The organism is Gillisia xinjiangensis, assembly GCF_046298265.1.
GTDB classification, from domain to species: domain Bacteria; phylum Bacteroidota; class Bacteroidia; order Flavobacteriales; family Flavobacteriaceae; genus Gillisia; species Gillisia xinjiangensis.
On sequence record NZ_JBKAHK010000002.1, the window covers coordinates 865072 to 909548 of the forward strand.

The following is a 44477-nucleotide window of genomic DNA, read 5'->3' on the forward strand; positions in this document are numbered from 1 at the left end:
TCCAGTTCTGTTTTCCACTGTTGAATCCTACTCTCCAGCTGCACAGAAGCTTCTTTATAATCGGGAACATTAGCCAAAATATATTCCATATCGATGTAAGCGATCCTGTTAGGTTTTTGTGCCTGGATTTGCCACCCAAAACCAACTAAAAAAACAAGCGAAAAAAGAATTTGGTGTTTCATACTATAGAGTGTTAGAAATAATCGTGCCAAAACTAGAATTGCTGTCCAATTATAAAATGGGTTTCCCAACCATTAGGCCCTGTTTGCCCTGGAACAGGGTCAAAACCGTACCCAAAGTCAATTCCAAGCAATCCAAATTGGGGCATAAATATACGCAGTCCTGCACCGGCAGATCTGCTTAACTGAAACGGATTAAAGTCCCTGAAATTGTCATAAGAAGCCCCTGCTTCAATAAATGTTAAGGCATAAATGGATGCCATTGGTTTTAAAGTGATAGGGAACCTTAATTCCAGGGAGTATTTATTGAAAATTGTGGCTCCATCCTGATCTGTTGCTGCGCTTAAACTTGTTCTGTCCAATGGAACCACCGATTGATTAGGGTAACCTCTTAATGCAATGGTTTCTCTTCCGTCCAGGCTAAAAGCACCAAGACCGTCCCCTCCAAGGTAAAACCGTTCAAAAGGAGGAATTCCCCGGTCGTTATTATAGGCTCCTAAAAATCCATATTCAACCCCCGATTTTAAAACAAGGTTTTTACTGGGGCTAAAGCTGAATAAAGTGGTGTACCAATCGGCTTTAAATTTAATCTTGTAAAATTCCAGCCAATTAAATTTTTCCTGATCGATTTTGGATGCATCCCCAATTGGGGTTTGTCCCGGCCTTAACCTGGTTCCGTCGCGATTTATTAAGTTGCCATTTCCATCTTCCAGCTGAAACTCTCTTTGATCGGCTAAATTCGCATAATCAATTCCATTCCATAGGGAGTATGGAGGTGTAAATTTTGCGGTTACACTAAAATCAGACCCGCCCGTAGGGAAGATAGGATTTACTCTTAAACTGTTTCTGCTAAGTCCAAGGGTATAAGTTAGGTTATTTGAAAATCCATCCCCGAAAGTAAACAGTCCGGTATTGTAATTGTTTAAATCATAGCGCTGGAATCCAACTGCCTGTGACAATGTGAAGAAATCATCCGGCCATTGTAATCTTTTTGCCAAACCTACATTCACTCCCAGGATATCAAAACTTCTGGATTTATCTGCCTTTCTTGACCTGGGGTCAAATAAGAATTGTCTGGTATAGGAAAAAGAAGTAGATAAACTTACCGGTTTTTTTCCTCCAAGCCATGGTTCTACAAAAGAAAGGCTGTAAGTCTGGTAAAAAATACTGGCCTGCGCCCTTAGGGATAATTTTTGACCATCACCCATTGGTAATGGCTTGTAAGCTTCCTTATCAAATATTCCGGCGATGGAAAAGTTATTAAAGGATAATCCAAGAGTACCAATGAAACCACCTCCACCATAACCTCCCTGAAGTTCTATCTGGCTGGCTCCGGCTTCAACAACACCATATTCGATGTCTAAAGTACCGCTGTTGGGATCTACATTTTTGAAATTGGGACTTATGGATTCGGCATCAAAAAATCCAAGTTGTCCAAGTTCTCTAATAGTTCTTATAACATCCTGCTGATTGTACTTCTGACCCGGTTTTGTTCTAAGTTCCCGGAAAATTACATGGTCTTTGGTTTTATCATTCCCTACCACGCTAATTTCATTAAAATACGCTTCTTTGCCTTCAATGATCCTTATTTCAAAATCTATGGTATCATTATAAACACGTGTTTCAACTGGGTTTATTTGTGAAAACAGGTAACCGTTGTTCTTATAAAGATTAGTTAAATCCTGGGAATCCGGACTGGAATCGTCTTCTATTTGTTTTTTAAGCAATACTCCGTTATAGACATCTCCTTTATTTATTCCTAAAGCTCTGGTTAACTGCTCATCTGTATAAACAGTATTACCTATGAAATCAATATTTCCAATATAATGCTTGGATCCTTCTTCAAGTTTAATTTTAAGTGCAATAGTTTTAGGATCCTTTATAATAAGTGTGTCCGAAATAATTCTGGCATCCCTGAATCCTTTTTCCTTGTATTTGTTTATTATCTTGGTTTTATCTTCTTCAAAATCTTTTTCCACATACTTTGAACGTTTCCAAACCCTGAAGAAATTTTTTTCCTTGGTGTTTTTCATCGCACTTTTAAGTTTTGAATCGGTAAATTGCTCGTTGCCAATAAAATCGATTTCGTCAATTTTAACCTTTTCACCCTGGTCTACATTGACCACCATGTTTATCCTGCCTACTCCAGCAGTATCTACAACAGGAGAAGTATTAATTGCCACTTTCGTGTTGAAGTAACCATCCTTTTTATATTTATTTTCAATATAATTTTTGGTGGTTGTGATAAGGTTCTCGGTCACTTTAACCCCTGGGGTTAAGTTGTTTTCTTTTATGAGTTCTTCCTGTGCCGATTTTTTCTTTATGCCTTGTAGCCTTATTTCAGCCAGTTCTGGTACTTCTACAATTTCCAGTTCAAGATCTGCAACATCCCCTTCAATATTGGTGATGTAGATATTGATATCGCTAAAAAGATCAAGATCCCACAATTTCTTAAGGACCTTGCTTATACGGTCGCCGGGAATGAATATTTCTTCTCCGGGTTTGAGCCCGGTGTAGGCAATCACGGTTTGTTCGTTATAACTAACTGTTCCGGTAACTTCTATATTTCCTATGGTATATTTTTTCCCTTCACCTAAAGGTAGATCCTGCGCCTGAAATGATAAAGTATACATAAAAAAACAGGCAAAAAGGCTGAACCACTTTATTGATGTACCTGTACTAACTAATCTGCTCACTGGTTTTTCCAAATCTTCGTTCTCTGGTTTGATAATTATAAATGGCTTCATATAGATTTTCCCTTCGAAAATCCGGCCATAAGATATTTGTGAAATATAATTCGGCGTAGGCTATCTGCCACAGCAAAAAGTTGCTTATTCTTTGTTCTCCACTGGTTCTAATAAGCAAATCTACGTCTGGTAAATTTCGGGTGTAAAGATGCTGATTTATAATTGATTCATCAATAGCATCAGGGGATATTTCCTCATTTTTTACTTTTTTGCTTAGTTCCTTAACAACGTGTATCAATTCTTCCCTTGAACCGTAACTAAGCGCCAGGGTAAGGACCATACGGGAATTATCCCTGGTTTTTTCAATTACCTCATCAAGCTCCCTTTGAGCTTTTTTAGGTAAATTTTCAAGGTTTCCAATAGCATTTAACCGGATGTCGTTTTTTTGCAGGGTTTTAATTTCTTTTTTTAAGGAAGAAACGAGCAATCGCATCAGGGTATCTACTTCCCTTTTTGGCCGGTTCCAGTTTTCAGTAGAAAAAGCATAAAGTGTAAGGTGTTTTATCCCCAATTCAGCGCTGCCTTCAACCACGTCGCGAACCGCCTGGGTTCCTTCTTCGTGGCCCAGTGCCCGAAGAAGGCCTTTTTGTTTGGCCCAGCGCCCATTCCCATCCATTATAATTGAAATGTGTTTAGGTAGCTTATTTAAATCGATTTTTTCTTTAAACATTCTAATTTAAATGACAATAACATGGTTTTTTTCCAAATGTAAACGTAAGGCTTATCCCTGAAAAAATATACCAATCATTCGTATTCCTGTTTCCAAATTCTCTTGGCGGGTCGCGTCTTCCTAACAATTCAGAAGGGGTGCTCCCATCAATATTATCTGTAAAAGTGTAGCGTGCACCAAATTCAATTCCGGCTATAACATTTTCGGTTAGGGTTTGTTTATAACCCAGTATTACTGGAATTGCGAATTCCCAGTTATCGCCTTGAGGTTGAAGCCTTCCCGCAGGTGGGTTTGCACTTAAATATTGATGTTTTGAATTAAAATAAACAATCCCTGTATATAAATAAGGTGTGCTTTGTTGTTGGGCATCTGCTTTTGTTAAATCAAAATCCCAGTAATTAAACTCTATCCCCAGGGATGCTTCTGCTATATTGTTTGAAAAACTGTAAGCCCTTTGCTGTCTTCTAACGTCGCTTGATTTGGAATCATCGGCATTTATTTCAGCATAAAGAAGTGTTAGTCTAAATGCATACCGCTCACTTATATTCCATTTCCCCATTCCACCGGCGACAAGGCTGTTGGGATTTATGTATGCAGTGCTGCCAACATCACCTATATAATTTGCACCACCAATAAAAGCACCTACTTCGTAGGTTTGGGCAAAGGAAGATGTGAAAAAAGCAAACATAAATAGTAGTGATATAAGGTGCTTCATAAAGTTTAAAAAGTTTGCAAATATAACAATAATGTTTGCCCTATAACAAATTGAGGGGTCAGGTACACTTAATAAACAAGTTTTGAACGTTTTTATTGTTTAATTTCTGCGGTCTTCACCCCATAATAATTTATGACGTAATGTTTTTACGAAACTGTCGGGGTGAAGTTCTACCATATGGATTTTGAACGGCGCCTTGGTAATGGTAATAATCGTTTTATTGTTTAGAGAAGCCAGGCGCGAATCCATAGAAGCCAGATAAAAATCCTCTCTTCCTGAAACTTTTAAGGTAATAGTAGTGTCATCTTTAATAATCAAGGGCCGTGCGTTGAGGTTATGAGGTGCTATTGGAGTGATTGCTAAGGCATCTGTATTTGGCATAATTACAGGCCCACCACAACTAAGGGAATAGCCTGTGGATCCAGTAGGGGTAGAAATTATTAATCCATCTGCCCAATAGCTAGTGAGATAATTGCCATTTAACCAGGTTTCTATGGTGATCATGGAGGTGGTGTTTTTTCGGCTTACGGCAATCTCATTTAATGCGAAGTTGGTGTCCTTGATCTCATCGTTCTCAGGATCTGTTTTTATGCAAAGAACCGTTCTTTCAGAAATAGAATATTTTTTTTCCAGAATTGTTGAAATTGTTTGTTTGATTTCCTCTTTCTGAATTGTAGCTAAAAACCCAAGCCTCCCGGTATTGATTCCTAAAATGGGAATGTTCAGGTCCCGGATGAAATTGATGGATTTTAAGATCGTTCCATCTCCGCCAATACTAAAAAACAAATCGTAGGATGCGTCAAGTTCATCAAAAGTGCTAAAGTGATTATATTCCCTGGTAACTGTTTTATTGAGATGAATAAGGTTTAAAAAATTCTTTTCTATAAAAACCTCAATATTGTCCTGTTCCAGAGCGTGTAAGAGCTCTTCTATATACTTTCCTGAGTTGGAATGATAAAACTGACCATAGATGGCTACTTTCATGCTTAAATTTTAAGGTATTTGTCCAGGTATTCTGAACGATCGTCCATACTTTGGTTGAAACTATCTTCCTGATGTTCGGAAATAACGGTGTACCCATATCTTCTCAGGGTTTGGAGTATTTCATTTAAACCGGTAGAGCTCAGTTTTGCAGTGATTTTGGTTAACCCGTCGGTTTTTTCAGAAATAAAGAGTCCAAAAAGAACCGCGTTATGGGATTCTATTATTTGGGCAATTTCACTAAAAGAATAATCCTTGGATCCTTTTTCAATTACAATGATACCTCCCGGTTCATTTAGAAATGGGGTAGTATTAAAATGGTTGATAATATCGGCGAGTTCCAGGTAACCCAAATAAGTGTTATCCAGGCTTAAAACCGGTAGGATGTTGGTTTGATTTCGCGCAAAAACATCAAGGGTTTCCAGCCAGTAAACCGTGTTTCTAACAAAAAATCCTTCCAGGGCATATGGGTGCTCTCCCAATGTTTTATCTGCTTCAAAAGTACGAATGTCATTAATAGAAAAAGAGCCAAGATATACCCCGTCTTTACCCATTGGGATATGGGTGTAATTTAAATCCTTCAGCAATTTTTGAAGGTCTCTTATTTTTTCCTCCGGATTACGAATTTCAAAATCGTTGATTATATAGTTTTCAAGGCTCATGATTCAGCTTCATTTTTTTGCAAATTAATTAAAATAAAGATCAATTAGGCTTCCTCATCTTTGTATTTTTGTTCATCAAAAGCATAAAATAATGACTCAACTAAGCGTAAATATCAATAAGATAGCCACTTTGCGGAATGCCAGGGGTGGAGATGTTCCAAATCTTCTTCAATTTGCCAAAGATATTGAAATATTTGGAGCACAGGGAATAACAGTGCACCCAAGGCCAGATGAGCGGCATATACGGTACCAGGATGTGCTGGATTTAAAAACAGTTCTAACAACCGAATTCAATATTGAAGGTAATCCTGTTAAAAAATTTATAGATCTGGTATTAAAAATACAGCCGGAGCAGGTAACTTTAGTTCCGGATGCGGAAAATGCGATCACATCCAATGCGGGATGGGATACCATAGCCCACAAGGATTTTTTGCAAGAAGTGATCACTGAATTTAAAAGAAATAAAATTCGAACTTCCATCTTTGTAGATCCAAATACCGAAATGGTAAAAAACGCCCATGCAACCGGAGCCGACAGGATTGAACTTTATACTGAGGAATATGCCAAGCGTTATGCGCTGGGAGATAAAAATGCTGTGGAAATCTATGCCGATTGTGCCAGGATAGCTACAGAGATGGGATTAGGAGTAAATGCAGGTCATGACCTTTCCCTGGAAAATATTCGGTATTTTAAAGAACAAGTCCCGGAACTTCTGGAAGTTTCCATTGGCCATGCTTTAATTACAGAGGCGTTATACCTTGGGCTGGAATCCACTATTAAAAAATATTTAAAATTATTAAAGTAATGATCGATTTACATTCGACTATTCTGGGCGAAGGAAAACCTCTTTTGATTCTTCACGGATTTTTAGGAATGGGTGATAACTGGAAAACCCTTGGCAATAAATTTGCCGAGGCCGGTTTTCAGGTTCATCTTCTCGATCTTAGAAATCACGGGAGAAGCCCGCATTCCGGAGAGATGAACTATGAAGTCATGGCTCAGGATATCAATGAATATTGTACCCGATATAGCCTGAAAAATATTGGGCTATTAGGGCATTCCATGGGAGGAAAAGTAGCTATGCAGGCAGCCGGAACATTTCCGGATTTGGTTGAGAAGCTAATTATAGTCGATATAAGTCCTAAGTATTATGCTCCCCACCATAAGCAAATCATGGAGGGTCTGGCTACTTTGAAGGAAGCCAAACTAACTTCACGAAGTGAGGCTGAAAAACTTCTGGAGAGTTTTATTAAGGATGATGGCACGCGGTTATTTCTTCTGAAGAATCTATACTGGAAAACAAAGGGGAAACTGGCCTTAAGATTAAATCTGGAAGTTTTGAATGATAAGATTGAAGAGGTGGGCAAAGCCTTACCCTCTAAAGCCCATTTTGAAAAACCTGCCTTGTTTATTAAGGGTGAAAAATCCGGTTATATTACCAAAGAGGATGAAAACCTGATCCTGCATCATTTCCCAAATGCTGAAATTGTTTCTATCCCGGGAGCAGGGCACTGGGTGCATGCCGAAAAGATGCCTGAGTTTTATTCTGAAGTTATGCGATTTATGGAATAGCAGTATCAAATTATTATGTATGCATAATAAAATGTCCTTATTTCTTGCGAGATATGGATTTTATGGTAATTTTGGGCTATACATTTTAATTAAAACATATAACCTGAATTTATTATGAAAAAACTTTTATTTCTAACGGTATTTACGTTAGCTGCTGCGGTGACTTACGCCGGAGGGTATCGGGTGAGTTTACAGGGTCAACGCGCTTTGGGTATGGGACATACCGGTGTTGCCGTGGTGAACAGTGCCGAATTGGGCTTTTTTAACCCATCTGGGTTGGTTTATCTTGAAAACAAATTAAATATATCGGCCGGGGTAAGTGCTGTATTTTCTGATGTAGTATGGCAAAATGATGAATTTGGCCAAATGGCCAGAACAGATAGCGCTGTAGGAACTCCATTCTATTTATACGCCTCCTATAAAGTTGCCGACTGGTTAGCACTGGGATTAAGCGCTTATACTCCTTACGGAAGTTCTGTAGCCTGGGAAGACGATTGGGCCGGATCGCATTTGGTGAACAACATAGAATTACAGGCCATTTATGTACAAGCCCTTGCTTCAATTAAGCTTTCAAAATATTTAAGCGTAGGTGGAGGGCCAATTTACGTAAACGGAAGCGTTAACTTTAACAGGAACTTAAACCGAACTTTAACCGATATTGAAGGAAACAGAAGTAATGTTACCGTAGATGCAAGTGGAGTCGCTGCCTGGGGATGGTCTGCATCTGCAATGTTTACTCCAACCGAGAAACTACGGGTTGGATTCAATTATCGTTCAGAAATTATAATTGAGGCCGAAGATGGGGGTGCAACCTTTAGCAACATTCCTAATTCTCCTTTAACTCCTTTTACAAATACAAAATTTGATGCTTCCCTGCCGCTGCCGGCAGAATTAACCGTTGGTCTTTCTTATCAGTTCCTTGATAAATGGTTGTTTGCATTTGATTATAACCAAACTTTATGGAGCGTTTACGAATCCTTGGATCTGGATTTTGAAAACCCAAGTATTCCCGATTCTGAAAATGCCAGAAACTACCAAAGCTCTTCTGTTTACAGATTTGGTTTGCAATTTGACGCTACCGACAGGTTTACCCTTAGAGGTGGTTACTACTTTGATGAGTCTCCGGTTCAGGCTGGATACTTCGCGCCGGAAACCCCGCGAAATGATTCCAATAATTTTACAGGAGGACTTTCTTTTAACGTAAATGACCGTTTTGCTATTGATGCAGCAGTTCTTTATTCAAGATTTGATGAAATAGATGCTTCCTATGATTTTTACTTTGAGAATGGGCAAGCTGCTCCTTTTGAAGGGACCTATAAAAATAGTGCAATTACTCTGGGCTTAGGAGTTACTTATAAATTATAATTTTAAGAAGTTGAGACACATGAAACATCCATAGCGGCAAGTCGATCCACAGCTGGATAATTATTATGGATGTTATATATGACCGATAAAAAACAATAAAATAAACAGATGAAAAACTATATAAAATTTTTACCGTTTTTGGCAATGGGCTTTTTATCCTGTGAGCCGGAGTTAGACAATCCAATAGACCAGGCTGGTTTTTATACCGCTGGGGAAGCAGATTTTTCAAATTATGTAGCACTTGGAAATTCGCTTACCTCGGGTTATGCCGATGGAGCGCTTTATATTACTGGACAGGAAAATTCCTTTCCTAATATTATGGCGCAACAATTTGCCAAGGTGCAGGTTACCAATGGTTTTACCCAGCCTTTAATGGCCGATAATGCCGGAGGACTTCTTATGGGAGGAAATCAAATACCTGGTTTTAATAATAGAAGAGTGCTGGCGGTTGGTGCAAGTGGTCCATCTCCACGAATTTATACAGGAATGGCACCAACTACCGATATCACTAACGTACTGTCTGGTCCTTTTAATAATATGGGTGCTCCGGGAGCAAAAAGTTATCATTTAGTAGCCCCTGGCTATGGAAATATAGCGGGTGTTCCTATAGGAACTGCAAATCCATATTTTGTGCGTTTTGCCTCTTCTCCCCAAGCAACTATTATTGGGGATGCCCTGGCTCAAAATCCAACTTTTTTCTCTCTTTGGATTGGAAATAATGATGTTTTAGGATATGCTACCAATGGAGGGGCAGGAGAAGACCAAACCGGAAATTTCGATCCAAGTACATATGGTGCCAATGATATTACAGATCCTAATGTGTTTGCATCTGTTTATTCTCAAATGGTGACCGGCTTAACAGCCAATGGGGCCGGCGGAGTGCTAATGAATATTCCGGATGTAACTTCTGTGCCTTACTTTACCACTATTCCAAACAATGCGCTTGCGCTTGATGCCGCAACAGCAGCCAGTCTAACGGGATTTTTCCGGGCTGTAGCCGGAATATTCGCCCAGGGTGCAATTCAACAGGGAGCTTCGCCTGAACAGGCTCAAGCCTTAGCAGCACAGTACGCTATAACCTTTAATGCTGGTCCAAACCGCTTTTTAATAGACGTTCCCGTGTCTCAAATGAATCCACTTGGATTCAGGCAAATGACAGAAGAGGAATTGTTGGTTTTAACAATAGATCAACAGGCATTGGGTGAAGGGTATGGTTCAGTGGTTTTAACCCCGGAGGTTATGCAGGTATTAGGGCTTTTACAACAAGGTGGACAACCAACTATGGAACAGGCACAGCTTGTACTTAATGCCGTGAGTGGTATTGATGATAAAGATGTATTAGATAAGGAAGAAATTGAAAATATTGCTGTTGCTACCGCAGCCTATAATACAACAATTAAAGGTCTGGCTCAGGCTAACGGATTAGCCTTTGTTGATATAAAGGCTTTGCTTAACCAACTTGCAAATGGTGGAGTTGCTTTTGATTCAGGTACACTTACCTCCACGTTTGTAACCGGTGGTGCTTTTTCTTTAGATGGAGTTCATCCTACTCCACGTGGATATGCTGCAATAGCCAATGAAATAATGGAAAGTATTAATATAACCTATGGCTCAACTGTTCCTATGGTGAATGTTGGAAATTACAATACAGTTACTTTAAGCAATGATGTTCAATAGCCTTTCTGCTGGAAAGTTTTAAATGTATTAATTAAATCACAAAATGTAAAGCGCCGGAAATTCTCCGGCGTTTTTTTTGCATTTTTGTTAAAATAACCAAACCAACTTAAAATGAGCTTCATTATCCGAATTCTATTAACCGCTGTGGCGGTATTTTTATTGGCAGAATTTCTGCCCGGTGTTTCTGTAGCCGAATATGTAACCGCTATTATTGTGGCACTTGTTCTTGCAGTTTTAAACCTGATTGTAAAACCAATTTTGGTATTGCTTACGCTCCCGGTTACTATTTTAACTTTGGGGCTTTTCCTGCTTATTATCAATGCTGTTATTATTTTACTGGCAGATGCTTTTATTTCCGGTTTTGGAGTAGATGGATTCTGGATCGCTTTGCTGTTTAGCCTTTTGCTCTCCATTTTTCAATCTATCCTGTTTTCTTTATTGGGATCAGATTAGAAGCCTGCTGAAATTCAGTGTTTTGATACTTTGTAAAAAGGCGAAAATTGTGTACTTTTGCACACCAATTTTTATAACAAGTTAAGATGAATATTACCAGAGAGAATATTGATGAATTGAATGCGGTAGTTAAAGTAGATATCGCAAAGGAAGACTATAGCCAAAAAGTTGATAAAATCTTAAAGGATTATCGGAAAAATGCCAATATCCCTGGTTTTAGAAAAGGCCATGTTCCTATGGGGATTGTTAAAAAGCAATACGGTAAAGCCGTTTTGGTAGATGAAGTGAACAAAATGTTGCAGGATGCCCTTAATAAATATTTAACCGAAGAAAAACTGGATGTTCTTGGAAATCCACTTCCTAAAGAACAGGAAAATTTTGACTGGGATCAGGATAATTATAGCTTCGAATTTGAGTTGGGACTTTCTCCCCAGTTTGAAGTTGATTTTGAGACCAAAAAGCCTATCACACACTACAAAATTGTAGCCGGTGAAGAAATGATCCAGAATCAAATCAAGCATCTTCAAAAGCAATACGGGAAACTTATCTCTAAAAATGTTGTTGAAGAGGGAGATGTTGTTGCAGGAACTTTTAAAAATGAAGAAGAAGGTATAGATAGCGCAATCTCGCTTCCTTTGGAAAAACTGAAAGGGAAAAAAAATCTGAATAAATTTGTTGGAGCGAAAGTAGGAGATACCATCAGCCTGAAAACAAAAGGTCTTTTTGAAGATGATCATCAGTTGATAGAATTTCTTAAAATTGATCACGATAATGCGCACGATCTTGATATCGATGTGGATTTCACTATTTCTGAGATCAACAAACAGGAATTGGCTGAATTGAATCAGGAGTTTTTCGATAAACTTTTCGGAAAAGATGAAGTGAAGTCGGAAGACGAACTTAAAGAAAAGATCAAAGAAGATGCGGCAAAGCAATTCACACAGCAAAGTGATCAGCAATTGTTGAATGATGTTACAGAATCTCTTATCGAAAATAATACATTTGAACTTCCGAAAGCATTCCTTCAGAAATGGATACAAACCGTAGGTGAAAAACCTTTAACCGTGGATGAAGCTAAGGAAGAATATGATAAAAGTGAACAAGGTTTGCGTTTTCAGCTAATTGAAGGAAAACTGATTCAGGATAATGATCTTCAGGTGAAATTTGAAGATCTTAAGGCGTTTGCAACTGCAAGAATAAAAGAGCAAATGGCACAGTTTGGCCAGATGGATCCTTCAGAAAAAGAACTGGATGATATTGCAGCCAGAGTGCTTTCAAATCAGGAAGAAGTAAAGCGATTATCAGAGCAATTGCTCAACGAAAAACTGCTTGCTTTTTACAAGGAAAACATTAAAATGAAAGAAAAAGAAGTGACTTATGATGACTTTGTTAAAGAGATTTACAAATAGTCTTTCTTGATTTTTATACATATCTTTAAGGCGTTAAACCAATTGGGATAACGCCTTATTTACTTAAAAAAAGAATATATACAGCTATGGATTACGGAAAAGAATTCGAAAAATTTGCCATCAAGGATAGAGGCATAAATAGCAATTATTACGAAAAAATAATCAGTAGTGTTACCCCTCCAATGGGGATGACACCCAACATTATTGAAGAGCGACAAATGAATGCTGTTGCAATGGATGTTTTTTCACGTTTGATGATGGACAGAATCATCTTTTTAGGAACACAAATTAACGATCAAATCGCAAATATAATTCAGGCGCAATTGTTGTTTCTTGAAAGCACAGATGCTTCCAAGGATATTCAAATTTACATCAATTCCCCAGGTGGAGGTGTGTATGCTGGAATGGGTATCTATGACACCATGCAGTTTATCAAGCCCGATGTTGCTACAATTTGCACAGGAATGGCAGCATCTATGGGTGCAGTACTGCTTTGTGCAGGTGCAAAAGGCAAGCGAAGCGGACTTCCGCATGCAAGAGTTATGATTCACCAGCCTTTGGGCGGTGCACAGGGTCAGGCGAGTGATATTGAGATCACGGCACGTGAAATTATGACCCTTAAAAAAGAATTGTATGATATAATCTCCAAACATTCCGGCCAGCCATATGATAAGTTGGTAGAGGACAGTGACAGGGACTTTTGGATGAAGGCAGATAAAGCCAAGGAGTACGGAATGATCGATGAAGTTTTAACAAGAGATAAATAAATTATTTTTGTTTTTCTGCGGAATTATTTTAATTCCATAGCAGAAGAATTGAAAATTGAAAGGATAACCAATGGCGAAAGATGATTTAGAATGTTCCTTCTGCGGAAGGAAAAAACCCGAAACCAATTTGTTGATTGCAGGGCTGGATGCGCATATTTGCGACAAGTGTATCGAGCAGGCGCATGGAATTGTATTAGAAGAATCAAAACAGGGGCAGGACGGGGAGCTTTCAGCAGATTTGATGTTGAGCAAGCCAAAAAAAATAAAAGCATTTTTAGATGATTATATCATAGGACAGGAAGACACCAAAAAGGTGATGTCTGTAGCGGTTTATAATCATTACAAAAGATTGTTGCAGCCAAAAAATGATGATGATATTGAAATTCAAAAGAGCAATATTATCATGGTTGGGGAAACCGGAACAGGGAAGACCCTTATGGCAAAAACTATCTCTAAAATGTTGAATGTTCCTCTTGCAATTGTGGATGCCACGGTGCTCACAGAAGCAGGATACGTAGGTGAGGATGTAGAAGGTATTTTGACAAAGTTATTGCAGGCCGCAGATTATAATGTGGAGAAAGCCCAACACGGAATTGTTTTTATAGATGAAATAGATAAAATAGCACGTAAAAGTGATAATCCCTCTATTACCCGGGATGTTTCGGGTGAAGGTGTTCAGCAAGCTCTTTTGAAATTACTGGAAGGAACGACAGTAAATGTTCCGCCTAAAGGTGGAAGAAAACACCCGGATCAAAAATTCATTGAAATCGATACCGAGAATATTTTGTTTATAGCAGGTGGCGCTTTCGATGGAATTGAGCGCAATATCAGTAAAAGATTGAATATGCAGGCGGTAGGATTTAGCGCTTCCAAAAGTGAGGATAATATTGAACGTACCAATTTGTTGAGGTATATCATACCAAAGGATTTAAAAGATTATGGTTTGATCCCTGAAATAATTGGTCGTTTGCCGGCACTCACCTATATGAATCCACTGGACAAGGAAACCCTTAGGGCTATTTTAACCGAACCAAAAAATGCGATCATCAAACAATACAAGAAATTGTTTGAAATGGATAATATCAAATTCGAAATTACAGACGAGGCGCTGGATCATATCGTGACCCAGGCCATAGAATACAAACTTGGTGCGCGAGGCCTAAGGTCGCTTTGTGAAGCTATTTTAACCGATGCGATGTTTGAATTGCCAGAGAGCAATGTCAAAAAGCTGAAAGTTACCCGGGAGTATGTAGAAGATAAATTGGATAAATCTGGAATTACGAAACTTAAAAAGGTTTCTTAAAAGGAGTTATTTATAAGTACTGGCAAAGCCATCCTATCCGGGATGGTTTTTTGCTTTTAAAAGGATTTTTATTTTGAAATAAGAAATCCATCCGGGATAATTTTTGGGTTAAAATCCCAAATTAGCGGTAAAAGGAAGTACACTGCCAATGTTATTAGAACAATAGATAGCAGGTTCATCCATATTCCGGATCTTATCATATCGGGGATTCGGAGATGCCCAGATCCAAAAACAACTGCATTGGGCGGAGTTGCAACCGGCAGCATAAAGGCACATGAAGCGGCAAGGGTAGCGCTTATCATCAACATAAAAGGATGAACTTCAAGAGCCAGGGCCATGGTGGCCAGTATAGGTAATAACATAGCCGTTGTTGCCAGATTGGAAGTGACTTCGGTTAAAAAATTTACAGCGATCACCAGGATTAAAATTATCACAAAAAGGGGTAAATTTTCAAGGTTTACCAGTTGCTCCCCAATCCAGACGGCAAGACCGCTATCCCCAAAGGCCTTCGCAAGAGCCATTCCACCCCCAAACAAAAGGATTATTCCCCAGGGAATTTGTACGGCTTCTTCCCAGTTTATCAATCGGTCTCCATTGATTCCCGCCGGAATTATAAACAAACAAATCGCCGCTATAATTGCAATTATGGTATCGTCTAAAAATGGAAAGAATGGCTGAAGTAAAAATGACCTGCTTATCCAGCAAAAGGCTGTCAATCCAAAAACAATCAGTACCCGTTTTTCCTGTTTGCTGATTTTCCCTAAATCTTTTAAATGACGGTTGATCTCCTCTTCTCCTCCGGGGAATTGCTGTTGTTCAAATTTAAAAGCAATTCCGGTAAGATATTTCCAGCAAATGATTAGAAGGACTATTGAAATAGGCAATCCTAAAATGATCCATGCTGTAAAACTGATCTCAATTCCATATATTTCTTCTACAATTCCTGCAAATACAAGGTTTGGGGGAGTTCCAATTAGGGTAGCAATTCCTCCAATGGATGCGCTGTAGGCAATTGCCAGCATGAGCGCTTTTCCGAAGAGTGCATTTTCATCCTTTTTTGTATCGGGATTGTTTTGCAGCTGACTAATAATTGCAGTTCCTATAGGCAACATCATCACAGAAGTTGCAGTATTGGAGATCCACATAGACAGAAATGCGGTTGCTGCCATAAATCCTAAAATGATCATTTTTATATCACTTCCTATAAAATTTATTATGGAAAGGGCAATACGTTTATGGAGATTCCATTTTTCTATAGCCACAGCCAGCATAAAACCACCCAGGTATAAAAAGACATATTTATGACCGAAGGCAGCCGTAGTGGTTTCAATGCTTAATGCACCTGTAAGAGGAAATAAGATTATTGGCAGCAAGGCAGTAATGGCAATAGGAACTACTTCGGTAACCCACCAGAGTGCCATCCAGAGGGTAACACAAAGCACATCAAAAGCAGCCTCTGGCATGGAATCCGGTTTGCCAATGAGTTGCATGATTGTAAATAATAATGGGCCGGCAACCAAAATAAGAGATCTTAAAACATTATTCATGAAGTTGGAATTAATCAGAACCTCCGGCAAGATATTAAATTTATTAGTGATGAATCATTGTTAAAAATGGTGTTTGGGCCGGGACATGTTCTATCAAAAAAATATATTAGAGAGTTAAAACTTAAAATATGGATCAGTTAGAAATCAAAACAGCAATTCAAATTTCCAAATCAAAAGCTGAGGTCTTTGAAGCCATTACAGATCCTGAAAAAATGTATAATTATTTTATTTCCGAAAGTACCGGGGAAATGGTAGAGGGGCAATCTGTGACATGGAAATTTCCGGAGTTTGAAGGAGAGGTGCTCATAGAAGTAAAAAGGCTGATTCCCGATGAGTTAATCTCTTTTGAATGGGAAGGAGCAAAGGACAAGAAATTATTGGTAAGTATCAGTCTTACCGAAATGCCCGATAAAAGTACCCTGGTAAAGGTAACCGAAGGAAAGATGGCAAATGACAAAGCAGGGATTCAATGGTTTGGCGGAAATACCGAAGGTTGGGCAAATTTTCTTGCCTGCCTTAAAGCATATATGGAACACGGAATTAACCTTAGAAAAGGGGCATTTGAATTCAGAGGAGCAGAAATGTAGCAAAATGCTTTATACTTATACGAACTATTTTCTGCCAATTAAAAGATAATAAGCAGGGCCAAAAAACGGTATAAACAGACTCGTTAACATCCACAATATTTTCTTATTTGTATCGGTGTTGCTTCTAAGGATACTAATAGCCGAGATAAGGAGCAATATAATGCTTAAAAAGATAAACGATTGCCAGATAACGATGTAGATTTCCATATAATGAATATAGTATTTTACCAATTTAGGATTTTTACCTATAAATTGTCAAATTAAATTATTAACATAAAAAACCCGCTTCTTTCAAAGCGGGTTTCAAGTTTATAATTTAAAATCTCAAGTGTCAAGTCTCAAGTCTCAAATCTAATCACTACATCATTCCGGGCATTCCACCACCCATTCCTCCTCCTGGCATTCCGCCACCGGAGTTATCTTCTTTAATATCGATTAAAGCACATTCGGTAGTTAAGATCATTCCGGCTACAGAAGCTGCATTTTCAAGTGCGATTCTGGTAACTTTTTTAGGATCTATAATACCGGCTTTCATCATATCTACATAGGTGTTGGTTTTTGCATCATAACCGTAGTTGTTTTTGCCTTCCAATACCTTATTGATCACAACCGAACCTTCACCACCTGCATTCTCCACAATGGTGCGTAAAGGAGACTCAATAGCCCTATTCACGATTTGAATTCCGGTTTCTTCGTCGGGATTTTCGCCTTTTAAAGATTCCAAAGCTTTCTTGGCGCGAACCAAAGCAACACCACCTCCGGCAACAATGCCTTCTTCAATAGCTGCACGGGTTGCATTAAGCGCATCGTCTACGCGGTCTTTTTTCTCTTTCATTTCAACTTCTGAAGCAGCACCTACATATAGTACGGCAACTCCACCTGCCAATTTAGCAAGACGTTCCTGAAGTTTTTCTTTGTCATAGTCTGAAGTGGTAGATTCAATCTGAGATTTTATCTGGTTAACACGTTCTTTGATCGCGTTGTTATCTCCGGCTCCATTTACTATGGTTGTGTTATCTTTATCGATAGCAATTTTCTCTGCGCTACCAAGCATGTCCAGGGTAGCATTTTCCAGAGAAAAACCTCTTTCTTCAGAAATTACTGTACCGCCTGTTAAGATGGCAATATCTTCCAACATCGCCTTTCTGCGATCTCCAAATCCCGGAGCTTTAACAGCAGCGATTTTTAAAGAACCTCTAAGTTTATTCACTACCAGGGTAGCAAGAGCCTCGCCATCTACATCTTCGGCGATGATCAATAATGGTTTTCCAGATTGTGCTACTGGCTCCAAAACTGGTAAAAGATCCTTCATTGAAGAGATCTTTTTGTCATACAACAGGATGTAAGGATCTTCAAGATCTGAAGTCATTTTCTCACTGTTTGTAACAAAGTATGGAGATAGATATCCGCGATCAAACTGCATTCCTTCAACAACATCTACATGAGTTTCAGTTCCTTTTGCTTCTTCAACAGTGATAACTCCATCTTTTCCAACTTTTGAAAAGGCTTCAGCGATCAACTCCCCAATATGGTCATCATTATTTGCAGAAATAGAAGCTACCTGCTTTATTTTTTCAGAAGAGTTTCCAACTTCTTTGGTTTGTTTTGCAAGATTTTCGGTAAGTGCAATAACTGCTTTATCGATTCCGCGTTTCAAATCCATTGGATTTGCACCTGCAGCAACATTTTTTAAGCCTTCTTTTACGATTGCCTGTGCCAAAACTGTAGCAGTGGTAGTACCATCTCCGGCAAGGTCATTGGTTCTGGAAGCCACTTCCTTCACCATTTGAGCTCCCATATTTTCCAATGGATCTTCCAACTCTATTTCTTTTGCAACGGTAACACCATCTTTTGTTACTGTTGGTGCGCCAAATGATTTACTTATAATCACATTACGTCCTTTTGGACCTAATGTTACCTTTACTGCATTGGCCAATGCATCCACCCCGCGTTTAATTCCGTCACGAGCTGCAATATTGTATTTTATATCTTTTGCCATTTTTTATACTTTTAATTTATTTCTGAATGAAAACTGCTTCTTCAGAAAGGTTTGGTTAAATTTAAAATAGTTGATTTTGTAATTTTGATTATGTTCGTGAAAATCCTTTCATAATACAATTACAGGTGTGTAGTTTATACAATAGCGAGGATGTCTTCTTCCCGCATAATAAGATAGTCTTTACCTTCTAACTTAAGTTCTGTGCCTGCATATTTTCCATAAAGCACTTCATCACCAACTTTAACGGTCATTTCGTGTTTTTTGGATCCTTTTCCAACCGCGACAACTTTACCCTTTTGAGGTTTTTCTTTAGCGGTTTCCGGGATGTAAATTCCCGAGGCAGTTTTTGTCTCGGCAGCAGCAGGCTCTATGAGTACCCTGTCTGAAAGTGGTTTAATTTTTAAAGCCATTTGTGTAATTTATTTTAGTTAATTAATTTATCTTGTATGATGCTTGAATTGACCAAAAGTATGCCACTACCACAATCCTGACATTATTAAATAAAAAATGCCAGCTTGTCATAAGCTGGCATTTAAACCTATTTAGAGTATAGTATTTCTTAGTTGTTGTCTTCTTCAGGATTTTGAACGGGAGACTGCACAGGAGCAGGAACATTGGTTTCAACTTGTGGTTTTCCGTCAATAACTCTGGATTCAGATGGAGAATTTCCATCCATTATCGTTACGTTGGATAATAAAATCAATGCCAGCAATAAAGTTGCAAGAGTCCAAGTGCTTTTGTCTAAAAAGTCGGTTGTCTTCTTTACTCCTCCCAATTGTTGACCACCGCCACCTCCAAATGAGGAAGAGAGTCCGCCGCCTTTAGGGTTTTGAACCATGATTACTATTACCAGTAAAAATGCTACAATAATTATTAATGCTAAAAAGATAGTGAATGTGCTCATTCTTGTACTGTGTTATTTTCTTGTAATTTCTTAATTGCCCGAATTTGGTCTGCAAAGGAACCACTTTTTTCGGGATTTTTCAAAATTAAAATTTTATAGGCCTGTATAGCCTTTTTATAGTTTTTTTGTTCCAGGTAAACCCGGGCCAGAGTCTCTGTCATCAGGGCCTCCGGTGGCACACCTCTGTCTGCCGCCAGGTTGTTGGATGTAAATTGGGTATTGGGTTTTATCTTCGGACTTTTGGATATAAAATGATCTATTAATTCAAATTGTCGCGATTTGGAATCTGAAGTACTATTGGTGTTTTCATTTTCTCTCTCAATAGGTTTCGCCCTCGTTAGCGAAAGCCATTCTGAAAAGGAATGTGTTTCGGAAGCATTGAAATCCAATGGACTTCCGACTTCCGGAAAATCTTCGGAACTACTTTTTTCCGGTATTTCTTCTTCTAAGGGTTGGATTGCCGGCCTTTCAAACAATCCGGGATCCATGACCCTTTCAGATTCATTCTTCTTCATTTTGATGGCATCATCAATCATGATACTCCTGGTCCCAAAAACTTCCGTGGGTTCAAAAACAGTGATATTCCTTAAATTCTCCTCCTGTTTTTTAATTTGAAGTGCCACCTTATCCTGAATGAAATCCCTGGATGTAATAAATTCAAAAAGTACACTTCTGTCAAGGGTATAGGCTGCCGTTTTTTTTAAAGCTGAATTGTAATTAAGGCTGTTTTGTGTATACAGACCTTTAAGATGAATTGCGTGTACCGCCTGAAAACAGGGGTGTTCCTGAAGTATACTTTCCAGTCTTGCGGTATCTTCACTGGATATGGAAGCCGAATTTTCGAATAAATATGTCAGTTCCTTTGCAGTCATTACCAGTTTGTAAGTGAAGCATTAAATATATCCTGAGTGATCCTGCTGTAAATTTCATCCAGCGCTGTTTCAAGTACGGGGCCTGTTAATTGTGAATTAGCGGGATAATCATAATAAAATGAAAAACGTCTTTCAAAATCCCTTTTAGGATCCAGGGAGTTATAAAACCTAACATTTACCGAAATAGTGATCCTGTTTTGGGCAGCTGTATTTTGTGCTGTTGCAGTGATAGGAGCAATATAATAATCTACAATTTCTCCTTCATAGATCAAATCCCCACCCGAATTTGTAAGGCTTAAATTTGTTTGGTTTTGTATAAGATCCTGAAGCTCCAGTGTAAAAGTTCGCTCAATTCCAGGTTCTACAAGATTTGCCGCATTTTGAAAATAATTAACCTGAAACGTGGTAGCACCTCCGGTATCGGCTCCTGTAAAGGAATAGATGCCACAGGAGGCCATCGTTAAAAGGCTTATTGAGAAAATTATGATCTTGATTTTTTTCATCCAATGACACCGAATTTCTGCCCGGTGTGAGATTTATTATAGATTATATTGTTTTATTTTTCGGTATAAGGTCCGTTCGCTGATACCGAGTTCTTCCGCAGCGGTTTTTCGTTTTCCGCTATGTCTTTCCAAAGATTTTTTTATAAGCTCCAGTTCCTTATCCTGAAGGGAAAGTGTTTCTTCCTCTTCAATTTCTTCAGCAAAATAATACTTATCTTTTTTATTTTCCTGCTGATTTTGTGCAATTTGTAGTACTTCCATTTCCTCGTCCTCCATGTCTTCAGATTCTATATCCTCTTCATCACCATAGATCTTCTGAATAAGTCCTTCCTGTTCTTCCTGAACTTTTTTGTGGTTACCGCTTTCCATCAATTCCATGGTGAGCTTTTTAAGGTCATTCAAGTCATTTTTCATATCGAAAAGAACCTTGTAGAGGATCTCCCTTTCATTGCTGAAATCGGCCGCTTTTTTCTTGTCGGCAATAACTGCAGGTAAATTACTTCCAATATCCGGGAGATAGGATTTCAGGTCTTTTGCGTTGATGCTTCGTTTTTGTTCTAAAACAGAAATTTGTTCGGCGATGTTTCGCAATTGCCGGATGTTTCCTCCCCATTTATAACTCAAAAGTACCTCCACGGCATCATCTTCAAGCCGCACGGTGGGCATTTTATATTTCAGGGCAAAATCTGCAGCAAATTTCCGGAATAATAAGTGAATATCTTCCTTTCTGTCCCGTAGTGGCGGTAAATTGATTTCTATGGTACTTAACCTGTAATAAAGGTCCTCGCGGAATCTTTCCTTTTTAATGGCTTCAAACATATTTAAATTTGTGGCTGCCACAATCCGAACATCGGTTTGTTGAACTTTTGAGGAACCAACCTTGATAAATTCCCCGTTCTCCAAAACCCTTAAAAGTCTTACCTGGGTGGTTAGCGGAAGTTCGCCAACTTCATCCAGAAAAATCGTTCCGCCATCGGCAACTTCAAAATAGCCGTTTCTGGCTTGGTTAGCGCCTGTAAATGATCCTTTTTCATGGCCAAACAGTTCGCTGTCTATAGTTCCCTCTGGGATTGCGCCACAATTTACCGCGATGTATTTTCCATGCTTTCTGTGAGACAGGGCGTGTATGATCTTGGGAATGCTTTCTTTCCCTACTCCGCTTTCCCCGGTAACCAACACCGAAATATCTGTGGGAGCTACCTGCATAGCTTTCTCCACTGCCCGATTGAGTTTAGGGTCATTCCCTATAATCTCAAAACGCTGTTTTATTGCCTGTATAGATTCCATATGTTGATTCGCTAATCCCCAAAAGGAGAATTAAAAGCCACCCAGCCCCGGTAGGGTGAGTTTGAGCCGTTATTATTTTTATTTGTTTTTAAAATTTTCATGCTATTTTCAAAATATGTTCTTAGTTTTCACATCAGCTGGTTCCTATCCCTTTCGGGGGTCGGGGGGCTATTTAACAGCTTTTCCCTTTAAGGTTGCACTGGTACAATCCAGTATTTCCACCATTACAAAATCTCCTATTTTATAATGTTCTTTCGGAAAAACAGCAACGGTATTTTGTTGTGTCCTGCCACTCCATTCAAGTTCCGATTTTTTTGACTCTTTTTCGATGAGAACTTCCACTGTTTTACCAAGAAATTCCTGCGTCCTGTATAAACTGTGTTTTCTTTGAAGGGCTACAATTTCTGCTAAACGTTGGCTTTTCACTTCTTCCGGGACATCATCCTCCAGTTTTCTGGAGGCCATGGTGCCAGGTCTGTCTGAATAGCTGTACATGTATTCAAAATCGTATTTCACATAATCCATTAAAGATAAAGTATCAATATGATCCTCTTCAGTTTCTGTTGGGAAACCTATGATCAGATCTGAAGAAATGGAACAATCCGGCAGGATCTTTCGGATATTGTCAATAAGCGTGAAATATTCTTCACGTGTATGCAAACGATTCATCTCTTTTAAAATGCGATCGCTTCCACTTTGAACAGGTAAATGAATGTGGTTGCAAATATTTTTATATTGGGACATCAGCTTGATCACATCCAGGGTCATATCCTGCGGATTCGAAGTAGAAAACCGTATTCTCATATCAGGCTGGTCTTCAGCAACCATCTTCAAAAGATTGGTAAAACCGGTTGCAGTAGCCTTCTGGATTTCAGAAGCGGTTTTAAAATCTTTCTTGAGTCCGCCTCCATACCATAAATAACTATCAACATTTTGACCCAGCAGGGTGATTTCCTTGTAGCCTTTTACAGCAAGATCCCTCACTTCCTCAAGAATGCTTTGAGGATCCCGACTTCTTTCGCGACCTCGTGTGAATGGTACAACGCAAAAAGTACACATATTATCACAACCTCTTGTTATGGAAACAAACGCAGAAACGCCGTTGCTTTGTAACCGCACCGGAGAAATGTCGCCATAGGTTTCCTCTTTCGAGAGGATCACATTTACCGCGTTCCGTCCTTCTTCAACTTCTTTTATTAAATTTGGTAAATCTTTATAGGCATCTGGTCCAACCACAAGATCAACGATTTTTTCCTCTTCCAAAAATTTGCTTTTCAAACGTTCGGCCATACAGCCTAAGACGCCCACTTTCATCTTTGGATTTATTTTTTTGACGGCATTATATTTTTCCAGACGTTTACGTACGGTTTGTTCTGCTTTATCCCTAATGGAACAGGTGTTTACCAAAACAAGATCTGCCTCTTCTAAATTTTGGGTGGTGTTAAATCCTTCTTTCTGAAGAATGGAAGCCACCACCTCGCTATCGCTAAAGTTCATCTGGCATCCGTAACTTTCAATAAAAAGTTTTCGGTTATTTTTTGTTTTAGGCTCCAGTATCAGGGAATTTCCCTGCAATTCTTCATCTATGATCTTCTCCATAACTCCTTCTCAAGCTTTCGTTTGTTTAGCTCGCAAAGATAGCTTTTAGTTAAGTTGTGACAAAGTGACAGCATAGAAATTTAACCGGTAATTTTAAGAAAGTAAAGCGGATTTTTTAGTAAAAGAACAGCATATTTAAAAATTGCCCTACTTTTGCACCTAGAAAATAAAGATTTATGGCAAAGAATTTAGTGATTGTGGAATCTCCGGCCAAGGCAAAAACCATTGAGAAATTTTTAGGCAAGGATTATACCGTAGCCTCCAGTTTTGGTCATATCGCCGATTTACCAACCAAGGAATTGGGCGTAGATACGGAGGGAGATTTTAAACCTAAATATATCGTTAATAAAGATAAGAAGGATGTGGTGGCTAAACTCAGGAAACTGGCCAAGACCGCTGAAATTGTTTGGCTGGCGAGTGATGAAGACCGGGAGGGAGAAGCCATCGCATGGCACCTGGCAGAAGAGTTAAAGCTGGATAAAGATAAAACAAGACGGATCGTATTTCATGAGATTACCAAAACCGCTATTTTAAAAGCGATCGACAATCCAAGAAGTATAGATTATAACCTGGTAAATGCGCAACAGGCAAGAAGAGTGCTGGACAGATTGGTGGGATATGAACTTTCTCCTATATTATGGAGAAAGGTAAAAGGCGGACTTTCAGCTGGAAGAGTGCAATCTGTTTCGGTAAGATTGATTGTAGAACGAGAGCGGGAGATAGAAGATTTTAAAGCAGAAGCCTCTTTCAGAATCGATGCCGAGTTTACTACGGAAGAAGGAAAAACCTTCAAGGCGAAGCTTCCGAAGAATTTTGACACTAAAAAAGAAGCAGAAGATTTTCTGAAGAAAAATATAGAAGCCAAATTTAAAGTAGCCGATCTTTCTACCAAGCCTGCAAAAAAATCACCGGCAGCACCATTTACAACTTCTACGTTGCAACAGGAGGCTGCCAGGAAATTATATTTTTCAGTAAGTAAGACCATGACAATGGCTCAACGTTTATATGAGGCTGGTCATATTACCTATATGAGAACCGATAGTGTGAATCTTTCTGAAGATGCCAGGAAAGGCGCTAAACAGGAGATCCTTAAATCCTACGGAGAGAAATATTCAAAAACCAGGCAATTCAAAGGGAAATCAAAAGGGGCTCAGGAAGCACACGAGGCTATTCGTCCCACCAACTTTGAAAATCATACAGTAAAAGCCGATCGCGATGAGGAACGCCTGTACGAACTGATTTGGAAGCGTACTGTTGCGTCTCAAATGAGTGAAGCAGAGTTGGAGCGAACCAATGTAAAGATCGATGCCGATAAACACAAAAATCAGTTTACAGCCAACGGGGAAGTCTTAATTTTTGACGGCTTTTTAAAAGTTTATCTGGAAGGAAGCGATGATGAAGAAGAGGAGCAGGAGGGAATGTTGCCTGCACTAAAGATAAATGAAAGGCTGGAAAACAATTATATAACCGCTACCGAAAGATTTACAAGGCCGCCATATCGATATACGGAAGCTTCTTTGGTGAAAAAACTGGAAGAACTTGGAATTGGCCGTCCTTCCACTTATGCGCCAACTATTTCCACCATTCAAAACAGAAATTATATCGAAAAAGGTTCGGTAGAAGGGATGGAACGAAATTATGCCCAATTGATTCTTAAGAATGATAAATTCAATGAAAAACAGCTATCGGAGACGGTAGGCAGTGATAAAGGTAAATTGGTTCCTACCGCGGTTGGAACTGTTGTAAATGACTTTTTGGTAAATCATTTCTCAAACATTCTGGATTATAATTTCACTGCCAAAGTGGAGCAGAGTTTTGATGATATTGCTGAAGGAAATGAAGAATGGACCAAAATGATGCGGGATTTCTACTCAGAATTTCATCCTCAGGTTCTGGATGTTGCCGAAAATGCAGAAAGAGAAGTAGGGGAACGAATTCTTGGGGAAGATCCTGAAACCGGAAAACCGGTGAGTGTGCGGTTGGGTAAATTTGGGCCTATGGTACAAATTGGTTCTGTAGAGGATGATGAAAAACCCCGTTTTGCCGGCCTGATGCCAGATCAATCTTTAGGCTCGATTACCTATGAGGAAGCTATGGATTTGTTCAAACTTCCCAAGGAAATTGGGGAATATGAAGGCGAAACAGTAGAGGTGAATAATGGACGTTTTGGTCCTTATGTACGCTATGGTAAAACCTTTGTTTCTCTTGATAAAGGAGAAGATCCAATGATTGTGGATATGGAAAGGGCTTTGGAATTGATTAAAGCCAAGGAAAAAGCAGATGCGCCCATATATGTTTATGAAGGAAAACCTGTCCAAAAGGGGGTAGGGAGATTCGGTCCATTTTTAAAGTGGAATGATATCTTTATCAACGTTAATAAAAAGTATGATTTCGATAATTTAAGCGATGCAGAGATCGAGGAATTGGTCGAAAACAAGAAGCAAAAAGAAATTGATAAGGTTATCCATAATTGGGAAGAGGAAGGAATCAGAGTTGAAAAAGCACGCTGGGGCCGTTCCAACATCCTAAAGGGAAAAACCAAAATAGAATTGCCAAAAACAGTGGATGCTTCAAAATTAACTTTAGAGGAAGTCAAAGAGATCCTGGATAAAAAAACCAAGAAACCTGCCAAAAAGAAGCCGGCTGCGAAGAAGAAAGCAGCCACGTCTAAAAAAACCACCACAAAAAAGAAGTAATTAATGGATTTTGAATTTTTAAATCCCCTGGAAGAGGAATTTCTGGAAGAAATTAATTCTTTTGAATCCAACACCCTAAAAGGGCAAATAAAAATGCATTCTGAAAAATCCGGAGTTCCGGAATTGGAGGGAATTAGAATTGCTGTTTTTGGAGTTAAGGAAAATCGACTTGCAATTAAAAATGAAAATGAATTCCTGAACTTCAATGGAATTCGTAGATCATTTTATAGTTTATTTCCGGGAAACTGGTATTTGAATATCGCAGATCTTGGAGATATAGAAAAGGGAGAAACCGTAGAAGACACATATTTTGCGGTACAAACCCTGGTTAAAGAGCTTGTTAAGCAAAAGATTATTCCGGTTATTTTAGGGGGGAGTCAGGATTTGATATATGCCCAATACCGCGCCTATGATACGATTTCCCAAATGGTGAACCTTGTAAATATAGACAGCCGTTTTGATTTGGGCGATGCAGAGAAACCTATAAGCAACCGGTCTTACATTGGGAAGATTGTTGTGAATAAACCTTATAATTTGTTCAATTATTCAAATGTGGGGTATCAAACCTATTTCAATTCACAGGATGAAATAGGATTGATGGAGCGCTTATTCTTTGATGCCTACAGGTTGGGGGAAGTGTCAAAAAACATAACCAGCATTGAACCTGTTATGCGGGATGCCAATTTGGTTGGAATAGATTTGGGCGCAGTGAATTCTTCGGTTATAGGAAGGAATCATCAAAATTCCCCCAATGGTTTTGACGGAAAAGAAATTTGTGCACTTTCCCGTTATGCAGGGATTAGCGATAAGGTAAGCTCTTTTGGAGTATATGAATATTCTTCAGATATTTCTGAAACCGGAAATATGCTCATCGCTCAAATGCTTTGGTATTTTATTGAAGGAGTGAATTACAGAACTGATGAAGATACTCTTTCAGCAAAAAAGGATTTTATAAAATATCAGGTGCCTATTGATGATGAGGTACTTGTGTTTTTTAAAAGCCCGGTAAGCGGAAGATGGTGGATAGAAATACCATTTATTTCCAATTCCAATACTAAATTAAAAAGGCATACGTTATTACCTTGCAGTGAGGAGGATTATTTGGAAGCCTGTAATCAAGTAATTCCTGAAAGATGGTACAAAACAAAGAGAAAGAACGAATTATAAAAAAATGGCTTATTAAGATTTAGTTGTATTTTTACCCTTCCTATTGTTTTTTATAAAATAATTGGATAGGTTTACCACCTAAATAAAATTTGCCGTAACCCTGAAAGATATTATGAAGAAAATCATTTCGCTTATTGCCATTCTTGCGATTCTTGCTGGTTGTAGCCGTGGAGATCGTGGTCAGCTGGTTGGTGCACAAGGAAAAAAGTGGAATCCGGAGAAACCTTATGGGATGACATTGGTGCCGGGAGGTGCCTTTATCATGGGTAAGGCTGATGATGACATTGCAGACATGAAAAATGCTCCACCTAAAACAGTAACTGTACGTTCTTTTTATATGGATGAAACGGAAATAACCAATGCAGAATATCGTCAGTTTACCAATTGGGTTCGGGATTCTATCGTTAGAATGAGATTGGCTATTGAAGCGGATTTTGAAGGAAAGGTTGCCGGTGATGATGGAATTGGGGAATTCGCCTTTTTAGACAGTGACACTGAGAACATGACTGTTTATGAAAAGTATATGTTTGATAATTACACATCATTTTCTGAAGATTACCAGGGAAGAAAGCTTAACAAGGATATTGATATTATTTGGGATACCCGGGATTATCCGGATGAAGCTTATGCTAGGGTCATGGATACCATGTACATTCCTTTGGAAGAATCATACAACGGCCAACGCACCATTGATGTCAAGAAATTAAAGTTTAAGTACCGTTGGATGGATATCCAGGCGGCGGCAAGATCTAAAGCTCAAAAACGAAGCGATTTTATACGAACGGAAGAAGTATTGGTTTATCCGGATACAGCAGTTTGGATCAAAGATTTCAATTATTCCTATAACGAACCTATGCATAATGATTACTACTGGCATACAGCCTTTGATGATTATCCGGTTGTTGGGGTAACCTGGGAGCAGGCTAAGGCCTTTACTCAATGGAGAACATTATATCATAATGCATTCAGAAAGAAAAAAGGAGAACAAGATGTTCCCACCTATAGATTACCTACAGAAGCAGAATGGGAATATGCTGCACGTGGCGGGTTGCAATCGGCTACGTATCCATGGGGAGGCCCTTATGCCAAAAATGATCGCGGTTGTTTTATGGCCAATTTTAAGCCTTTAAGAGGGGATTATGCTGCAGATCAGGCTTTGTATACTGTAGAAGCAAAGTCCTATGAGCCCAATGATTATAATCTATATAATATGGCAGGAAATGTTTCGGAATGGGTGAATTCTTCCTACGACCCCTCTTCCTATGAATATATGTCTTCTATGAACCCGAATGTGAATAATGATGATGATTTCCGAAAAGTTGTTCGTGGAGGTTCCTGGAAAGATGTTGCATACTTTTTACAAGTGAGCACCCGGGATTACGAATTTGCGGATACAGCGAGAAGTTATATAGGTTTCAGGACTGTTCAGGATTATCTAGGAACAGATATTACCTTAAACCAACCTCCAAAAAATTAGAACCTTTTACTTTAACCTATTTATACAATAACCAAAAAATCAACTAATATCTTTTTACTATGGCTAATGCAAAGAATAAAATGAAAATAATGAATATGGTGTATGGTTTAGGTGCATCCGTTGTAATTCTGGGAGCACTTTTTAAAATTATGCACTGGCCTTATGGTAACGAAATGCTAATACTTGGGCTTGTAACCGAAGCCATCGTTTTTGCTGTTTCAGCATTTGAACCTGTGGATGATAGCCTGGATTGGTCTCTTGTTTATCCGGAATTGGCTGGAGGGGTTGCAGCAGAAAGACAATCTTTGATAGAAGAAAATAAAGAAACCGATATTTCTCTTTCCAAAAAACTGGACGATATGCTTAGGGAGGCTAAAATTGACGCTAACTTAATGAATAGTCTTGGAGACAGTATCCGTAATTTTGAGGGAGCTGCAAAATCCATATCTCCTACCGTAGATGCGATGGCTTCTCAAAGAAAATACAGCGAAGAGTTAACAATGGCTGCTGCTCAAATGGAAACCTTGAACAATTTATATAAAGTACAGGTGGAATCTTCTGCAAGACAATCGGAGATCAATCAGGAAGTTGCAGAAAATGCATCTAAACTTAAAGATCAAATGGGATCGCTGGCGAACAATCTTTCTTCCTTGAATGGAGTTTATGGGAATATGTTAACCGCTATGAATGGAAGAGCTTAATTAATTAGTTGTAAAGACTATCAATATTAATACAATACTAAACTAATTATACATGGCGTCTGGAAAACAATCACCAAGACAGAAGATGATAAACCTGATGTATTTGGTTTTCATTGCAATGTTGGCTTTAAATATGTCTAAAGAGGTTCTTACCGCTTTTGGATTAATGAATGAAAAACTGGCAGAATCTAACGAAACTACCACTCAACGAAACATTGCCTTTATGGCGGGTCTCGAAGAAAAAGTAAGTGAGCAGCCTGCAAAGTATGCTCCTCTTAAAGAAAAAGCCGATAAAATTGACCAGCTTTCAACAAATCTTAATACTTACATTGAAAATATTAAGGCCGAATTGACCAAAGACAGGGTTGAAGAAATTGACAGAACAGATTATGAAACGATGGATCGCCCAGATCAGTTGGATGAGATGTTCTTCACGGGAGGCAGAAATACTGTTAAAGGAGAGGAGTTTGTTCAAAAAATCGCAGCATATCGTGAAGGTGTAGCCTCTTTAATTGAGGATGACTTTGCCGCGATTGCTTCAAAGGTAAAAAATGAATTCGCTACAGAGCCAGTTAAAAACAGGAATGGGATTACCAAGCCTTGGTTGGAATATCATTATCAGGGATATCCATTGATTGCTTCACTTACAAAACTAACTCAATTACAGGCAGACGTTAAAACAACAGAAAGTGAAATTCTTTCGGCCATGCTTTCAGGGCAATTGCAAAGTGAAGTATCGTTAACCAATTATGAGGCAATTGTTGTTCCAACCAAAACAGCTTTCTTTTCCGGTGAAAACTTTACCGGTAAAATTGTTTTAGGACGTGTTGATAAAACCCTGAAGTTTGACAATGTTGTTGTGAATGGAAATAAAGTTGAAAGCAATGAAGCCGGACAGGTATCTCTAAGTTTTCCTGCGGGGAATGTTGGAGAGCAAGCCATAAAAGGTGAAATTCAGTTTAAGGAAGGTGATTCTGTGGTAAGTATTCCAATTACCAGTTCTTACGCAGTAATACCTAAGCCTAATTCTGCGGTCATTTCGGCAGATAAAATGAACGTGGTATACAGAGGGGTGAAAAATCCAATGACCATTTCCATACCTGGAGTTGGTAATGTTACAGCCAATGCCCCGGGATTATCTCCCGCAGGTGGAGCCGGAAACTATGTAATGGATGTAACTACGCTGCAAGCCCGTGAGGTAACTATTAATGTAAGCGGGAAATTGCCTGGAGGTGAAACTGTTTCAGACAGTAAATCTTTTAGGGTGAAGGATATTCCAAGTCCGGTAGGAACTATAAGAGGTGAAGACGGATCGGTTAAAATGCCGCGTAACAATCTTGAAATTGCAACCGTTGGGGCAGCGCTTCAGGATTTTGATTTTGATATTGGCCTTCGTATTACCGGTTTCAGTTTTAAAGTTTCAGGACAGCCAACCATAAATGTTAGGGGGAATCAATTGGATGGACCGGCAAAAGCTGCATTAAGACGTGCATCAAGAGGAGAGACCGTGCAAATTTTTGACATAGAAGCACAATTGGCTTCAAATACAGGATATAAGCTTAAAAAGGTATCGCCTGTATTTGTAGAGTTAACAAATTAAAAAATTCAGTACAATGAAGTGGAATCAATTTTTGATAGGGGTGTTCGGATTGTTTTTTTGTCTTTCATCGTATGGGCAAACAAACATGCTGAATGCAAAATCTCCAGATGATATCGGAAAACTATCTGATACCCAAATGGTGGTAAAAAAGGAAAGCAAGCCATTGGAATATGGGTATGTTGATGAAAGAGATATCTTATGGTCTAAAAATATCTGGGAGATCATCGATTTGGATGAAAGAGTAAATTTTCCGCTTTATTATCCTATAGACACCAATAATATCGGTTCCAACCGAAGATCTCTTTACGATGTCTTGATGACAGGAATAAAGAGTGGAAAAATAAAGAATATTTATGCAGACGCCTATTTCAATGAAAAGAGAACACTGGAAGGTATTAGTGCCGCTATTTCCAAAATTGATACAACCGATCTTGGTGTTGAACAATACAACGCGGGAGAGCAAATAGATCAGCAGTATATTAACAGAAGGGATATTACCTCTGCTGATATAGCTGAATATCATATTCGTGGTATGTGGTATTTTGATAAACGCCAGGCGGAAATGAAATATAGATTATTGGGAATAGCTCCGGTTGCTCCTGATGTGAATTTCCTGGATGATGAAGAGCCAGATCTGGTTGAACTTTTTTGGGTATGGTTCCCGGATGCACGGGAAATATTATTTGAGAATGAGGCTTTTAATGGTGGGAATTCATCCCAATCTATTACCTACGATCATTTATTGAATGCACGAAGATTCAATGCGGTTATTTACAAAGAAGATAATGTGCAGGGAGATAGGGGGGTTAATGATTATATTACAGAAAATGCATTTATGCAACTTCTGGAATCTCAAAGGATAAAAGAACAAATCAGAAACTTTGAACAGGACATGTGGAATTACTAATTTCCTGTCCCGTAAAGGGAGCCGGTTTTATTAGTTAATGAATTTTTTAAAAATAACCTTTAAACGCTCCGTTGTAACGGAGCGTTTTTTAATTGAAACCTATGTTGGATTATATTATTGTTGGTGCGGGATTAAGTGGGATTGCAGTTTCTGAAAAATTGATAGATTCAGGTAAAAATATCCGGGTTTTTGAAAATAACTCCCAGTCTTCATCTACCGTTGCAGGAGGAATTTATAATCCGGTTATTTTAAAAAGATTTACCCTTGCGTGGGAAGCAGATGAACAGCTGAAAACCGCCATTCCTTTCTATCATTCTTTGGAAGAAAAACTGAAAATTTCGATAATCCGGGAAATGCCCATTTATAGAAAATTTCATTCGGTGGAAGAACAGAATAATTGGTTTGAGGCCATGGATAAACCTTCGGTAGCTGCATTTCTTTCCCCGAACCTTCTTTCAGAATTAAATCCAAACATTCCCTCTGATTTTTCCTTCGGTATGGTAAAGGATACAGGAGTTATTAATACAGAATTACTTCTGAAGGCGTACAGGAAGTATTTGAAGGATTTAGGTGTTTTCATATCTGAAGATTTTCAGTATGATATGCTTCAGCTTAAAAATGGTCAATTTAATTACAAGGGATTTCAGGCAAAGAGAATAATTTTTTGTGATGGTTTTGGTATGACCAGAAATCCATTTTTCAATAATCTTCCGCTGAATGGCAATAAAGGGGAATATTTAATAATCAAATCTGAAGTTCTTAAGCTTGATGTGGCGGTTAAATCATCGGTTTTTATACTTCCGTTAGGAAATGACCTTTATAAGGTTGGTGCAACCTATAACAATAAAGATAAGACTTCAGTTCCAACAGCAGAGGCAAAGGAATACTTGCTGGAAAAGCTACACGCATTAATTACCTGTGGTTTCGAAATGGTAGGGCAGGTTGCCGGAATTCGCCCTGCAACTGCCGATAGAAAACCACTCGTTGGAGAACACTCTGAATATAAAGGGATGTTTTGCTGTAATGGTTTTGGTAGCCGTGGTGTTTTAATAGCTCCCACCGTGGCAAGGAAATTGATAGATTCTATTGAAAATGAGACTGCTATACCCAAAGATATCGATATCAGGAGGTTTGTTAAAAAAGAATCAAAAAACCTCGGGGCAAGCCCACGAGGTATGAATTAGAAAATACTTTAAAAAAATCGAGGCAAGCCTCCGGGGATTAAACCCTCAATGAGGGATTAATCCGGTTTTTTATAATGAAGAAACACATTAATCCATATATTTCTTGAAAGCCTTATAATAACAGGCATAAAAACCACCAGCGTACCAGTTATGGCAATGAAAGTCGTCATAAGTCCCCCTCCAAATAAAAAATAAGTAATAATAAAAGCTGCCACCGCAAATGCAATCCCAAGAGCATAGCTCACATACATTGCTCCAAAGAAAAAGGAAGGTTCTATCTTATACTTGGTTCCACAGTGGAAACAACGTTCGTGCATCTGGAAAATTTTGGTCATTTTATAAGGGTTTGATTCCTTATACATGCTTTCCTGATGACAAACCGGACAGGTCCCGGTAAAAATGCTGTATAATTTGGTACCCTTTAAGAAACTCATTTCTATTTTTTTAGCATCACAAAAATAGGCATCTTTGCAAAAATATTAGAACAATACAATGCTTAACATTCATAATTTATCTATTTCCTTCGGCGGAGAGACTTTGTTTGACGAAATCACCTTTAGATTAGGGGCGGGAGACCGCGTAGGTCTTATTGGTAAGAACGGAGCCGGAAAATCTACTATGCTTAAAATTCTTTCAGGAGAACAGGAAGCAACTACTGGCCAGATAGCCAAAGATAAGGAACTTAAAATAGGATTTTTAAAACAGGATATAGATTTCATACAGGGGAGAACTGTTCAGGAAGAGGCGCAACAGGCCTTTGAAGAGATAAAAGCCATTGAAAAAAAGATGGAATTTATCAATGAACAACTCACTACCAGAACCGATTACGAAAGTGAGGCTTATATGGATCTTATTCATGACCTCAGCGAAATCACGCATCAGTACGAAATTATTGGAGGATATAATTACCAGGGGGAAACAGAAAAGGTTTTAACAGGACTTGGTTTTGAAAGAAATACCTTCGATAAGCTTACGGAAACTTTTTCCGGAGGTTGGAGAATGCGGATAGAACTCGCGAAACTGCTTTTACAGAGCAATGATATTTTGTTGCTGGATGAGCCAACAAACCACCTGGATATTGAATCTATTATCTGGCTGGAATCATTCCTTTCCAATTACCCGGGATGTGTGATTATAGTTTCTCACGATAAAATGTTTCTTGACAATGTCACCAACAGGACGATCGAGATCTCTTTAGGTCAGATTTATGATTATAAAAAATCCTACTCAAAATATCTTGTGCTACGGGAGGAATTAAGAACACAACAGCTTGCTTCTCAAAAGAATCAGGAAAAACAAATTGAGCAAACTGAAAAACTCATCGAAAAATTCAGGGCTAAAGCTTCCAAAGCTTCCATGGCCCAGTCGCTGATTAAAAAATTGGATAAAATAGACAGGATTGAGGTAGATGAAGATGATAATGCGGTGATGAATGTTAGGTTCCCGATTTCTATTCAACCTGGGAAAATTATTGTTGAAGGAGAGAATATAGGAAAAACTTACGGAGAACTCAATGTTCTTGAAAATATCGATCTTTTAATAGAGCGGGGGAGTAAGATCGCATTTGTAGGACAAAACGGGCAGGGAAAATCTACACTTGCTAAAATTCTGGTTGATGAAATTTCCCATTCAGGAAAGATGAAGCTGGGACATAATGTTCAAATTGGGTATTTCGCACAAAACCAGGCAGAATATCTGGATGGTGAAAAAACTGTATTGGATATTATGATTGATGCTGCTACAGAAAAAACCCGCAGCAAAGTAAGGGATATGTTGGGTTCATTTTTGTTTAGGGGAGATGAAGTAAGTAAAAAGGTAAAAGTGCTTTCAGGTGGCGAAAGAAACCGTTTGGCGCTTTGTAAGCTTTTGCTTCAGCCATTTAATGTGCTTATAATGGATGAGCCTACAAACCATTTGGACATTAAATCGAAAAACGTATTAAAAGAAGCTCTTAAAACTTTTGAAGGTACCTTGATCCTGGTTTCCCATGACAGGGATTTTCTTCAGAATCTTACCTCGACCGTTTATGAGTTTAAAAACAAAAAAATAAGGGAATATCTTGGAGATATAGATTATTACCTGGATCAGCGGAATGTGGAAAACATGCGGGCTATCGAGAAACGAGATAAAGTCGCAAAAGAGGATACTAAGAATACCGATAATAAGCAGGCCTATAACGATCAGAAAAAATCTAAATCCCTGAACAATAAACTAAGCAATACAGAGGCTAAGATTGGGAAGCTGGAGAAGGAATTGAAAGAGAAGGACCTCGAGATGGCCCAGAATTATAACAAAGCCATTGCGAAACCTCATTTTCTGGAGAATTATAAAAAGAAAAAAAAGGAGTTGGAACAGCTAATGAAATCCTGGGAAATTTTGCAGGAAGAATTGGAAACAATGGGTTAGATTTTTATTTGTTCATGTTTTTTCATTGTTGATTAAACGTTTTCTGTTTATTGGAGTCTAAAGTTTAATTAAAAACAATTCATGCGTAAAATAATTCTCTCCATACTTGGAGTTTTACTTGTAATAGCTGCTGTTTTTGGAGCCAAGGCCATCATAGACAGCAATACCGTAGAACGACCACCTATAAACAAAACAGTTAAAACTGTTTTTGTAGATACAGTTCAAAATCGAACAGTACCTATAATTATTCCTGCAAATGGTGCCGTTACGGCCCTAAATAAAACAGAACTTTTTTCAGAAGTAGAAGGCATTTTTAGAAATAGCAGTAAACCATTCAGGGCAGGGCAAACATACAGGCGCGGTCAGGTTCTTTTGAATATAGATGGTTCAGAATTTGCTGCCAATGTACGTGCGGCCAGGAGTGAACTTTATAATAGCATTACGGCCATTATGCCCGATCTGAGGCTTGACTATCCTGAATTATACCCGAAATGGGAGAAATATCTCAATAATTTTGATGTAAACCGTAATCTGGCACCATTGCCGGAAACCGAATCCAATCAGGAAAAATATTTTATCGCTGGCAGGGGGATTGTTTCGGCTTATTACAATATAAAAAACCTGGAGGCCCGGTTAAATAAGTTTTCAATTATTGCGCCTTATAACGGGGTTTTAACGGAAGCTTTGGTAACAGAAGGTTCCTTGGTTCGTCCCGGACAAAAACTGGGAGAATTTATAGACCCATCAGAATTTGAGCTGGAGGTAGCAATCCGAAAATCCTTCAGTGATTTGCTTAAAATAGGTGAAAAGGTGACGTTGTCCAACCTTGAAAATACTCAAACATTCAAAGGAACTGTAAGTCGTGTAAACAGTCGTATAGATCAGGCTTCACAAACCATTCAGGTTTTTATAAATGTTAAAGACCCGGAAGTAAAGGAAGGAATGTACCTGGAAGCCAGGCTTGAAGCACGAAGTGTGGAAAATGCCATTGAAATCCCGCGGGAGTTGTTGGTAGATCAATCTAAAGTTTACGTAGTGAATGAAGGTTTGCTTAATCTTGTTCCGGTTACTCCGGTTTATTTCGCTTCAGAAAAAGTAGTTATTCAGGGGCTTGAAGATGGTGCTAAATTGGTTTCATCTCCGGTTCCGGGAGCTTATCCGGGAATGGAGGTGGCGATAAGCGAAAGTCCAAATTCAGTTAAATCCCGGAAAAATTGAGAAAAATAATAAGTTATTTTATAAAGTATGAAGTTGCGGTAAATGTTGTGGTTTTTGCTTTTGTTATCTTTGGAGTCGTTGGGATATTCAATATGAAGTCTTCCTTTTTTCCCCTGGAAGATTCCCGTATCATAAATATAAATGTAGCCTACCCGGGGTCTTCCCCCGAAGAAATTGAAGAGGGTATTATCCTTAAAATTGAAGACAATTTAAAGGGTTTAATTGGAATAGACAGGGTAACTTCTGTAGCGCGTGAAAGCGGAGGCTCCATAACCGTTGAAATTGAGCAGGGAGAAAATATCGATGTGATTCTTTCTGAAGTAAAAAATGCGGTAGACCGGGTTCCCAATTTCCCTACAGGGATGGAGCCGCTTGTAGTCGCTAAGCAGGAGTTTGTGCGCCCTACAATTAGCTTTGCTGTAAGTGGAGAAAATATACCCCTTACAACGCTAAAACAAATAAGCCAGCAAATTGAGAATGATATGCGGGCCATAGATGGGGTTTCTCAAATTGAAATTTCTGGTTATCCTGAAGAAGAAATTGAGATAGCGGTTAGACAGGATGATCTACTTGCCTTTAACCTCACCTTTGAAGAGGTGGCCGCGACAGTTTCTAATGCAAATATCCTCACCACTGGAGGAACTATAAAAACCTATGCTGAAGATTATCTCATAAGGGCCAATAACCGTGCTTATTTTGGTGATGCTTTAAACGATCTTGTTGTGCGGGCAAATCCTTCCGGACAAACTATCAGGTTAAGGGATATTGCTGTGGTTAGAGATCGTTTTTCTGAAACTCCAAATGCCTTATTCTTTAACGGGAATATGGCGGTAAATGTTCAAATAAGCAATACCAATAATGAAGATCTGCTTTCTACAGCCGATAAGGTTAATGAGTATATTACCTCTTTCAATGAAAAGAATTCCAATATCCGGTTGGATGTGGTGAGTGATTCTTCAATTACATTAAATCAGCGTACACAACTGCTTCTGGAAAACGGATTTATTGGGATTTTGTTGGTATTGCTGTTCCTTTCCTTCTTTTTGAATACCCGTCTTGCCTTCTGGGTTGCTTTCGGTTTGCCGGTAGCTTTCCTTGGAATGTTCATTTTTGCAGCGCAATTCGGTGTGACTATTAATGTGCTGTCATTATTTGGTATGATCATCGTTATTGGGATCCTGGTAGATGACGGGATAGTAATTTCAGAAAATATTTACCAGCATTACGAGAAGGGTAAAAATCCGGTTCGTGCGGCTATCGACGGTACTATGGAAGTTGTGCCGCCGGTTATTTCAGCTATAATAACCACCGTTTTGGCTTTTGGTACATTTTTGTTTCTGGACAGCCGGATAGGAGAATTCTTTGCTGAAGTTTCTACGGTGGTTATTTTAACCTTAATTGTTTCCTTAATAGAGGCATTTATTATTCTTCCGGCACATATCGCGCACTCCAAAGCTTTGGTGCGCGATTCGAAAGTTAAAAAGAAAAGCAGGACAGATAAGGTTTTTGAAAAACTGAGAGGATTTAACAGGACCGGAGATAAAATTATGGTCTATATGCGGGATAAAACATACAGTCCGGCCTTAAGGTTTATTTTGAGACAGCCTGTAATGAGTCTTTCCATTATATTGGTACTGCTAATCCTCACCGTAGGAGCAATAGGAGGGGGATGGATACGTGTTACCTTATTTCCCAGTATTGCCAGTGACAGGGTTTCTATTGATTTATTGATGGCAGAGGGAACCAATCCGGCTAAAACCGATTCTATTATTAGCCTTGTGGAAGCAGCAGCCTGGAGAGTAAATGATGACTTTACAGAGCGACAAACAGGAAATAAAGCTGTGGTTGAAAACATTATTAAACGCGTAGGTCCCGGGAATAATAAAGCTTCCCTGCAGGTGAATTTACTCCCCGGTGAAGAAAGGGATTTTGCATCCCCAGATATTACCAATGCGATCCGGGAAGAGGTAGGGCCTGTCTTTGGAGTTGAAAGTCTCACCTTCGGATCTGGAGGGAATTTTGGAGGAAGTCCTGTTTCAGTCTCTCTTTTGGGTAATAATATAAAAGAACTGGAAGCGGCAAAGGAAGAATTAAAGGTGATATTTGAAAATAATACCCTGCTCAAAGATGTTACAGATAATGACCCTAAAGGCATCAAGGAAATAGATATCAAATTAAAGCAAAACGCATACGCTTTGGGGCTGGACCTTAGCAATGTGATGCGACAAATTAGAAATGCCTTTTTTGGAACCCAGGCACAACGTTTCCAGCGTGGGCAGGATGAAGTTAGAGTTTGGGTACGTTATAATCTTGAAGAGCGATCTTCTATCACCAAACTGGATGATTACAGGATCGTTACACCTTCCGGAACACGGGTTCCCTTCAGGGAGATTGCAGATTATGAAATTATAAGAGGAACTGAATCAATAAGCCACCTGAACGGATTACGTGAAATTAGAGTAAGTGCAGATATGGAAGATCCCAACGGAAGTGCTACTGATATTCTTTTTGATGTGCAAAATAATATAATGCCGAACCTTCTGAATAAATATCCATCGCTTTCTGTTTCTTATGAAGGACAAAACAGGGAAGGAGAAAAACTTTCGAATTCAGCTAAAAAAGTACTTCCTATTGTGTTGTTCTTAATTTACGCTACAATTGCGTTTACTTTCAGAAGTTATAGTCAGCCTTTGTTGCTAATGCTTTTAATTCCATTCAGTATAATTGGGGTAGCCTGGGGACACTGGATCCATGGATTTCCCATCAATTTTCTTTCGGCCCTGGGAATCATTGCTCTCATTGGAATTATGGTGAATGACGGACTGGTATTGATTGGGAAATTTAATAATTACCTTGTGGAAGGTATGAAATTTGAAAACGCGCTTTATGAAGCAGGAAGGTCCAGATTTAGAGCGATTTTCCTTACATCCCTTACAACCATTGCCGGACTTGCACCCCTTATATTCGAAAAAAGCAGGCAGGCACAATTCCTTAAACCTATGGCGATTTCGATTGCTTATGGAATAGGAATTGCCACAGTTTTAACTCTGTTGCTGCTACCTTTATTTCTTGCATTAAGCAATTATTTCAAGGTGGGGGCCATTTGGCTTGCTACCGGAAAAAAAGTGGAAAATGAAAATGTAGAAAGAGCGATTAAAGAACAAAAAGAAGAAGAAGCTCATGCAGATAATACATAAATCCTTACTTTTCCTCTTCCTTTTTTACCTGGGAGGCAGCTTTGCACAAACAAGAATTATAAGTAAGGAAGAAGCAATCGTAAAAACACTTGAAAACAATTACGGAATCAAGATTTCTCAAAATAATGTCGAGATCGCCGATAATAATCAGGATATTTTAAATTCGGGATATCTTCCTTCTATAACTGGAGTGGCTGGCGCGAATTACAATATTGAAGATATTAATGCCACTTTACAGGGAGGAGATGAAAGAGATGTTGAGGGAGCTAAAACAAACCGATACAATGCTTCTATAAACCTAAATTATACCTTGTTTGACGGTTTGGGGAGATGGTATAACTTTAAACAACTTAAGGAGCAGTACAATCTCACAACTCTGGATGCAAGGGAAACCATAGAAAATACGATCCTGCAATTGCTAACGGTTTATTTTGAGGTGGCACGGCTTACAGAAAATGTAGATGTTCTGGAAGAAACTCTTGAAATTTCCAGGGACCGGATAATCCGGGCGCAGTATCAATTTGAATTTGGACAAAGCAACAGGCTTGCCGTATTAAATGCAGAGGTTGATGTTAATAATGACAGTATTAATCTTTTAAACGTGCAACAGCAACTGGATAATGCCAGACGGGATCTGAATGTAATTGTCAATGATCAGGAAATTCCCCTGGATGCATTCCTGGTAGATACAACCGTAGCATTTATACCTAAGCTACAGCTGGAATCCTATCTTTCAGAAGCAAAAATGAATAATGTTTCCCTGCTTCGTGCAGAAAGTACGATCTCAATATCAGAATATGCTTTGAAAGTAAGTAAATCCGGATATTTGCCTACTGTAAATCTCAACGGTTCGTATGGATGGAATACAGCAAGTTTACCTTCCACTTCCTTTGCACAAACTAGCACCACTTTAGGTTATGCCGCAGGCTTGAGTTTGAGCTGGGATATTTTTGATGGAGGAGCTTCAATTACCAACGTAAGAAATTCTAAGGTGAGGCTTGAAAACGAGGAATATATTAAAAAGCAAATAATTCTCGAGGTGAACAGGGATATCGCCAACGCTTTGGGGAATTATGAAAACAAGCGTTATATCTTTGAAGTGCAGGAAAATAATGTGGTAACCAATCAAAACAACTTTGAACGCACAGAGGAGCAGTTTAAAATAGGTCAGATAACCTCCATAGAATTCCGGCAGGCACAAATCAATTTACTCAATGCCAGAACCAGTAAAAATCTTGCTAAATACGATGCGAAATTAGCCGAAATACAATTGCTGCAGCTTACAGGGCAACTTCTTAACGTTGAATTTTGATAGGTTTACCTAATCTAAGAACAGATGAATGAACATGTATTCCAATGCCCGTATTGCTGGGAAGAAATTTCAATGCTGCTGGATGCATCGGTAAGCTCGCAAGCCTACATTGAAGATTGCGAGGTTTGTTGTAATCCCATAGAGGTTTATGTGCGATTTGAGGGAAATGAGGTGATAGAGTTTTCAGCAAACAGCATCGAACAGTAATTTTTTATGCTGAATCATATTTTTGAACAGTTCAGAAATTTCAAATTTATAGAGAACCGTCACCTAATAATTTGAAAATCAAAGCCGTGTTTGCAGGATCGATTTGGATGCATTTTTTCTAAGTGGCTGATAAAAGTATCCAGCTAATAAAAAATTAATTTTTTGAAATTTTCCTTTGCAAAAGAGGAATTCTATTGTATATTTGCACTCCAATAACGAAGAAAGCTTTTAAGCGAGTAAGGTTATTTGTAAACTTGACAATTTAGATTAAAGATATATCGCGGGATAGAGCAGTAGGTAGCTCGTCGGGCTCATAACCCGAAGGTCACAGGTTCGAGTCCTGTTCCCGCTACTAAGAAGCCGAAACCCTCAGTAAACACTGGGGGTTTCGGCATTTTTATGTATTTACCCGGGTCAATATTGGGTCAAGCGACATCTACAAAAGCTTTTATTCAATTGATATTCAGTATCTTGCGGAAATGAAATTGGATCAAGCGAACTCATAAATTAGAATCATTATTTGCCAATAAAATTGCTTAAATTTAAAAATAGGTAAATTCATTATTCACATATAAAAGAAATAAATGCAATAGTGCATTTATCAGTACGTTACCCAACATTTAAAAAACCGTAATATGAAGAAAATACTATTAATGACATTTTTACTTCTTCAATTCAGCTTATATTCTCAAAATACTTCACACTGGAATATTGGAATTGAATTTTCTATTGATAACATATCCTTTTCAGATGATATAGATGGAAAAGATTATATTCTCACGGAAGGCTCTTCTACTGGATATGAAGGGATAGATTATAACCAAAACAATTACACTTTAGGCCTCACCACCAGACACTTCTTTGGAGAGAAATTGGGTATATCCTCTGGAATTTTATATTCTAATAAGGACTTTACAGGAGCCTACACTTGCGTAGTGTGTAATGCATTTACTTCGCCCACTCCGGAAATTATCGAGCAAAGGTTTTTGGTTGTTCCTGTTTCAATTTTTTATTCCTTGCTGCCAGGCAAACTAAAACCAATTTTAGAAAGCGGATTTAAAAATAATTTTGAAATACAGAATAATGCGCAGGGAAAAAGTAAAGGGTATTTTTTAGAAGCTTTCATAGAAGCTTCAATAAATTATGAATTTACAGAAAACTTAATTGCAGGGATTGGATATAATTATCAAACAACTCTAACTGATTTATATAAGTCGGATGGGTATAATTTGAGAACCAGTGCTTTTTTGTTCCAAATAAATTACGCTTTAAAATAACGTTGGGTAACAACATATAAAAACAATGCTCAAACCTGTCTCGAATCGAAAATCCGTGCTCACTTGCTTAGCGAATTGTCCTGCGGACAATCACGCTGGCCAGCTCGCACAGTTTTTATTCGGGACGTTGTGCGTAATGCAAATTAATAATTAATGAAAAACTTATATACTATGAAAATTTTTAGAATTTTAATCTTGTTTTCTATCACATTTTTGATAAGCTGTAGTGGAAATGATGAATCTTTTTCCAGTGAAAATAAAATTATAGAAATAAGAAACTATACTATAGAAGTCCCAGACAATTTTAAATTAATAGAAGAACAAGGTTATGATTCCTATGTTGGAAAAATTCAAGGCTCAGGAATAATAATTTCTTTTGACTATGGAATTTACACACGCAAAGAGGAAAATATTTCAGATGAGGATTATGAGGTGCGCGATGATATATTTGATGGATATTCTAAACAATTATTAATCGCTAACAATCCTGAGATAAATAATACATCAGTTCATATAGCCTTAATTGATCAAGATGCCGAAAATATATTTTCAAAAGCGCCCTTAAAAATGTGGAGTGAAAATCTTACGGCAAATAAACAGGATTTGGTAGTCAAAATTTTCGAATCCCTGAAAGGAAATTAGCACTACGCACAACAACATATCCTATGAAAAGCAATAATCTTGTCTCTCAAAATTAATATTTTATTTTCTCTTATTTCATTCCTTATAAATTTTTAGAGCGTTAAATTCTTAATGAAGCTTTGCTTCAGTGAGAATTTAATGCAAAAATAACCCGCTCAGCATCCTATTTGTGGTCACTTGACTTAAAGAAGCGCCACCAGCATCGCTATGATTGGTTAAATAAACCCATCCACTTGCTAAAAAATGTGATCCAGAATGGCCACCTATGTTGTTTTGTGGTATGGGCTTTTAATATTTTGAGCTTAGTCATTGATTTATATTTTATGCTACAACCCCAACTTCGTAAGGGATTTCAGTTTTGATTACGGCCAAAGTCCGACTTAATAATTTGTGGGCCACTTTGACGATTATTTTCTTGACATCCTTGCCCAGGTGTTTCCTGTAATAGGACTGGATAACCGGATCTGTTCTTATTGCCTGCCATGATGCTTCCACAAAATAAGAGCGAATTAGTCGGTGGCATCGGGGGTTCATTCCCATCGATTTGGAAGTAGCTCCGCTTTGATGGATTCCGGGTGCTAGTCCAACATAGCCTGCCAGGTGTTTTAAGCTACTGAAACGTCTTAGATCTCCGAGTTCTGATAGAATACCAACTGCTACAATACCCCCTATTCCCGGAATGCTCCTT

General features: G+C 38.5%; 40 protein-coding genes and 1 tRNA gene (1 of these 41 running past the window's edge). 24 read left to right on the plus strand and 17 right to left on the minus strand.

Annotated elements, in window-relative coordinates; translation table 11 throughout:
- The 6 genes from ACKGJN_RS05005 to ACKGJN_RS05030 all read right to left on the minus strand — a co-directional run.
- Positions 1-182, minus strand: partial view of an OmpH/Skp family outer membrane protein gene (locus ACKGJN_RS05005; protein WP_409538329.1) — the beginning only. Its footprint begins 646 nt before the window's first position; 182 of the gene's 828 nt are visible here — the first part of the coding sequence; the start codon lies at positions 180-182; the stop codon falls past the left edge of the window.
- Positions 183-214: 32 nt separating this feature from the next.
- Positions 215-2926, minus strand: coding sequence for an outer membrane protein assembly factor BamA (bamA, locus tag ACKGJN_RS05010; protein WP_409538330.1), 2712 nt, complete (start codon positions 2924-2926; stop codon positions 215-217).
- A complete protein-coding gene (locus ACKGJN_RS05015; RefSeq protein ID WP_409538331.1) occupies positions 2859-3596 on the minus strand; it encodes an isoprenyl transferase in 738 nt (245 codons plus the stop codon). Before ACKGJN_RS05015 ends, bamA begins: the two co-directional genes overlap by 68 nt.
- A gap of 1 nt (position 3597) precedes the next feature.
- On the minus strand, positions 3598-4311 hold the full coding sequence (gene porG, locus ACKGJN_RS05020; RefSeq protein WP_409538333.1) for a type IX secretion system protein PorG: 714 nt from the start codon (positions 4309-4311) through the stop codon (positions 3598-3600).
- 99 nt (positions 4312-4410) lie between these two features.
- Positions 4411-5295: an NAD kinase gene (locus ACKGJN_RS05025; protein WP_409538334.1), complete on the minus strand. Its 885-nt coding sequence runs from the start codon at positions 5293-5295 to the stop codon at positions 4411-4413.
- Positions 5296-5297: 2 nt separating this feature from the next.
- Positions 5298-5954, minus strand: a complete 657-nt coding sequence (locus tag ACKGJN_RS05030; RefSeq protein WP_409538335.1) for an acetoin utilization protein acuB — start codon at positions 5952-5954, stop codon at positions 5298-5300.
- Between the two features lie 91 nt (positions 5955-6045).
- On the opposite strand from ACKGJN_RS05030, the gene ACKGJN_RS05035 reads away from it, so the two are divergent.
- The 8 genes from ACKGJN_RS05035 (at position 6046) to clpX (ending at position 14500) form a co-directional block, all read left to right on the plus strand.
- Positions 6046-6759, plus strand: coding sequence for a pyridoxine 5'-phosphate synthase (locus ACKGJN_RS05035; protein WP_409538336.1), 714 nt, complete (start codon positions 6046-6048; stop codon positions 6757-6759).
- Complete coding sequence (locus tag ACKGJN_RS05040; RefSeq protein WP_409538337.1) at positions 6759-7526, plus strand: alpha/beta fold hydrolase; 768 nt, start codon at positions 6759-6761, stop codon at positions 7524-7526. Before ACKGJN_RS05035 ends, ACKGJN_RS05040 begins: the two co-directional genes overlap by 1 nt.
- A gap of 114 nt (positions 7527-7640) precedes the next feature.
- On the plus strand, positions 7641-8891 hold the full coding sequence (locus ACKGJN_RS05045) for an OmpP1/FadL family transporter (RefSeq protein WP_409538338.1): 1251 nt from the start codon (positions 7641-7643) through the stop codon (positions 8889-8891).
- 108 nt (positions 8892-8999) lie between these two features.
- Positions 9000-10568: a G-D-S-L family lipolytic protein gene (locus tag ACKGJN_RS05050; protein WP_409538339.1), complete on the plus strand. Its 1569-nt coding sequence runs from the start codon at positions 9000-9002 to the stop codon at positions 10566-10568.
- 111 nt (positions 10569-10679) lie between these two features.
- Positions 10680-11021, plus strand: coding sequence for a phage holin family protein (locus ACKGJN_RS05055; RefSeq protein WP_409538340.1), 342 nt, complete (start codon positions 10680-10682; stop codon positions 11019-11021).
- An 86-nt stretch (positions 11022-11107) separates the two neighbouring features.
- The gene (tig, locus tag ACKGJN_RS05060; protein ID WP_409538341.1) at positions 11108-12430 is read left to right on the plus strand and encodes a trigger factor; all 1323 of its coding nucleotides are present in this window, start codon (positions 11108-11110) and stop codon (positions 12428-12430) included.
- A gap of 86 nt (positions 12431-12516) precedes the next feature.
- On the plus strand, positions 12517-13197 hold the full coding sequence (clpP, locus tag ACKGJN_RS05065) for an ATP-dependent Clp endopeptidase proteolytic subunit ClpP (protein WP_409538342.1): 681 nt from the start codon (positions 12517-12519) through the stop codon (positions 13195-13197).
- A gap of 70 nt (positions 13198-13267) precedes the next feature.
- Positions 13268-14500 carry an ATP-dependent Clp protease ATP-binding subunit ClpX gene (gene clpX, locus ACKGJN_RS05070; RefSeq protein WP_409538343.1) on the plus strand — a complete coding sequence of 411 codons (1233 nt, stop codon included), beginning with the start codon at positions 13268-13270 and terminating at the stop codon, positions 14498-14500.
- Between the two features lie 68 nt (positions 14501-14568).
- Here the strand turns inward: clpX and ACKGJN_RS05075 are convergent, their stop codons facing one another.
- Entirely contained in the window at positions 14569-16047 is a 1479-nt protein-coding gene (locus ACKGJN_RS05075) for an SLC13 family permease (RefSeq protein WP_409538344.1), read from the minus strand.
- Positions 16048-16175: 128 nt separating this feature from the next.
- Between ACKGJN_RS05075 and ACKGJN_RS05080 the strand changes: the two genes are divergently transcribed.
- The gene (locus ACKGJN_RS05080) at positions 16176-16634 is read left to right on the plus strand and encodes an SRPBCC domain-containing protein (RefSeq protein WP_409538345.1); all 459 of its coding nucleotides are present in this window, start codon (positions 16176-16178) and stop codon (positions 16632-16634) included.
- 24 nt (positions 16635-16658) lie between these two features.
- On the opposite strand, the gene ACKGJN_RS05085 is transcribed toward ACKGJN_RS05080, so the two are convergent.
- The 8 genes from ACKGJN_RS05085 to miaB form a co-directional block, all read right to left on the minus strand.
- Positions 16659-16841 carry a PLD nuclease N-terminal domain-containing protein gene (locus ACKGJN_RS05085; protein ID WP_409538346.1) on the minus strand — a complete coding sequence of 61 codons (183 nt, stop codon included), beginning with the start codon at positions 16839-16841 and terminating at the stop codon, positions 16659-16661.
- 151 nt (positions 16842-16992) lie between these two features.
- On the minus strand, positions 16993-18633 hold the full coding sequence (gene groL / locus ACKGJN_RS05090) for a chaperonin GroEL (protein ID WP_409538347.1): 1641 nt from the start codon (positions 18631-18633) through the stop codon (positions 16993-16995).
- A 134-nt stretch (positions 18634-18767) separates the two neighbouring features.
- Positions 18768-19043 carry a co-chaperone GroES gene (locus ACKGJN_RS05095; protein WP_006989659.1) on the minus strand — a complete coding sequence of 92 codons (276 nt, stop codon included), beginning with the start codon at positions 19041-19043 and terminating at the stop codon, positions 18768-18770.
- A 149-nt stretch (positions 19044-19192) separates the two neighbouring features.
- Entirely contained in the window at positions 19193-19537 is a 345-nt protein-coding gene (secG, locus tag ACKGJN_RS05100) for a preprotein translocase subunit SecG (RefSeq protein WP_409538348.1), read from the minus strand.
- Positions 19534-20409, minus strand: a complete 876-nt coding sequence (locus ACKGJN_RS05105; protein ID WP_409538349.1) for a tetratricopeptide repeat protein — start codon at positions 20407-20409, stop codon at positions 19534-19536. Before ACKGJN_RS05105 ends, secG begins: the two co-directional genes overlap by 4 nt.
- Positions 20409-20912, minus strand: a complete 504-nt coding sequence (locus ACKGJN_RS05110) for an LptE family protein (protein ID WP_409538350.1) — start codon at positions 20910-20912, stop codon at positions 20409-20411. The genes ACKGJN_RS05105 and ACKGJN_RS05110 overlap by 1 nt, the downstream gene beginning before the upstream one ends.
- 36 nt (positions 20913-20948) lie before the next feature.
- Entirely contained in the window at positions 20949-22199 is a 1251-nt protein-coding gene (locus ACKGJN_RS05115; protein ID WP_409538351.1) for a sigma-54 interaction domain-containing protein, read from the minus strand.
- Between the two features lie 168 nt (positions 22200-22367).
- The gene (gene miaB / locus ACKGJN_RS05120) at positions 22368-23798 is read right to left on the minus strand and encodes a tRNA (N6-isopentenyl adenosine(37)-C2)-methylthiotransferase MiaB (protein ID WP_409538352.1); all 1431 of its coding nucleotides are present in this window, start codon (positions 23796-23798) and stop codon (positions 22368-22370) included.
- Between the two features lie 176 nt (positions 23799-23974).
- Here miaB and topA point away from each other — a divergent pair, with 176 nt between their 5' ends.
- The 7 genes from topA (at position 23975) to ACKGJN_RS05155 (ending at position 33530) form a co-directional block, all read left to right on the plus strand.
- Positions 23975-26494 carry a type I DNA topoisomerase gene (gene topA, locus ACKGJN_RS05125; RefSeq protein ID WP_409538353.1) on the plus strand — a complete coding sequence of 840 codons (2520 nt, stop codon included), beginning with the start codon at positions 23975-23977 and terminating at the stop codon, positions 26492-26494.
- 3 nt (positions 26495-26497) lie between these two features.
- Complete coding sequence (locus ACKGJN_RS05130; RefSeq protein ID WP_409538354.1) at positions 26498-27661, plus strand: formimidoylglutamase; 1164 nt, start codon at positions 26498-26500, stop codon at positions 27659-27661.
- A 112-nt stretch (positions 27662-27773) separates the two neighbouring features.
- Positions 27774-29138: a T9SS ring complex lipoprotein PorK/GldK gene (gene porK / locus ACKGJN_RS05135; protein ID WP_409538355.1), complete on the plus strand. Its 1365-nt coding sequence runs from the start codon at positions 27774-27776 to the stop codon at positions 29136-29138.
- A 59-nt stretch (positions 29139-29197) separates the two neighbouring features.
- On the plus strand, positions 29198-29839 hold the full coding sequence (porL, locus tag ACKGJN_RS05140; RefSeq protein ID WP_409538356.1) for a type IX secretion system motor protein PorL/GldL: 642 nt from the start codon (positions 29198-29200) through the stop codon (positions 29837-29839).
- Between the two features lie 52 nt (positions 29840-29891).
- A complete protein-coding gene (gene porM / locus ACKGJN_RS05145) occupies positions 29892-31439 on the plus strand; it encodes a type IX secretion system motor protein PorM/GldM (protein WP_409538357.1) in 1548 nt (515 codons plus the stop codon).
- A gap of 13 nt (positions 31440-31452) precedes the next feature.
- Positions 31453-32346, plus strand: coding sequence for a type IX secretion system ring subunit PorN/GldN (gene porN, locus ACKGJN_RS05150; RefSeq protein WP_409538358.1), 894 nt, complete (start codon positions 31453-31455; stop codon positions 32344-32346).
- Positions 32347-32447: 101 nt separating this feature from the next.
- Entirely contained in the window at positions 32448-33530 is a 1083-nt protein-coding gene (locus tag ACKGJN_RS05155) for an NAD(P)/FAD-dependent oxidoreductase (protein ID WP_409538359.1), read from the plus strand.
- A gap of 56 nt (positions 33531-33586) precedes the next feature.
- Here ACKGJN_RS05155 and ACKGJN_RS05160 read toward each other — a convergent pair whose 3' ends face one another.
- The gene (locus ACKGJN_RS05160) at positions 33587-33964 is read right to left on the minus strand and encodes a DUF983 domain-containing protein (protein ID WP_409538360.1); all 378 of its coding nucleotides are present in this window, start codon (positions 33962-33964) and stop codon (positions 33587-33589) included.
- A 58-nt stretch (positions 33965-34022) separates the two neighbouring features.
- Between ACKGJN_RS05160 and ACKGJN_RS05165 the strand changes: the two genes are divergently transcribed.
- The 8 genes from ACKGJN_RS05165 (at position 34023) to ACKGJN_RS05200 (ending at position 43789) form a co-directional block, all read left to right on the plus strand.
- Positions 34023-35936, plus strand: coding sequence for an ABC-F family ATP-binding cassette domain-containing protein (locus ACKGJN_RS05165; protein ID WP_409538361.1), 1914 nt, complete (start codon positions 34023-34025; stop codon positions 35934-35936).
- A gap of 81 nt (positions 35937-36017) precedes the next feature.
- Positions 36018-37154 (plus strand): efflux RND transporter periplasmic adaptor subunit, encoded by a 1137-nt coding sequence (locus tag ACKGJN_RS05170; RefSeq protein WP_409538362.1) that lies wholly within the window; start codon positions 36018-36020, stop codon positions 37152-37154.
- A complete protein-coding gene (locus tag ACKGJN_RS05175; RefSeq protein WP_409538363.1) occupies positions 37151-40351 on the plus strand; it encodes an efflux RND transporter permease subunit in 3201 nt (1066 codons plus the stop codon). The genes ACKGJN_RS05170 and ACKGJN_RS05175 overlap by 4 nt, the downstream gene beginning before the upstream one ends.
- Positions 40335-41663 (plus strand): TolC family protein, encoded by a 1329-nt coding sequence (locus tag ACKGJN_RS05180; protein WP_409538364.1) that lies wholly within the window; start codon positions 40335-40337, stop codon positions 41661-41663. Before ACKGJN_RS05175 ends, ACKGJN_RS05180 begins: the two co-directional genes overlap by 17 nt.
- Positions 41664-41687: 24 nt before the next feature.
- Positions 41688-41870, plus strand: coding sequence for a CPXCG motif-containing cysteine-rich protein (locus ACKGJN_RS05185; protein WP_409538365.1), 183 nt, complete (start codon positions 41688-41690; stop codon positions 41868-41870).
- A 279-nt stretch (positions 41871-42149) separates the two neighbouring features.
- Positions 42150-42222: transfer RNA gene (locus ACKGJN_RS05190), tRNA-Met, on the plus strand.
- A 283-nt stretch (positions 42223-42505) separates the two neighbouring features.
- Complete coding sequence (locus ACKGJN_RS05195; RefSeq protein WP_409538366.1) at positions 42506-43147, plus strand: hypothetical protein; 642 nt, start codon at positions 42506-42508, stop codon at positions 43145-43147.
- A gap of 171 nt (positions 43148-43318) precedes the next feature.
- Entirely contained in the window at positions 43319-43789 is a 471-nt protein-coding gene (locus tag ACKGJN_RS05200) for a hypothetical protein (RefSeq protein WP_409538367.1), read from the plus strand.
- 321 nt (positions 43790-44110) lie between these two features.
- On the opposite strand, the gene ACKGJN_RS05205 is transcribed toward ACKGJN_RS05200, so the two are convergent.
- Positions 44111-44477 (minus strand): transposase (locus ACKGJN_RS05205; RefSeq protein ID WP_409538368.1); only part of this gene is annotated, 367 nt, incomplete at its 5' end.

Bases quoted from the DNA above. Each gene is read 5' to 3' on its own strand.
- bamA (WP_409538330.1), bottom strand. From the start codon at position 2,926: ATGAAGCCATTTATAATTATCAAACCAGAGAACGAAGATTTGGAAAAA.
- ACKGJN_RS05015 (WP_409538331.1), bottom strand. From the start codon at position 3,596: ATGTTTAAAGAAAAAATCGATTTAAATAAGCTACCTAAACACATTTCA.
- porG (WP_409538333.1), bottom strand. From the start codon at position 4,311: ATGAAGCACCTTATATCACTACTATTTATGTTTGCTTTTTTCACATCT.
- ACKGJN_RS05025 (WP_409538334.1), bottom strand. From the start codon at position 5,295: ATGAAAGTAGCCATCTATGGTCAGTTTTATCATTCCAACTCAGGAAAG.
- ACKGJN_RS05030 (WP_409538335.1), bottom strand. From the start codon at position 5,954: ATGAGCCTTGAAAACTATATAATCAACGATTTTGAAATTCGTAATCCG.
- ACKGJN_RS05035 (WP_409538336.1), top strand. From the start codon at position 6,046: ATGACTCAACTAAGCGTAAATATCAATAAGATAGCCACTTTGCGGAAT.
- ACKGJN_RS05040 (WP_409538337.1), top strand. From the start codon at position 6,759: ATGATCGATTTACATTCGACTATTCTGGGCGAAGGAAAACCTCTTTTG.
- ACKGJN_RS05045 (WP_409538338.1), top strand. From the start codon at position 7,641: ATGAAAAAACTTTTATTTCTAACGGTATTTACGTTAGCTGCTGCGGTG.
- ACKGJN_RS05050 (WP_409538339.1), top strand. From the start codon at position 9,000: ATGAAAAACTATATAAAATTTTTACCGTTTTTGGCAATGGGCTTTTTA.
- ACKGJN_RS05055 (WP_409538340.1), top strand. From the start codon at position 10,680: ATGAGCTTCATTATCCGAATTCTATTAACCGCTGTGGCGGTATTTTTA.
- tig (WP_409538341.1), top strand. From the start codon at position 11,108: ATGAATATTACCAGAGAGAATATTGATGAATTGAATGCGGTAGTTAAA.
- clpP (WP_409538342.1), top strand. From the start codon at position 12,517: ATGGATTACGGAAAAGAATTCGAAAAATTTGCCATCAAGGATAGAGGC.
- clpX (WP_409538343.1), top strand. From the start codon at position 13,268: ATGGCGAAAGATGATTTAGAATGTTCCTTCTGCGGAAGGAAAAAACCC.
- ACKGJN_RS05075 (WP_409538344.1), bottom strand. From the start codon at position 16,047: ATGAATAATGTTTTAAGATCTCTTATTTTGGTTGCCGGCCCATTATTA.
- ACKGJN_RS05080 (WP_409538345.1), top strand. From the start codon at position 16,176: ATGGATCAGTTAGAAATCAAAACAGCAATTCAAATTTCCAAATCAAAA.
- ACKGJN_RS05085 (WP_409538346.1), bottom strand. From the start codon at position 16,841: ATGGAAATCTACATCGTTATCTGGCAATCGTTTATCTTTTTAAGCATT.
- groL (WP_409538347.1), bottom strand. From the start codon at position 18,633: ATGGCAAAAGATATAAAATACAATATTGCAGCTCGTGACGGAATTAAA.
- ACKGJN_RS05095 (WP_006989659.1), bottom strand. From the start codon at position 19,043: ATGGCTTTAAAAATTAAACCACTTTCAGACAGGGTACTCATAGAGCCT.
- secG (WP_409538348.1), bottom strand. From the start codon at position 19,537: ATGAGCACATTCACTATCTTTTTAGCATTAATAATTATTGTAGCATTT.
- ACKGJN_RS05105 (WP_409538349.1), bottom strand. From the start codon at position 20,409: ATGACTGCAAAGGAACTGACATATTTATTCGAAAATTCGGCTTCCATA.
- ACKGJN_RS05110 (WP_409538350.1), bottom strand. From the start codon at position 20,912: ATGAAAAAAATCAAGATCATAATTTTCTCAATAAGCCTTTTAACGATG.
- ACKGJN_RS05115 (WP_409538351.1), bottom strand. From the start codon at position 22,199: ATGGAATCTATACAGGCAATAAAACAGCGTTTTGAGATTATAGGGAAT.
- miaB (WP_409538352.1), bottom strand. From the start codon at position 23,798: ATGGAGAAGATCATAGATGAAGAATTGCAGGGAAATTCCCTGATACTG.
- topA (WP_409538353.1), top strand. From the start codon at position 23,975: ATGGCAAAGAATTTAGTGATTGTGGAATCTCCGGCCAAGGCAAAAACC.
- ACKGJN_RS05130 (WP_409538354.1), top strand. From the start codon at position 26,498: ATGGATTTTGAATTTTTAAATCCCCTGGAAGAGGAATTTCTGGAAGAA.
- porK (WP_409538355.1), top strand. From the start codon at position 27,774: ATGAAGAAAATCATTTCGCTTATTGCCATTCTTGCGATTCTTGCTGGT.
- porL (WP_409538356.1), top strand. From the start codon at position 29,198: ATGGCTAATGCAAAGAATAAAATGAAAATAATGAATATGGTGTATGGT.
- porM (WP_409538357.1), top strand. From the start codon at position 29,892: ATGGCGTCTGGAAAACAATCACCAAGACAGAAGATGATAAACCTGATG.
- porN (WP_409538358.1), top strand. From the start codon at position 31,453: ATGAAGTGGAATCAATTTTTGATAGGGGTGTTCGGATTGTTTTTTTGT.
- ACKGJN_RS05155 (WP_409538359.1), top strand. From the start codon at position 32,448: ATGTTGGATTATATTATTGTTGGTGCGGGATTAAGTGGGATTGCAGTT.
- ACKGJN_RS05160 (WP_409538360.1), bottom strand. From the start codon at position 33,964: ATGAGTTTCTTAAAGGGTACCAAATTATACAGCATTTTTACCGGGACC.
- ACKGJN_RS05165 (WP_409538361.1), top strand. From the start codon at position 34,023: ATGCTTAACATTCATAATTTATCTATTTCCTTCGGCGGAGAGACTTTG.
- ACKGJN_RS05170 (WP_409538362.1), top strand. From the start codon at position 36,018: ATGCGTAAAATAATTCTCTCCATACTTGGAGTTTTACTTGTAATAGCT.
- ACKGJN_RS05180 (WP_409538364.1), top strand. From the start codon at position 40,335: ATGCAGATAATACATAAATCCTTACTTTTCCTCTTCCTTTTTTACCTG.
- ACKGJN_RS05185 (WP_409538365.1), top strand. From the start codon at position 41,688: ATGAATGAACATGTATTCCAATGCCCGTATTGCTGGGAAGAAATTTCA.
- ACKGJN_RS05195 (WP_409538366.1), top strand. From the start codon at position 42,506: ATGAAGAAAATACTATTAATGACATTTTTACTTCTTCAATTCAGCTTA.
- ACKGJN_RS05200 (WP_409538367.1), top strand. From the start codon at position 43,319: ATGAAAATTTTTAGAATTTTAATCTTGTTTTCTATCACATTTTTGATA.